A 56,249-nucleotide genomic window follows, 5' to 3' on the forward strand; every position below is an offset into this window, starting at 1 on the left:
CATGCGCCACTATGAGGTGAATGCGGCAGCCTCGGCGCGACGCGGCTGACCCGCGCCATCAGATGACAGCCGCCAAGTCCCCTCCACTGCATCTGCGCATCAAACGGATGCTGGAAACCCTGAGCGGTGGCACGGAACAGATCCTGATGAACGAGACCCGAAAATCCTGGGTGTTCTTGACATCGCTGCATGCCTATAAGCTTAAAAAGCGCTTCCGCGACGACCTGCAGGATCTGACCAGTCTGCGCGCGCGGCTCGACAATGCGTTGGTCGAGGTTGACCTGAACCGAAGGTTGGCGAGGTCGATGTACCTTGGCGTTGTGAAGCTGTGCGAACATGAAAACAAAACGCTGAATTTGGACGGACTGGGCCGGACCATTGACTGGCTGGTCAAGATGAAGCGCATATCTGCCAATCATATGCTTGATGAAAGAATCACGGCCTTACCGAACGATCCCGAAAAGTGGGGTCCAGCGGTCGATCGCCTGGCGGAAATACTGACGGATTTCTACCAAACCGCACCCCGGTCCAATTTGAGGGCCGAGGAGCTTTCGATACTTCAAAAAAATCAGCAGGATCAAAACGAGACTGTGCTGTTTGACCCGCTCTTTACTGCGCACCAAGCCCGCTTTTCTGCGGTGTTGACGGCCTATAACACTGTTTTTGAGTGGTTTTTGTCTCAATATGACACGCGCGCCGCGCAGGGTTGGATCCGGGACTGTCCTGAACCGGGACCGCACCGAATTCGACGGCTATTTCGTCCTGATGCCGGACAACAACGCCTCCGAACGCTGGTTCGTGCCGGGTGACCCGAATACCACGGACGATGACGTTTACATGGCCGAAGGCGCGCTTCCGGCTGACGCCGAGCAAATGGACTATCACGCCATCTATGCCCGTTTCGCGGTCGAGGACGCGGCGAAATTCTTCTTCGAAGCTTCTGATACCGCGGCCTTTAACGCACACATGGACGCTGTCGAACAGACCGAAGGCTACGGCCAGATCGACGCGCGCCTGCAGAAGATCTGCGATGAAGCCAACAAGAACGAAGATATCGAAGTTTATGCCATCGGCTTTGAAGCCCCGCAGGCCGGTCTTGACGCCATGAAGGGCTGCGCAAGTTCGATCGGTTACTACTTTGACGTTGACGGAAAAGGTATTTCAAAGGCTTTCGACTCGATCGCTGGCCAGATCGCAATGCTGAGGTTGACCCAATGATCCGCTCATTCCTGAACACGCTTCGCCGTTTCAACAAAGGCCAGGACGGCAACGCGACGATCGAATTCGTCATCTTCTTCCCGGCCCTCATGACTTTGTTCCTGATGGGATTCGAATCCGGTTACTACATGCTGCGCAACGTGATGCTTGAACGCTCGGTTGATATCTCGATCCGCGATGTGCGCCTCAGCAACAACGCGCTTCCGGACTTCGAAGATCTAAAAAAGACGATCTGCAAGAACGCACACATCCTCGCCGACTGCGAGGACTCGATCCAGATCGAGCTTCAGCCCGTCGCCACCAAACCCGGAGAGGTCGCCAAACTCCGCGCGAGCACGCTTTGCCGCGATGTGACCTCCAAAGAGGACCCGTTGGATTTCACCACCTACGATATCGGCACCCAGAACCAGATGATGCTGGTCCGGGTTTGCGCGCTGTCCAAACCGCTCTTCCCCTCGACCCGCTACAGCGCGGGAATGGTGAAGGATATGGCAGGCAACTACGCCATCGTCGCCACCGCCGCCTTCGTCACCGAACCGGGCGCGCGGGCCGCGAAAGTCAAGGACACCACATCCGGAGCAGGCGAATGAGACACTTCCTGAAAACATTCCTGCGCAGCGAGACCGGTAGCCAATCAGTCGAAGCCGTATTTGCCTTCCCGCTGGTCGCGCTGTCGATCATCATGACCCTGACGTTCTGGGACGGATTTCACACCAAAACCGTCAGCCAGCGCGCAACCTATACGATTGCCGATATGCTTTCGCGCGAAAAACAGGCGATCGACGCAGACTATCTCACCGCGATGCACGAGCTTTACAGCTTAGTGTCCAGCGAGGAATCGGGCACCGCGCTGCGCGTCAGCGTCGTTGAATTCTTCGTAGACCCCGACACCGCCGAAGAGACGCTTTCGCTACAGTGGTCCGAAGGCGTTGGCGGACCGAAAGGCTTCAGCGACATCACGCAACTGGAAGCGCGCGTGCCACTCATGGCGTCCGGCGATCAGCTTATTATCGTCGAGAGCTTTCAGGACTGGACACCGCACTTCAACGTCGGGCTTGGTGCCATGAGGTTCGACGATGTCGCCATCGCACGCCCGCGCTTTGCTCCCAAACTGATCTGGGACGACGGCACGATCCTGATCGAAACCTCAAGCTGAACGCCGCTCTTTGCGCCTGTCCTCAAGGTATGGGCGCAGCACGGCCATCACATCGACCTGTGCCCCAAGGCGCGACGCCAAAAGGAACACACCGCCGAACTTGCGCTGCAAAAGCAGCACATCAATTGGCAGCGGCGGCGGGACGAACTCGTCTTCTGCCAACGCCGTGCCTTTCGCCTGCATCACGCGAGACAATTCGGTATCCGAGAAATCGAACTGCCCGGACCTGCCCAACGCGCCAAACACCGTGCGGATCATATCCACGATCGCTTCGCGGTGAGCAGGCTTGCTGTCTTCGGTCACAAACCCGATCTCGTGGATGATCGCCTCAATCGCGACACGATCGTCCTCGACGCCCGCCGCAATCAGACGCGCGTATTGATCGACCACGTCGGGCGCGATCTCGCGGGTTGCCCCAAAGTCGAGCAGCGCGATCCTGTCGACCGCTGCGTCATAGAGATAGTTGGCGAAGTTTGGGTCGGTTTGCATCACGCCAAAGGTGAATAATTCCCGCAGCGTCAAGTCGATTAGATCGCGAGCAACCTGATTACGCACCGCGTCGGGCGCGTTGCGCGCCGCCTCGACCGGCGCACCCGCCACGAAACTCATCGCCAGAATGTCCGAGGTCGTCCAACGTTCCTCCAGCCGCGGCACGACAAACCGCGGCGCATCCGCCAGCAACGCCCCAAAGCGCGAAAGATGCGCCCCCTCGCGCTGATAATCCGTCTCCTCGTGAAGCTGCTTGCGCGCCTCGTCAAGGTAAGGTGCCAGTTCGAACCCGCCGGGCAACAGACCCGACATCCGCATCAACAAACCCACATTCGCAACATCACTGTCGATACTTTCGGCCACGCCGGGATATTGCACCTTGATCGCCAGTTCTTCGCCGGTTTTCAGTCGCGCGCGATGCACCTGCCCGATCGAAGCCGCCGCAATGGGGCGGACGTCAAAGCTTTCAAACGACCGCAGCCAATGCTCCGGCCATTGCGCGTTCAAAACTTGCTTCAACTGCGCGGGCGGCATGAAATGCGCGTTATCCCTAAGCCGCGCCATGATCTGCGCCAACTCGGGCGGCAACACATCGCCCGTGTCCATCGACATCAACTGACCAATCTTCATCGCTGCACCGCGCATCTTGGCAAGCTGATCCGCGACACGTGTGATATTGCTGGGCGTCAAAAGCAGATCCCGCATCTCTGGCCGCTGCCCCTGCCCCAGTTTGGCAAGCCCGTTGATCGCCATATTTCCCGCGATCCCCGCCGTCATCGAGCCAAGCCGTCCGAACCGCGTGAACCGCCCGGTCGGAACAGCCAAGGCGCGTGCATCTGAAGGTTTCCTGTCCATGACAGTGATCTAGCGCGCACCGTCCATGCTACAACACGCGGTCCTAACGCGCCTCGTCGTCGTCCTGATCTTCCGGCAAGCCCTTGAACCCGCGCGCCACGACGAACTTTTCAGAACTGTCCGCGCGCGATGCCGGCGGCTTCACATTGGCAACCGACTTGAAGCGCTTCTTCAACAGCGCCTGCAACGAGCCTTCCGCCCCCCCGGCCAGAACCTTGGCGACAAACGTCCCGCCCGGCTCCAGCACATCGAACGCCAGCTGCGCCGCAGCCTCGCAAAGCGCCACGATGCGCAAGTGATCCGTCTGCTTATGCCCCGACGAAGACGCCGCCATATCCGACATCACCACATCCGCACCACCGCCAAGCCAGGCCTTCACCTTGTCATCCGCGCCGTCGGACATGAAATCCAACACATGAATTTCCGCTCCCGGAATAGGCTCGACCTCTTGCAGATCGACACCCAGCACCCGACCGACCTTCTTCGACGTCCGGTCGCCCAACGCATTCACGCGCTGCACGGCCACCTGACACCAGCCCCCCGGCGCACATCCAAGGTCAACGACCCGCGCGCCCGGCACCAGAAAGCGATACTTGTCATCCAGTTCAAGGATCTTGAACGCCGCGCGCCCCCGATAGCCTTCGGCCTGTGCGCGCCGCACATAAGGGTCGTTCAACTGCCGCTCAAGCCACAGGGTCGAGCTCAGCTTGCGCCCGCGCGCAGACTTCACCTTCACGCGCAGATCCCGCGCACCGCGACCGCTGGTTTTCTTTTCCATCTGACTGTCTCCTGACCCGCGTTCGATAGCCCGCGCGCGCAACGCTCGCAAGGGATCCGACTGTGATAGTTCATATCATTCACGGCCTTGCTAAGGTTCCTCAACAGATTCGCGGATAAATGTCAGCCCATGCCCAAACCCCTCACAGACGCCGAAGAGGTCGAAGTCCTGTCCCGCGCCGACCTGCGCACGTGGCTGGGCAAGAACCACGCCCGCCAGTGCGGCGTCTGGCTGGTGCACCACAAAAAGGCCTCGCCCAACTACCTGCCGATGAGCGATATCGTCGCCGAATGTCTGGCACACGGATGGGTCGACAGTCTGGTGCGCTCAAAAGACACGCAGCGCGCAATGCACTGGATCGCACCCCGAAAACCCGGCTCAAGCTGGTCCGCAGTCAACAAGCAACTGGTCGCCGATCTCGAAGCCGCCGGCCTGATGACACCCGCCGGACGCGCGCTGATCGAGAAGGCCAAGAAGGACGGCAGCTGGACGCGTCTTGATGGCGTCGAACGTCTCGAAATCCCGGATGATCTTGCCGCAGCATTCGCAGAACGCCCGTCTGCCCGCGCCCATTGGGACACTTTCCCCAAATCCGCCCGCCGCGGGATGCTCGAATGGCTGCTAAACGCCAAAAAATCCGAAACGCGTGCCAAGCGCATCACCGAAATTGCTGAAAATGCAGAAAAAACGAAAGGTCCAACCAGTGGCGTTAAAAGGTATCACCGTCATCGCAGCACTGTCCCTGCTCACACTCGCTGCCTGCGCTTCGCTCAACGAAGACACCTGCCGCGCAGGTGACTGGGAACAGATCGGCTTTGAGGACGGCACACGCGGAGCAGGCCCCGACCAGATCTTTCGCCACGCCCGCGCCTGCAACGACTACGGCATCGCCCCAAACAAAACCCTTTGGGACAAAGGCCGCACCGAAGGTTTGAAACTCTATTGCACACCACGCGTCGCCTACGAAGAAGGCGCCGACGGCGACCGCCTGCGCCCCGTCTGTCCGTTAGAGGACCGCACGCCGCTCCTCGAGCAAAACGAGCGCGGCCTTACGTGGTATCGCTTAGGGCGCGACATCGATCAGGCCGAAAGCCGCATCTCGCGCATCAATTCGCTCTTGCACGATCTTGCCGTGGATGACCCGGGACGCGCAACATTGACGGCCGAGCGTCTGCTCCTGCGTTTGGAAATCTCCCGCCTTCGCGCCGAACGGCTGCGCTACCGATATCGTTCCTGAAAGGGGATGGTACGGGCGGCCGGACTTGAACCGGCACGGGCTTGCGCCCCAAAGATTTTAAGTCTCATGCGTCTACCATTCCGCCACGCCCGCGTAAGCTCCGTCCTAAGACGACATCATTCCGGGGGCAAGCGGGAAGCCTATAACTCTTTGCCCGGAGGCTCGATCAACAGGCTGCGCTCAGAAATCCACGGATTCAGCGCCACTGCCTCGCGCAACACCTCCTGAGCCTCGTCGTTGCGCCCAAGCCCCATCAAGGTCAACGCCTTGCCGCTGATCGCCGCCACATGGCGGGGCGACCGCTCAAGCGCCAGATCGAGGTCCACAAGTGCGCTGGCGAAATCCTGGCGAAGGAAGTTCACGAAAGCCCGCTGGTTATAGCCTTCCGCATAATCGGGGCAGTAGTCGACCAACCGATCGAACGCATCCAGCGCATCAATGAAATTGTAAGAAGCCCGCGCGGACATTCCGCGGTCCAGAAGCGCCTGCGCCTGTGCGTTGGGGGCCGTTGCCCAAAGCTCCCAAAGCTGTCCGGAAATGCCTTGTGCGGCCATTTCGTTCGGGGCGGCTTGCGCGCGCTCCAAAAGCGCAGTCGCCGCATCGGAGATATCAGGCGGCGGCGGGCAGTCCGCAAAAGCGGGGACGGCAAGGAAGGGCAGGATCAAAAGCTGTCTCATAAAACCAATGGTGTCTCAAATCGCCGCCCCGTCAAGTCACGAAACCGCCATCCTTTACTGCCTGCATCGCCACGTGGGTCGCTGTATGCGCCACATGCGGCAGGCTCGATATCCGTTCACCCAGCACGACCCGGTACCGCGTCATGTCGCTTGTGCGCACCTTCAGCAAATAGTCGAACGCCCCCGCGATCATATGGCATTCCTCGATCTCCGGCACACCCGCAACCGCCCTGTTAAACGCCGACAGAGCCTTTTCGCGCGTGTCCGTCAGCTTGACCTCGACAAAGGCCACATGATCCAACCCCAGCCGCACCGGATCAATCTGCGCGGCATAGCCCTGAATGACGCCCAGTTGCTCCAGACGCCTAAGCCGTGCCAGCACGGGCGTTTTCGACAAAGACACCCGCCGCGCAAGTTCAGTCATCGAAATTCGCGCATCCGCCGCAACGATTTCGAGAATCTTCCGATCCGTCTTATCAAGAGATAAATCCATTTTGACCTACAATTTCTGCCTATTTCAGACGAATGGAGTATGAATTATCATTCTTTGTGCCAATTCGTCCATTCATTCCCTGCTATAAAGCTCGCATGACACACACATCCCTCACCCGCTTCACCACTTATCCTGCCGAAGACAGCATCCTGTCCGAGGTCTCCGCCCTTGCGGCCCTTTCCGACGCCGACCGCGAAAGCATCTGCGCCGAAGCTGCGGACCTGGTAACGACCATCCGCACCAGCGGTCGTCCCGGCATGATGGAGGTTTTCCTCGCCGAGTACGGCCTTTCCACGGACGAGGGCATCGCGCTGATGTGTCTGGCCGAAGCCCTTTTGCGCGTCCCCGACCCCGAAACAATCGATGAGCTGATCGAAGACAAAATCGCACCATCGAACTGGGGCAAACACCTCGGCCATTCCTCGTCCTCGCTGGTCAATGCCTCGACATGGGCCCTGATGCTGACGGGCCGCGTGCTGGACGAAACCGGCCCCGGCGTCGCGGGCGCGATGCGCCAGGCCATCAAACGCCTGGGCGAACCGGTGATCCGTACCGCAGTGGGGCGCGCCATGCGCGAAATGGGCCAGCAATTCGTGCTGGGCGAGACGATGAAATCCGCCATGACCCGCGCCGCCGGAATGGAAGCAAAAGGCTACACCTACTCCTACGACATGCTCGGCGAAGCCGCTCGCACCGAAGCAGACGCCAAACGTTACTTTGCGTCATACGCAGACGCCATCCGCGCAGCGGGCCAGTCGAAAACTGGAACGGACGTCAAATCCCGCCCCGGGGTTTCGGTCAAACTCTCTGCCCTCCACCCCCGCTACGAGGTCTCGCAGCGTGACCGGGTGGTCGCTGAACTTGCGCCGCGCCTCGTTGATCTCGCCGTCATGGCAGCAGAACGCAACATCGGCCTCAACATCGACGCCGAAGAAGCCGACCGGCTGGAACTTTCCTTCGACGTCATCGAAGCCGCCCTTGCCGACGAACGCCTCGCCAAATGGGACGGGTTCGGCATCGTCGTGCAAGCCTACGGCCTGCGCGCCGCCCCCGTCATCGACCACATCTATGCGCTTGCCGAACGATTCGATCGCAAGCTGATGGTCCGCCTCGTCAAAGGCGCCTACTGGGACACCGAAATCAAACGCGCACAAATCCTCGGCCTCGACCGCTTCCCGGTCTTCACGGCCAAGGAAGCGACCGACGTCTCCTATATCGGCTGCGCGCGCAAACTGCTTGGTATGACCGACCGAATCTATCCACAGTTCGCCACGCACAACGCGCACACCGTTCAAGCTGTCCTGCACATGAGTCGCGACACCTCGAAATACGAATTCCAGCGCCTGCACGGCATGGGCGAACCCCTGCACGAAGCCGTGCGCAAACAGCACAAAACCCGCTGTCGCATCTACGCCCCGGTCGGTGCGCACCGCGATTTGCTGGCCTATCTCGTCCGCCGTCTCCTTGAGAACGGCGCAAACTCAAGCTTTGTGAACCAGCTTGTCGACGAAGATGTGCCCGCAACCGAAGTCGCCTCCGATCCGTTCAAAACAGCCCGCAAACGCCCCAATATCCCAACCGGCGCTGCGCTCTACGAACCCGAGCGCGCCAATTCGAAAGGCTGGGACATTACCGATGGCCCAACGCTGCGCCGCCTTGAAGACGCCCGCGCGCCCTTCAAAACGCATACCTGGAGCGCCGCACCAATCGTCGCCGCAGCGTCCGCACCAGGCGACCCTCTAGAGGTCCGCAACCCCGCCAACCCGGACGAGATCGTCGGCCATGTCACCACCGCCGAAGACACCACTATCGAAGCCGCCCTCGCGGCGGCAACCCCATGGACCGCCGACACCGAAGCACGCGCCGCGACGCTGAACCGGGTTGCAGATCTCTACGAACAAAGCGCCCCGGAACTCTTTGCGCTTCTCGCGCGAGAAGCCGGAAAAACCCTCCTCGACTGCGTTGGAGAAGTTCGCGAAGCTGTTGATTTCCTGCGCTATTACGCCACCCAGGCCGCTAAATGCACATCCCCTGGCGTTGGGACGGTCACTTGCATCAGCCCGTGGAACTTCCCTCTGGCGATTTTCACCGGTCAGATCGCAGGCGCCCTTGCCGCAGGTTGCGCTGTGCTTGCCAAACCGGCCGAGCAAACGCCGCTTGTCGCGCACCGCGCCGTGCAATTGATGCTGGAAGCCGGTGTTCCGGCGACCGCCCTGCAATATCTGCCGGGCACCGGAGCAACCGTCGGACGCGCGCTGACATCTGATCCACGCATCGCAGCCGTCGCCTTCACCGGGTCGACCCCGACCGCGCAAACCATCCGCCGTGCCATGGCGGAACATCTCGCCACCGGCGCGCCACTTGTCGCCGAAACCGGCGGCATCAACGCCATGATCATCGACTCCACAGCCCTTCTGGAACAAGCCGTCCGCGACGTCGTCGCCTCGGCCTTCCAGTCGGCGGGCCAGCGATGCAGCGCCCTTCGCTGCGTCTATGTTCAGGACGATATCGCGCCTGCGTTCCGCGAAATGCTGACCGGCGCGGTTGAAGCACTCACAATGGGCGACCCTTGGGATCTTGCAACCGATATCGGCCCCCTTATCGATGAGGTCGCCCGAAAAAACATCCTCAAGCACCTTGAAGACCACGACGCTAAGCCGCTGATCGCCGCGCCCAAAACCGGTACCTTCCTAGCCCCGACCCTCATTGAAGTGCCCAATGTCTCCGCCCTTCAACGCGAGATTTTTGGCCCTGTCCTGCATATCGCCACCTTCAAGGCGGATGGGCTCGATCAGGTAATTTCCGACATCAATTCAACAGGCTATGGCCTGACCTTCGGGCTGCACACCCGCATCGACAGCCGCGTGCAGGACATTGTCGAACGCATCCACGTCGGCAACGTCTACGTCAACCGCAACCAGATCGGCGCGGTCGTCGGCACCCAGCCCTTCGGCGGCGAAGGCCTGTCGGGGACCGGGCCGAAAGCAGGTGGGCCGTCCTATGTCGCGCGCTTCACGAAAGACACCGACCCCGGCGCGAAAAAAGCCCTCAACATGCCCGGTCCCACCGGCGAAACCAACCGACTGACCGAAAACACGAGGCATCCGTTCCTCTGTATCGGTCCCGGCACGGCAACAGCAGAAGAGCAGCGCCGCGCGGTCGAGAAAAACGGCGGTATCGCCATCTCCGCGCCCGACATGACGCCGGAAAAACTCGGCAGCGCCAAAAGCATCGGCGGTGCTGTCTACTGGGGCGACGAAGCGCAGTCGCGTGCCTATGCCAAGGCACTTGCCGGACGCGAAGGGGCTATCCTGCCCCTGATCACCGGCACGCCGCGCAGCTTCGAAGTCCGCCACGAACGCCACCTTTGCGTCGACACCACGGCCTCCGGCGGCAACGCAGCCCTTCTGGCAGCGGTTTCAGACACTTGACCTTTTGTGCCGAACGGGGTCCGTTCGGCGCATGTTTCCATTTCGTGATCACAACCCGTCTCGCCACACGCCCTACGTTACCTGGGCACTTATTGCGGTAAACGTTCTTGTGTTCATCAGCTACTACGGCCTGTTCAGCGATGAGCGCGCGCTGGCGAACTTCTTTTTCACCTACGGCCTTGTGCCCGCCGCCGCCGAGCCGACGACCTTCGTGACCTCGATGTTCCTGCACGGGGGCTTCATGCACCTCGCAGGCAACATGCTGTTTCTCTACGTCTTCGGCGACAACCTCGAAGACAACATGGGCCACGTCAAATACCTGATGTTCTACCTCGCCAGCGGGTTCGCTGCCGCCGGAGCCCAGTTCATGTCCGACCCAGGCAGCACTGTCCCGATGGTCGGGGCGTCCGGCGCAATCGCGGGCGTCATGGGCGGGTATCTGCTGCTTTATCCCAAAGCGCGGGTGGACGTGCTGATCATCATCGTGATCCTGATCCGCATCATCCCGATCCCGGCGTGGATCGTTCTGGGCGCATGGTTCGGCATCCAGCTTGTGCAAGGCGCTTCAATGCCGACATCGGGCGGCGGCGTCGCCTATTGGGCACACGCGGGCGGCTTTGCAGCAGGACTGGTGATGACGATCCCCGTCTGGCTCAGGCTCGGAGGCACAGACTACTGGCACCGCACCAAAGGCACCCCCCCGCACCCCGAAACGCACTATCGCCGCGTGAAAACGGGCATCCCGACAGTGCGCCGCCGCCGATGAAGCTCCAACCAGACGACTAGTGGGACGTCGATTCCGAAAACAGGTGGATCACCAGTATTCCGCCAAGGATCATCGCCAAACCCAGCAAGGCCGGCAAATCAAGCCGTTGGCCGAACACGACAAATCCGATCATCGCAATGAACACGATCCCCAGTCCGGACCAGATAGCGTAAACCAGCCCGACGGGCATCACCACCAGAGTCAGCGACAACAAATAAAAGGCAGCGCCATAAGCGGCAACCACCACCACCGACGGCACCGGGCGCGTGAACTGCTGGCTGGCCTGCAACGCAGTCGTGCCGATGGATTCGGCCAAAACGGCAAGAATGAGATAGACGAAATGAATGGGCACGGTCCCTCCTATACCGGCAAGGCCGTGGTTTCTTTCAGTTCTTCCATGACGAAACTCGCCGCCACATCCGACATATCCACACGCCGGATCAACTCCTGATACAGCGTGTCATAGGCCGCCATATCCGCCACTCGCGCATGGACCAGGTAATCAAGATCCCCCGACATCCGATACGCCGCAAGGATCGACGACATATCGCGCGTTGCAGCTGCAAAGGCTGTCAACCACTCCGGGTCGTGCCGACTGGTTCTGATCTGGATGAACACCGACAGCTTCAACCCCAGCATATCCGCGTCCAGAACGGCAACCCGACGACGAATTACCCCGCTTTGGTCCAAAGCCCTGACCCTCCGCCATGTGGCATTGCGACTGAGACCGACCGCGTCGCCCAAAGCCTCCAGACTGATCGAGGCATCGCGTTGCAATTCAAACAGTATCTTTCTGTCCAACGCATCAATCGTCTCAATCAAACCGCATCTCCTTAAATAATATCCCATCATTTAACAGATAAAGCTAAACTTTGGGAAGACATCTCACGCAATTTCGACGAAATTGAGCTCAGAACCCAAACGGAGGCACCAAATGATCACCCGCATGTTTTTCGACCACCCCTCAAGCGTTGACGAAAGCTATGGCGAACACGCCCGCTTTGCCTTCGGGTTTTCGATGAAACTCTTCGCAGCGGCTGGCGCGGCCCTGGTCCACGCGGTCATCCCTTGCCTGTTCGAAAAAACCGCCAGCCGGATCATCGCCGACCTTTACGCGCGCACCCACAATCGCGGACGCTGAGTCCTAAATCGGCCCCTCTTCCAGCACGCCGTCCGCCGACATCTGCGCGTAAAGCAACCCCTCGCGCAGACCCCGGTCGGCAACCGTCATGCGATCCGTCGGCCAGATCCGCAACAACGCCTGCAATATCGCGGCCCCCGACATGATCAAAGCCTGCCGGTCCCGCCCGATGCGCTGATCGGCGCGCCGCCCTTCGGGGCCCATATTCAGATAGCTGCGGATCACCTTGTCGATCTGATCTGACGTCATCCGCAAACCGTCCACCTTGTTGCGATCATACCGCCTCAACCCAAGATGACTGGCCGCCACTGTCGTTACCGTCCCGGAGGTGCCGACAATCTGAAACCCCTCGCGGGTCTGCTCTTCCTCATAAGGCGAAAACTCGGCAAGTTGCTCCTCGAAATACCAGCTCATCAGCGCAAACCGCGCAGAATCGCTTTCCACATCGTTGAACTGATCGCGCAACGTCGCCACCCCAAGCGGCACCGAAATCCAGTCAACCACCCGCGCAGCAGGCACATCCGGCGTCTCGTCCTGCTTGAAACCGGCGTGAAGCCGCATGATCGCGCGCTGACGCTCGCCAGCCGGAACGCGACTGAGATCGATCCAGACCAATTCGGTCGATCCTCCGCCGATATCCACCACCAAAAGCTGTTCTGTCTTGGCGGACACCAATGGCGCGCAGGATATCACTGCCAGGCGTGCTTCTTCTTCGGGTGCAATAATGTCCAGTTCAAGCCCGGCATGACGTGCGACGTTGCCAAGAAACTCAGCACCATTCTTGGCACGCCGACAGGCTTCGGTCGCCACAAGCCGCATACGCTCGACACTATGTTTCTTCAGCTTTTTCTGGCAGATCGACAGCGCCTGAATGGTGCGATTCATCGACGCCGTCGATAACCGCCCCGTCCGTTCCAGGCCCAGACCAAGCTGCACGGACTTCGAAAAACTGTCGACAACATGGAATTGATTGCCCCGTGGCTGGGCAATCAGCATGCGGCACGAATTTGTGCCGAGATCCAGCGCAGCATATAGCTTGGCTGGATCAGCTTGTCCGGGCGCAGACGGCTCTACCGTTTTCGGGAACCGGTCAGCGCCCCGGGGACGCTTGGGCGGCATATCGCCCTCCGATCTGTGGTTGCCACTACCCTACGCGCGCGCCCCTGCTTTGCGCAAGCCTCACTATCTTTGTGAGAAAGTTTCATCCCCCGCCCCCTTGTTCGCGCCCCCAAGGGCAGCCAAATTCGCCTCACGTCGCGAGTGTGACGCAACATGTCGAAATCCGGCGTTGTTTTGAGCCTTTGCGGGCGTAGGACGTCGTCAGGGAGGAAGTCTCAAAATGCCGAATGTTACCATCGTCTATTGGCGCGATATCCCCGCGCAGGTCATTGTCGGCAAAGGCCGCCGTGGCTCCAAGGCGCCCCTTCCCGAACGCTTCGAACAGGCGATCGACCGTGCGGCGATGAAAATCGGCGCGCGCGACAGCGACGCCTACCTTTCCGAATGGCGCAAAGCCGAGCCCTTCGAGGTCGCAGGCGACCCAGACGAGGTCGCAGCCGCCGAAGCGGCCCGCATCGACGCTGAATACGGTTCAGACAGAATCAAGACTCTGATCGACAACGACGGATGGGCCTGAGCCCGCACGACATAAGGAAGACGCTCATGGCTCTTTTGCCATTTCGAAAGAAGGCCGAAGTCGAAACTCCGACCGATCCAAAGGTCGTCGATTTCCTGCAGGATTTCTCGATCGAGGTTATGCCCCGCACGCTGGAAAAGCTTGAAAACGTCCGCGATCATCTGCCCGAAAACACCCGCGTCTACATCGCCCACATCGAAGGCACGCCCATCACCGATATGGTCGCCACGGCCAAGCGCCTTGCCGACGACGGTTACCGCGTCATGCCGCATTTTCCTGCGCGCATCATAAAAGACGAAGCGACCTTGGGCGACTGGATTGCGCGCTACCAAGGCGAAGCCAACGTCACCGAAGGCCTGATGCTGGCAGGCGGCGTCGCCGAACCCCACGGCAAATTCGACAGTTCGATGCAGCTTCTTGAGTCCGGTCTTTTCGACAAGGCAGGCTTCAAACGCCTTCACGTCGCCGGCCACCCCGAAGGCAACCGCGACATCGATCCGAATGGCGGCTTTACCAACGTGGAAAACGCGCTGAAATGGAAGAACGAATTCAATGCCCGCACAGACGCCGACATGGCGATTGTCACGCAATTCGCTTTTGACGCCGGACCGATCATCAAATGGGCCAATGACGTGCAAGCCTCGGGCATCGACCTGCCGATCCACATCGGCATCGCGGGTCCTGCAAAACTGCAAACCCTGATCAAATTCGCCATCGCCTGCGGTGTCGGCCCTTCGCTGAAGGTACTGCAAAAACGCGCGATGGACGTCACCAAACTTGTCATGCCATACGAACCTGACGACGTGGTCAGCGCACTGGCCGCCCACAAGGCCGCCAACCCCGACTTTGCCATCACAAACGTGCACTTCTTCCCGCTCGGCGGCATCAAGGCCAACGCTGAATGGGCTGCATCGCGCGGCGGGATCTCTGCGCAACCCGCCTCCGCAACTGCCTGATCTTATTCCAGAAAGACCTGTTTAATGACCCGCACCGTACTCGAGTCCGCCACCAAAACCGTTGTCATCGGCTTTGACGAACCCTTCTGCGTCATCGGCGAACGCATCAACCCCACTGGGCGCAAGATTCTGGCGGCTGAACTTGAGGCCGGGAACTTTTCGACCGTCGAAAAGGACGCCATCGAACAGGTCGCTTGCGGCGCGCAGGTCCTCGATATCAATGCGGGCGTCGTCTACAACTCGAACCCGAACCCGAACGAAACCGAGCCACCCCTGATGACCTCCGTGGTCGAGCTGGTCCAGGGCCTTGTCGACGTACCACTGTGCATCGACAGCTCGGTCCCCGGCGCCCTAGAAGCCGGTCTGAAAGCCGCCAACGGGCGCCCCCTGCTGAACTCTGTCACGGGCGAAGAAGACCGCCTCGAACTGGTCCTGCCGCTGGTCAAAAAATACAACGTCCCCGTCGTCGCGATTTCAAACGACGATACCGGCATCTCCGAAGACCCCGACGTGCGCTTTCAGGTCGCCAAAAAAATCGTCGAGCGCGCCGCCGACTTCGGCATCCCCGCTCACGATATCATCGTTGATCCCCTCGTCATGCCCATTGGCGCGATGGGAACCGCTGGCCTGCAAGTGTTCTCGCTTGTGCGCCGCTTGCGCGAAGAGCTGGGCGTCAACACCACCTGCGGCGCGTCGAACATCTCGTTCGGCCTGCCCAATCGCCACGGTATCAACAACGCCTTCCTCGCCATGGCCTCAGCCGCTGGCATGACCTCGGCCATCATGAACCCCGTTGCTATGCCGCCGACAAAGAAAACCGTTACCGAACGCCTCGACGCGCTGAAAGCTTTCGGCATAACCGCGCCCGACGATATCGACATGGAGGCCGTCGGCGCTCTTGTCGGGCTTGTCACCAACGAAGACCTTGTGCGCGAACGCATCGCACGCCTCGCTGACCTTGGCATCACCGTGCCCGAAGACGCCGATATCGCGAAACTCGGCCCCCTCCTCGGCCTCGGCAAGACGTCCGGTATCGCCTCGGATGAAATCCTGTCGATCCGTGCTGCCGACTTCCTGCTGAACCACGACCCGTCCGGCGGCAACTGGATCCGAATGAACAAACCCGTCGCCGCCCCCGGCGGAGGCGGCGCGCGCGGCGGACGCGAAGGTCGCCGCCGCCGTCGCGGCTAAACCCCTGTAACAAAAACAAAGCCTGACTGTTCGCGCACGGAGCGCTATGCTAGCCTTCGCTTAGGGCACCTCAGATGGCTCCCCCACAGACATGCGTTTGTGGTCCCAGATGGAACGCAATAGCGACAGCCTCGTAGCCATGACTGAACATGACCACTTCCCACCCTGGCATGTCGGCCTAACGCGCTTTGCGGTGAAACTCGCAGTCGTCGCGGCGATGGTCTACGTCGTTCTGAGCCTGCTCGACTGGGCGCAAGAGCGCGCTCAGGTCATTGGATCGGACAGTCTGATGCTGGGCGTTCTGACAGTCCTCATCCTTGTCTACGTGCTACTCCTTGCCGTCCCTTTCGTTCCGGGCATCGAAATCGGAATATCACTGCTCCTGATGAAAGGCGCCGATATCGCACCCGTGGTATACATCGCGACGGTGCTCGGACTGTCGCTCGCCTATATGATCGGCCACAGCGTTCCCTACCGCTGGCTCCACGCCACGTTGGCTGATCTGCATCTGAAACGCGCCTGCGCACTGATCGAACGCCTTGAACCGCTGTCACATGAAAACCGCCTCGCCCACCTGACGCACCGCCTCCCCGAACGGACGGCGCCATACGTCCGGAAAGGCCGCTACCTGATCCTCGCAGCACTCTTCAATATTCCGGGGAATGCCATTCTGGGCGGCGGTGGCGGCATAGCATTCATCGCAGGCTTCAGCCGCCTCTTTCGCCCCTGGGCAGCCGTCTTGACCATTCTGCTCGCCGTTCTACCAGTGCCTCTGTCGGTCTGGCTGCTCGGCGAAGGCGTGATCGCCTTCCGCTAACCTGTCGTCGGGCGGAAAATCCGCGCAAGGTGAGCAGCAGGCAACAAGACCGCAAGATAGACGATCCCCAATGGAACAGCCGCGAACGCCCCGATCTCGGAGCCTGCGATACCAAAAAGCCCCAGCGACACCGAAATCACCGACAGCGCGCACAACACCGGCACTGTCAGAATGGCAGCCCGCAGCCACATCCCGTCCAGACGAAGAATTGCAAAGATTTGAAGAGCGACATAGATCGCACCGACACTGATAAGACCAACCAGGTCCATGGGAATCCCTTTCCCTAACTCATTACACATTTTCACTCTGCCTCATGAATGCGGCGACATTCAGAAGGCACCATGACGTTTCAGGGTCGTTTTCTGGCGGAACCGGCCTTTCCATGGCTGCGATCACCGCTATGATCTGGCCGAAAGTACAGGCGAAAACCCCATGACAGACAAAGCTTTGGTAATCTTCACCCCGTCGGGTAAACGCGGGCATTTCGAGGTCGGAACACCGATCCTCACAGCGGCCCGTCAATTGGGCGTCGATCTCGACTCGGTCTGCGGTGGACGCGGCATCTGTTCCAAGTGCCAGGTCTCGCCGGGTTTCGGCAGCTTTTCGAAACACGGGCTCGAAGTCGCCGAAGACGCCATTTCCGAATGGAACATGGTCGAAGAACGCTACAAATCGAAACGCGGGATGAAGGACGGTCGCCGCCTCGGCTGTCAGGCCACAATTCAGGGCGATCTCGTGGTCGACGTGCCACCCGAAAGCCAGGTCCATAAACAGGTCGTGCGCAAAGCCGCCGCCACCCGTGACATCACGATGGACCCGGCCACCCGCCTTTACTATGTCGAAGTTCGCGAACCCGACATGCATGAACCCTCAGGTGACCTGCAACGTCTGGCCGAAGCCCTCAAGATCGACTGGCAGGTCGACAGCATCGACGCTCCGCTCCCGGTTCTGCGCAAACTGCAACCGACCCTGCGCAAAGGCAACTGGACCGTTACCGTCGCGCTTCACAAGGACCATGCCGACGCCACCCACCGGATCATCGACATATGGCCCGGCTTCTTCGAAGGCCGCCTCTACGGCCTCGCCATCGACCTAGGCTCCACCACCGTCGCCGCCCACCTCTGCGATCTGAGGAACGGCCAGGTGCTCGCCTCCGCAGGCATCATGAACCCGCAAATCCGCTTCGGCGAAGACCTGATGAGCCGCGTCAGCTACGTCATGATGAACCCCGGCGGTGATGTTGAAATGACCACCGCCGTGCGCGACGCCATGGGTGACCTCGCCCGCAATCTCGCTGATCAGGCCGAGATCCCGCTCGAAAACATCGTGGAGGCGACCATTGTCTGCAACCCGGTGATGCACCACCTCCTGCTCGGCATCGACCCCGTCGAACTTGGCCAGGCGCCCTTCGCGCTCGCGACCTCCGATGCGCTCAGATGTGCGGCCGCCGATATCGGCCTTGGCCCGATCAACCCAGCCGCGCGCGCCTACCTTCTTCCCTGCATCGCAGGACACGTCGGGGCCGATTGCGCCGCCGTCGCGCTCTCCGAAGAACCTTACAAATCCGAAGACCTCGTCCTGATCTGCGACGTCGGCACCAATGCCGAAATCCTGCTCGGCACCAAAGACCGCGTCCTCGCCTGCTCCTCGCCCACCGGCCCGGCGTTTGAAGGCGCGCAAATCTCCTCCGGCCAGCGCGCTGCGCCCGGTGCCATCGAACGCGTCGAAATCGACCCGGTCACCAAAGAACCGCGCTTCCGCGTCATCGGCTCCGATATCTGGTCCAACGAAGACGGCTTCGACGCCGTGATCGCCGCCACCGGCGTCACCGGCATCTGCGGCTCTGGCATAATTGAAGCGGTCGCCGAAATGCGCATCGCAGGCCTCGTCGACCCGTCCGGCCTGATCGGGTCTGCCGAACAAACCGGCACAATGCGCGCCATCCCCGAGGGCCGCACCCACGCCTATACTCTCTACGACGGCACCGCCGACGGCGGCCCCCTCATCACCGTCACCCAAGCCGATATCCGCGCCATTCAACTCGCCAAGTCAGCGCTCTACGCAGGCGCGCGGCTCCTCATGGACGAACTCGAAACCGACACCGTCGACCGCATCGTCCTTGCCGGTGCCTTCGGCGCACATATCTCGCCCAAACACGCCATGGTACTGGGTATGATCCCCGACTGCGTGCTGGAAAAGGTCACCTCCGCCGGCAACGCCGCAGGCACCGGCGCGCGCATAGCGCTCTGCGATGTCTCGGCCCGCACCCGCATCGAAGAAGAAGTCCACCGCATCCAGAAGGTCGAAACCGCGATCGAGCCGAAATTCCAGGAACACTTCGTCGCCGCCAACGCCATCCCCCATGCCACGGCCCCCTTCCCGCATCTGTCCAGCGTGGTCACGCTCCCTCAGGTTTCCTTCAACACCAAAGGCCAGGAAGACGGCGGCCGCCGCCGAAGACGCCGCGGCTAAACACCTTCTTCTGTTCATAAATATCCAAACAAAGCCCTCGGCCCCAAAGCGAGCCTCACCGCAACGCACAACCTTGACCAAAGGTCGCAATCCTCCTACTCAAATGACAGTCGCGGGTGTAGCTCAATGGTAGAGCAGCAGCTTCCCAAGCTGAATACGAGGGTTCGATTCCCTTCACCCGCTCCACGCACCGAAAGCGCGACCATGGACGACCCTCACACCCTGCTTGCACCAGACCAGCTTGCCGCGGCAGGCCTATCCGGTTTCGCGTACGGCTACAGTGACAAGGTCCGCTTTTACGAACTCGACGCCCTGAACCACGTCAACAACACTGTCTTCCTGAAGTGGTTCGAGACGATCCGCGTCAATTACGCCCTCGCCCGCGGTATCACGACCTACTCGCACGCCGATGACGACCCGCAACTCGTCGTGCGTCACCTCTCGGCCGATTTCCTCGCACCGATGTATCAAAACGAGGTCTACACCATCGCCGCCCGCACCCGCTCGATCAAAGCCTCCAGCCTAATCATGGAATACGCGGTGGCTTCGGGCGGCCAGATCAAAGGCACCGGCGACTGCGTCATCATCAGCCTCGAACAAGACGGAAAGACACGGCGCGCCCATTTCCCGGACGCCGTCCGCGCCATGGTCGACCTCGACGGTGCCAAGCTGGTGTCCTAAACGTCGCCCGCCGCGCGATACGCCAATGCCGCCTCATGCAAAGCCCTGGTGTGCGGATCATCGATCCCCAACGTCTCGAAATGGCCAACGATGTTCGAGATATACTCAAGGCTGGTCCCAAAAAGCCCCGCCCCTGTCGCTGCAAAACGCACTTTCTCTTCCCAGGTCAGATCAGCACACATGGTTTCCGCCTCGTGATCCGCAAGAAACGTCAGCGCTTCGATTGACCCGTGATCGGTCTCCACAGGCGCAAACACCGGATGATATCCCGGAGCGATGAATTCCCGCCGCCAGATAAAGTCCGTTTCCAGATCAAATTCGGCGCCCGCGATACGAAACGCCAGGCCGTGACAGCCCCCACCGTGATCCAAAGCCGCCATCAACCCCGGCGCTTCCTCGGTCCCCCGCGCCCCGAAAGTATCCTTCAAGATGAACTGCCGCGAATACCCGGGCAGATAGGCCCGTCGCACCTCAACAAACCGAATACCCGGATCCCACATTAAAGACCCATAGCCGAAGAACCAGAAATCCTGCCCTTCGCGCCCTTTCAAGGTCTCTGCACGGCTCGCCTCTCGCTCGTCGTCCGAATAAAACCAGCCGGTATCAAGCCCGGCCTCTTCAATGAACGCCACAAACTCGGCCATCGACTGCTTTCGAAAAGGCGACGCTTCCGGTTTGGCAATCAACGCACGCAGTTCAGGATGATGGACAAACGGATCACTCATGGCCTTGCACCCTGCGCAGCATCCGCAAACTTTGCAATATCCGCTTCCTTCACCGACCAGTCACAGACCAACCGTCCCAAGAGCGGCTCATGCGGATCGTCGCCCTCCAAAACGCCAGCCTCGATATAGTAATACGCCCCGGCCTCCTTCAAAGCCCGATGCCGGAAACGCGGCAACCAGACGAAGATCATGTTCGCCTGGCGCGGAAAGGCAAACTCCACGCCATCGATCCCCGTAATCCCCGCCTCCAGCAAGCCCGCCAACCGATTGGCCTCGCCCGCCGTCTCCAGCCAAAGCCCATCCGTCAGATAGGCCTCCATCTGAGCCGCCAGATACCGCGATTTCGAAAAGACCATCGCCGCGCGTTGCTGCCGACGCCGGAACTCAACCGCACGCGCGGGGTCAAAAATCACCGCTGCTTCCACAGCCAAAGCGCCGTTCTTCGTGGCCCCGAACGACACCGCATCAACGCCCACCTTCCAAGACATCTCCGCCGCCGAGCAGCCCAAAGCCGCCGCCGCATTGGCAAACCGCGCTCCATCCAGATGAAGCGGAACCCCGGCCTCCCGGCACACATCAGCGATCCCGGCAATCTCATCCAGACCGTAAAGCGTCCCCCGCTCCGTCACCTGCGTGATAGACACCGGACCATGCCCCGATTGTTGTATATTTGAAGGATTGAACCCCGAAATCGCCGTTTTAAGCTCGCTCGAGTTGAATTTGTCTATGCGCTTGCCGACCGGAGTCAGCTTCGCTCCATTCGTAAACGCCTCCGGTGCGTGGCATTCATCCACATGAATATGCGCAAAGTTCGAGCAAAAGACCGCATCCCAGGGTTTCGTCAAACTGCCCAGAATAAGCGCGTTTGCCGCCGTCCCAGTCGGCACCAGAAACACCGAAGCTTGCGGTGCCTCGAACACCTCGCGCACTTTTTCAATCGCCGAGCGAGTCAGGTCATCTCCGCCATAGGCCGGCACGTGCCCCTCGTTTGCGCGCACCATCGCCTCCATGATTTTCGGATGCACAGGTCCATTGTTGTCTGACGCAAACTTCATGACGGATCCTCGATTATATGGTCTTCCCATTCTTCCTCCGGCACCTCGAACTCCGGCACCGTCCAGCCCTGAACCGAAATTCCGGCGTCATGCACCGTTTGCGCCGTGCCTGAAATCAACGGATGCCAGTCGTTCAGCGGCTTACCTTCATGCAGCAGCCGATAAGCACAGGTCGGCGGCATCCAATAGGCGATCTCGTCGATATTGCTGGGCTTCAAGACCACACAATCCGGCACGAACTGCTTGCGAATATCATATTGCGCGCACCGGCACGTCTCGCCGTCCAGCAACCGGCACGCCACCCGCGTGAACGCGATCTCCTGGGTGTCCGGGTCTTCCAGTTTGTTCAGACAGCAGCGCCCGCAGCCATCACAAAGGGCTTCCCATTCGCGCTTGTTAAGGTTCTTTAACGGCACTCGCTCCCAATAGCGGTCCCGGAGTCCGTCACGGTCAATGGGGTCGCGGTCCGACATCAGCCCGCCAGTATCTCGCGCGCCCGCGCCGAGTCCGCGTCCATTTGCGCGATCAACGCGTCCAGGCTCTGGAACTTTTCCTCGGGCCGCAGATACTCAACAAGTGCCACAGACAAATGCGCACCATAAAGATCGCCCCTGAAATCAAAGACATGGGTCTCGAAATTCGGGACATTCACGCCGAACATCGGCCGCACGCCAAGGGACGCCACCCCGTCATAAGACCCGATATTGTCACCCGTCAGAACATCGACCCGCACCGCATAAACCCCGAATTTCGGAGGATGCAGCCCAGCGATCGACATATTCGCTGTCGGATAGCCCAGATCCCGCCCGCGCTGGTCGCCCTTTTCAACAACCCCCTCAATCCGGTGCTGATGCCCCAGCATGGCCGCCGCATCGCGGGGCCGCCCATCGCTCAAAGCCTGCCGAATATGGGTGGAAGAGATTTCCAAACCGCCCGTCTCGACAAGCTCGGCAATAGTCACGCCAAAACCGAACTCATCCCCGAAGGCTTTCAGATCATTGGCATTTCCGGCGCGATTATTGCCAAAGCAAAAATCTGCACCCACGGTGACATGCTTCAGCCCCAACCGCTCGGCCAGAATGTCGCGCGCAAATTCGCGCGGTGTCAAAGCCATCAAAGCCGCATTGAACGTCAGTTCATAAAGATGAACGACCCCCAGCTTCGCCAACCGGTGCGCGCGCGCTTCCGCGTTCATCAATCTGAACGGAGCCGTATCCGGAACCAGCACTTCGCGTGGATGCGGCTCGAAAGTCACCACGCCCAAAGGCGCGTCCGTCACCATAGCCGCCTGTCGCAGAACCGCCTGATGGCCTAAGTGAACACCGTCAAAATTACCGATCGCGACCGTGGCGCCACGGTCGGCTGGATCAAGGTAAGTGGTATCGCGATGGATGCGCATAAATGTCCCGTAGCGCCCTCGCGCGGGACCCGCAACCCGTCAGTCGAACTTGGCGGACGGCGCCAGAACGCTCGCTTGGCCCTTCAACACCGGCTTGCCATCGACAAGACAGCGCGTGTCCAGCGTCACGCGGCGCTTTGCGTAATCAATTTCAAGGACTTCCACCTCTGCCGTCACCACATCACCCGGCCGCACAGGGGCCAGAAACTTTAGCGATTGCCCCAGATATACTGTCCCATGTCCGGGCAATTGCTCGCCGATCACAGCCGAAACCAACCCCGCCGTCAGCATCCCGTGCGCGATCCGCCCCGCGAAAATCGTATCTGCCGCATAGGCGTCATCCAGATGCACCGGATTACGGTCCGTGGACACCTCGGCGAACAATTCGATATCGCGCGTCGTCACTTCCTTCGTCAGGCTGCGCACCATTCCGACCTCAAGGTCTTCAATAACGATCGTGCCGCGCGGTTGATTATCCAACATCTCAAATCCTCTTCGCAATTTTATGACTTAAAAATTGCCTCTTGCGAAACTTAATTACTCGGCGGAGTTAAAAAAGCAAGGATCAAATTGCCGCACAGCAGCATCCCCACCCGTCACGGGCAGCAAAACAGTCCCCGCAACGAAAGAAAAACGCTCAGAAATTAAGAAAGGTTAACGGCAGCGCCCCAAGGCACCCCGTCATTTGTTGCGAATGACCTTGGCAAAGCTGTCAAAGATCGGCTCTGCAGCCGCGATCAAAGAGCCACTTTCGTGCGGTGCTTCAGTGCCATCAAGGCTCTCGACCAGCGCACCCGCTTCCTTCGCGATCAACACGCCCGCAGCGATATCCCACGAATTCAAACCGCGTTCCCAATAGCCGTCATAGCGGCCCGCCGCGACGTAAGCGAGGTCCAGCGCCGCCGCCCCGAACCGCCTGACACCCGCACAGGTTGGCATCAATCGCGCCAGGTCCTGCAAGGTCGCCGGAAGGTCCGCACGACCCGCGAAAGGCACGCCGGTTGCAAAAATGCTCTCGATCATTTTCGAGCGCGCCGACACCCTGATCCGGGTCTCGTTCATCCAGGCGCCCTGGCCTTTCTCCGCAAAGAAAAGCTCGTCCTTCGAGGCGTCATACACAACGGCCGAAACAATTTCGCCCTTGTGTTCAAGGGCGATCGACACCGCCCAATGCGGCAACCCATGCAAGAAGTTGGTCGTGCCATCCAGCGGGTCAACAATCCAGCGCCGCGTCGGGTCCTTGCCCTCCACAGGCTCGCTTTCCTCGCCAACCCAGCCGTAATTGGGGCGCGCCGCCATCAGTTCTTCGCGAATGATTTCCTCGGCGCGGATGTCCGCACGGCTGACAAAATCTCCGGCACCCTTGGTCGACACTTGCAGGTTCTCGACCTCACGAAAATCCTTGCTCAGCGACCGGCCCGCCTTGCGCGCGGTCGCAGTCATGACGTTCAGATTTGCGCTGCCTTGCATCGGGATACCCTTTTCAATGATCGACGCCATGTACGGAAGCCGCGTCGCTTGGGCAAGCCCTAAAACCCAAAGCCTCCTGTCGCGCCGGATGCTTGTCCAAACACTCCAGAGCCTCCAGACCTCTCTCTTTCGGCGTTAAGAAGTCTTAACGGGAGGCGTCAGTCCGCCCAAGGCCCATGAAACCCGTCTCCGTCGCGGTCCACGCGCTTGAAACCGTGGCGACCAAAGAAATCGCGTTGCGCCTGAATAAGGTCCGTCGTCCCCCGTGCGCGCCGCAAAGTGTCGAAAAACGACAAGGACGCCGCCATCGCCGGGACGGACTGGCCATTAAGCATCGCGGCCGTCACCACGCGCCGCAACGCCGGGATGGTTTCGTGCAACCGCGCCACAAACGCCGGCTCCAGCAACAACTGCCCATGCGGCAATCCGTGCCTGATCGCGGCCGAAATATCGTCCAGAAGCGACGATCTGATAATACAGCCCGCCCGCCAGATTTCGGCCACGCGCGCCAGATCCAAGGACCACTCGAACTCAGCCGAAGCCGCCTCCAAAAGCGCCATGCCCTGCCCGTAAGTCAGGATGCGCGCAGCCAAAAGGGCGGCCTCAAGGTCCGTGTCCAACACCTCTGCGACCCTCCCGTCCGGCGGAAAAGCGGCTTCTGCCGCCGCGCGGGTATCGCTCAGCGCCGACCACGATCGCGCGGCAACTGCGCTTTCGATCGCCGTAGCCGACTGACCCATCTTCAGGGCCTCGATAACCGTCCAGCGCCCGGTGCCCTTCTGCCCCGCCTGATCCAGGATCACATCCACGATCGGCCTGCCCGTGTCTCGGTCCTTTGTTTTCAGAATTTCAGACGTAATCTCAATAAGATAGGACTGAAGCGGGCCGTCGTTCCACTGCCCGAACAAATCGGCCATCCGGTCTATGTCGCGCCCGTCCGCGCGCAGCAGGCCATAGGCCTCTGCGATTAGCTGCATATCCGCGTATTCGATGCCGTTATGCACCGTTTTCACCAAGTGCCCGACCCCGTCCGTTCCCAGAAAATCCGCGCAAGCGTCGCCCTCGAACTCGGCGGCAATCGCCTCGATAATGTCCCTGATCGGCGCATACGCCTCCGGCGTCCCGCCAACCATAATCGAAGGCCCGAACCGCGCGCCTTCCTCACCGCCCGAAACGCCGACGCCCAGAAACAAAAGCCCCGCGTCTTCGACCGATTTCGCGCGTCGCCGCGTGTCGTTGAAGTTGGCGTTGCCCGCGTCAACGATCAGGTCCCCCTGCTCCAGCAGCGGCACCAAATCCTCGATCACCGCATCCACGGCACTGGCATTCACCATTATTAACACAGCCCGAGGCTTGGTTAATGACCCGACGAAATCCTCAAGATTTTCCGCCGGGGCAAGGCGTTCCGCCAAATCCCCGGCGCCCTTCACAACTGCGCGCGTTTTCTCGGGCGAGCGGTTGTGCACTGCAACTTCAAACCCGTTGTCCGCAATATTGAGCGCAAGGGCCGCGCCCATCGTTCCCATCCCCGTCACACCGATCCGCGCCATGCCCGCCTCCCCGATTTTTGCTGTTACGGTCAAGCTAGGCATCACAGAGCCAGACACAAGGGTCAGGCAGCTTGCGGCGCGATCACTCCCAAAAGGGCTTCGACCAAGGCATCGTCACGGTGCCGCAAAGGCGCGTTCAACGTGTCAGCCATCGCCATCCGCAACAACAGCCCCAAAAGGGCCGTGTGCACGGCAACCGCCGCGCGCCGTGCTTCAACCATCCGCCGATAGCGCCCACCCTCCACCAGACATTCCGCCAGCGCGTCATACATTTCGGTCGTCGCCGGATGCATCCGCCCCAAGGTGGTCAGCATGGCCCCCTCGCGGCCCGAGCGTTGTCCGATCTGCGGCGTGACGTACATCAGTCGAAACCGGTCCAGATCGGACATATGGAACACCGCCAGTGCCTCGATCACGCCGCGCAAGGCCACGTCCGGCGCAGTCGTCGGCCCGAACGCCAGCTTTCCCGCCGCGGCTTCGGCCTCCAGCGCGGGACGCACCAGCGCCTCCAGCAATCGTGCCTTGTTCGGAAACCAGTAAATCACCGCCTGTTTCGAGATTCCGACCCGCCCGGCAATCGCCTCGAACGTCAGCTTGTCGGGTCCAAGATCGCGGACAATCGCGCGCGCAGCCTCCAGAATCGCCTCAGCCGTTTGTGACTCCCGCTTCGCCATATCGCCCCCAACTCACACCAACCCAGACCTTCAACCTACGCCTCCGCTTGACGCCGGTAAAGAAAGCAAGTCACTGGAAACAATGGGTTTCGCTTTAGGAAACCGAGCCCTGACGCTGAAGCTGCATCGGGATCCTGCGCGCAAGCTTCAGCAAATGCGCCATAAATGGCTTGGTCGTCTCATCGCTGCGGGTCGCTGCATAAAGCCGCTTGCTCAGACCTGCCTTGGTTACCGGACGCGTCACATAGTCCGAATGGTAACGCACCTCGCGCACGACCCAGTCCGGCAGCACCGCGACGCCGCGATTCGACGCCACCAACAACAGAATGACGGCCGTCAATTCCACCTGCCGCACACCGCGCGGCTCGACCTTCGCAGGTGTCAGCAACTCGGAAAACACATCCAGCCGCGACCGTTCGACCGGATATGTGATCAGCAATTCGTCGCGGAAATCCTCGGCCTCGACATACGACTTTGCCGCCAGAGGATGCTGCGCCGACGCCACGAAAACGGGCTCGTAATCAAATAAGGGCGAAAACGTCACATCGGCCAAATCTTCCGGGTCCGACGACACCACCAGATCGACTTCTTCGCGCGCCAAAGCCGGCAAGGCATCAAACGCCAGTCCCGGCCGGATATCCACATCCACATCGGGCCAGGCCTTGCGAAACTCCTCCAACACCGGAAACAACCACTCGAAACAGGCATGACATTCAATCGCGATATGAAGCCGCCCCGATTTGCCCGAACGCAAATTCCGAAAGTCGTCCTCCATCGCCTCAAGTTCGGGCAAGACCTTCTCGGCCAAAGCCAACAAACGCTTGCCCGCCGATGACAACTTCAACGGCTTGGAACGGCGCACAAACAACTCGACGCCGGCCTGTTCCTCAAGCCCCTTTACCTGGTGACTGAGAGCCGATTGCGTGATGTTCAACACATCCGCCGCCCGCGCCAAACCGCCCGCTGCATGGATCGCCCGAATGGTGCGCAAATGCCGGAACTCGATATGCATCTATGAATCCGCCTCATTATCTTAGTGAGAATTATGAATTTGTTTCACAACTCAACCTGTGGGACAAGCCCTCAACAAGGAGCATTCCAATGACCCGTCCGACCATTTCTTTCGAGTTCTTCCCTCCGCAATCCCTCGAAGCCTCGTTCCGTCTTTGGGATACGGTGAACACCCTGTCACACCTCGATCCTGCCTTCGTGTCCGTCACCTACGGCGCGGGCGGCACGACGCGCAAACTGACCCACGAAGCGGTCGACACACTGGGTCGCCACATGGGTCTTGATGTGGCCGCGCACCTGACATGCGTCGACGCCACCCGCGAGGAAACACTAGAAATCGCAGCGAATTACGCCAAATCCGGCGTCAACCGCATCGTCGCTCTGCGCGGCGATCCACCCAAAGGCGCGCACGCCTTCACACCTCACCCCGAAGGCTTTGCCGACGCGACCGAGCTCGTGGCGGCCCTCGCCGAGACCGGCCAATTCGAAATCACCGTCGGCGCCTACCCCGACGCGCACCCCGAAGCGGCTTATCCGGGCGCGGACATCGACTGGCTGAAACGCAAGATCGACGCCGGCGCGACCAACGCGATCACACAATTTTTCTTCGAAGCCGAAACCTTCCTGCGGTTCCGCGACCGTTGCGCAGACGCCGGGATCACTGCCGAGATCATCCCCGGCATCCTGCCGATCGAGAATTGGAAAGGCACCGAGCGTTTCGCAAAACGCTGTGGCGCGCATATCCCGCCGACCTTCGCCAGCATGTTCGAAACCGCCGAACGCGACGGGCGCAGCGATCTTCTGTCTACCGCAATCTGCACCGAACTTTGCACTGAACTTCTGGAAGAGGGCGCAAACCATCTGCACTTTTACACGCTGAACAAACCGGGCCTGACCCGCGATGTGGTGCACGCCCTTGGACTTGCTCCACACATCAGTCTGGAAAAAGTCGCCTGACGCGAAAGACCTAGACGTCCAACACCGCGCTGTCGGCAAAATCCGCCGCGCGCGGTGAACGCCCCGTCGCCGAAGGGTGCAACCGCTCGCTGGGATCGCGCCCGACGACACGCTTCTTGCGCGCCAGGAACAGCTTGCCCCAGTTGCGCCACGTCCCCACGGACGGTGCATCCGCATCCATCGCATACCGGCTGCGCCAGCCCTCGGGCAGCGGCAAGGCGCACCCCTCAAGCCGTTCAAGCATCCACACCAGCGGGATATTCGCCAAAGGCCGCGCCGCGCTGAAACCGTTCAGATGCCCGCCGACATCGCTGTGACTGCCGCGAAACCAAACCTGCTGCACCGTGCCATCCCAGCCCTCGCGCGTTTCCCACAAAACCGGTTTGAACGCCTCCCGCGTCTCGTCCAAGGCCAGCGCATGAAATCCGTGCCGGATCGACCGCCCCAGCCGATGACTGTGAAACGCATGTTTCACTTCCGCCCAGCGCCAGACAAATGGCGCACGCAAACCAAGCGCCTTAACCGTATCAAACACCGCCACTGCTTCAATCGGCGCTTCCGCGTGGCAGTATGCGTGGCGAAACGCCTCCATCACCTCCGGAGCATCATTGCGCTGATAATGACGATAGGCCTCAGTCACCCGGCGCTCGGTCGCATGGATGTATTCCAAAAGCCCGACCCGGTCGATGACCCCCGCAAGTGATCGTGCCGCGTAAGCCCCGCGCGAATATCCGACCAGAAAAATGGTGTCGCCCGGACGATAGCGCGATGCAAGCCACCCGTAGGCCCGCCGAATCTGACGGTTGATGCCGCGCCCCTCGATCACGTTCAGCGTCGCCGACCAGTCGGTCCACTGCACCCCCGCCTCGTAAAACAGACTTAGAGGCCGCTCGCCCAGCTCATCCGCCAGTAGTTTGTAGATCAGACCGACGTTCGTCTCACATCCCTCATCCAGCACCGACATCGTGCCGTCCAGCAGGATCACATGGATCGCGGCCTCGCGCACAATCTGCGGCGAGGACCGTTCCGTGCGTCTGAAAAAGCCCAGAACGCCCTTGAGCCGCTCGCCCATGGGCATCAGAGCCACCCCGCCAGCATTCTGCGCGTCCGATCCGTCTCGTTCATGGAAATGACCTAAGCATCAAGCCATGGATCTTCCATGAAAATTGCCGTGAAGAATGTTGCGATCTTGCGGTCAGGCCAAACGGTTCGTGGTGACGACTTCGATTGCACCGTAACCATTGAAACGCGTGACAGTTGCTGTCGAATAAGCGCCAAGCCCGTGCCAGATCAGCCAGTCCCCTTCGGCAAGATCGCCCGCCAAAGCGACCGTGCCCGGCAGACGGTCCAGCGAGTCACAGGTCGGCCCAAAGACGATATGTTCGATCGGTGCCGCGTCGCGTTTGCCGTTCAAGGATACAAGCTCGATCCGGTCCGTGTTGCCTAGGATCGGCAATTCGGCCAGACCGCCATAAATGCCGTCGTTCAGGAACACCGCGTTGTCGTCGCGGATCGCTTTGACGCGTGTGGCAAGACTGAAGGATTCGGCCACCATCGCACGACCCGGCTCACACACCAGCGCAGGTGCCGCGTCACCAAAAGCCCGTGTCGCCGCCAGTTCGATCGCCGCGAAAATCGCCTCAAGGTCAGGCGCAGCACCAGTGCGATGCGCGGCATATCCCCCACCAACATTCAAACGTTCCAACGTGACCCCGGCATCGCGCGCAACGGCGGCACAGGAATCAATATAAACGCCCCAGGCTGTCGGGTCGGCACATTGCGTGCCTGGGTGGAAAGTCATCGAAGGAACAAAACCCGCCTCGGCCACGGCACGCAAAAGCGACACGGCAAGCTCCGGATCCGCGCCAAATTTCACCCCGAAATCATAGGCTGCGCCCTTCACGGGCAACCGCAGCCGCACCGAGACTTCCGCCGACAAGGGCACACCGCAGCGCACCAGCTTCGCCAATTCGCCCATCGAGTCGACCGAATACGACGCCACGCCGTGTGCAATCGCCGTCGCAACTTCCGCTTCGGAACGTACCGGGTTGTTGTAATGCAGAACAGCTGACGGCATCAGCTTCTTCACCCGTGCCATCTCGAACGGCGATGCGACATCAAACGCCTCGACACCGGCCGCCATCAGGTTCTCAAGCACTTCCTCGGCATCGTTCGCCTTGACCGCATAGGTCACAAGCCCCGGAAATCCGGACAAAAACCGCTTCGCCGTCGCCTGCAATATCGACGGTGCAAAATACAACACAGGATGATCCGGTGCGTGCGACAAAAGGTGTTGCGAGGGTGAAGCGTAAAGAGCGGTAACCAGAGACATCGACGTTCCTTCAAAAATCCCGGAAAGGTAAAGACACGCTCTTTTTACCGTCCAAATCTGTCGAAACATATTGTGTAATCGTTCATTTCGACGGTATTATCTGTCATATCGCCGATACAGGACTACAAATGGACGAGATTGACGAAGAACTGATCGAACTCCTTGTCGAAAACGCCCGTATGCCGGTCGCGTCTCTCGCCCAGCACATGGACCTCGCCCGCTCCACCGTGCAGGCCCGCCTCGACCGGCTCGAACGCAAGGGCGTCATCACCGGTTACACCGTCCGCCTCGGCGACATCATGCGCTCGGAGCGCCTGCGCGCCACGGTCCTTCTGCAGATCGACCCGATGAAACTTGCCCCCGTCCTGTCCAAGCTCAAGGCCCTGCCCGAAGTGCGCGCCGCCCATACCGCATCGGGGCGCTTTGACCTGATCGTCACGCTATCGGCGCAAACCACCGAAGCCCTCGACTCCGCCCTTGACGCCATCGGCACCGTCAACGGCGTGCGCACCTCGGAATCGCTCATCCACCTGTCGACCCGTATCGACCGCCGCGCCTTCTAGCCCCTTTTCCTCGCCCCAAGCCCGCGCTAAAAGCCCCTTCGCACATACGCCAAGGAAAACGCCCCCATGCCGATGAACAAGACATTCGACGCCCACGAAGCCGAAGCCCGCCTCTATGCCGCATGGGAAAAAGCGGGCGCGTTCAAGGCTGGCGCGAACGGGCGCGAAGGGGCCGAGACGTTTTCCATCATGATCCCGCCTCCCAACGTCACCGGCGTTCTGCACATGGGCCACGCCTTCAACAACACGCTTCAGGACATCCTGACGCGCTGGCACCGGATGCAGGGGCACGACACGCTCTGGCAGCCGGGTCAGGACCACGCGGGCATCGCTACGCAAATGGTCGTCGAACGCCAACTCGCCACCGAAGGCAAACGCCGCACAGACTTCACCCGCGAAGACTTCACCGCCAAGATCTGGGAGTGGAAACAGAAATCCGGCGGAACCATCATCGAACAACTGAAACGCCTCGGCGCGTCCTGCGACTGGTCCCGCAACGCCTTCACCATGTCCGGAGCACCCGGCGCACCCGCCGGTGAAGAAGGCAACTTCCACGACGCCGTCATCAAGGTCTTCGTCAAGATGTATGAAGACGGCCTGATCTATCGCGGCAAACGCCTCGTCAACTGGGACCCGCACTTTGAGACTGCCATCTCGGATCTCGAAGTCGAAAACATCGAAGTCGACGGCCACATGTGGCACTTCAAATACCCCCTCGCGGGCGGGGCAACTTATGAGTACGTTGAAAAAGACGAACACGGCGCAGTCACATTGCGCGAAACCCGCGACTACATCTCCATCGCCACAACGCGCCCCGAAACCATGCTCGGCGACGGCGCAGTTGCCGTGCATCCTTCTGACGAACGCTACGCCCCCATCGTCGGACACTTGTGCGAAATCCCGGTCGGCCCGAAAGAGCACCGCCGCCTGATCCCGATCATCACCGACGAATACCCCGACCCCGACTTCGGCTCGGGCGCGGTCAAGATCACCGGCGCGCATGACTTCAACGACTACCAGGTCGCCAAGCGCGGCGGCATTCCGATGTATCGCCTGATGGACACCAAAGGCGCGATGCGCGACGACGGCGCCCCCTACGCCGAAATGGCCGCTGTTGCGATGGCCGTCGCCAAGGGTAAGCGCACGCTCTCCGAGTCCGAAGCCGACACCATCAACCTCATCCCCGACGACCTGCGCGGACTCGACCGGTTCGAGGCGCGTGAGAAAGTCATCAAGCAAATCACCGACGAAGGCCTCGCCGTCACTTATCTCCACAAAGAGATCGACCCCGAGACCAACGCAGAAGACCTCAGCCGCCGCCCCTTCGTCGAATCCAAGAAGATCATGCAGCCCTTCGGCGACCGCTCCAAGGTCGTTATCGAGCCGATGCTCACTGACCAATGGTTCGTCGACACCGCCAAAATCGTTGATCCCGCGTTGGAGGCCGTCCGCGACGGCACCACCGAGATCCTGCCCGAGCAGCACAAGAAGGTCTATTTCAACTGGCTTGAGAACATCGAGCCATGGTGCATCTCGCGCCAACTCTGGTGGGGGCACCAGATTCCGGTTTGGTATGGCTTCGACCTCAGCGGCGCTGGCTTCAAGGACGACGAAGGCGACGGCGCGCTTGATGAGGTTGAACTCCGACGCCTCCTCTCCGATCAGGCGCTCCTCATTGGCGACGAACACCACCATGCTGCCGCCAATTTTGACGATGTCACCGCTCGCTTTGACGACGTTCTATCCAAACTTCCCACCCCGCTCCATCGCGCCCGCGTGGTCGAAGTCGCCGACCGAAATGCCGCCGCTGACGCAATCGCGGCCAGCCTCGCAGACTACACCGTCAGCCAGGACCCGACCCACCTCGTCTACCCCGTCTGGCGCGACCCCGACGTTCTGGACACATGGTTCTCTTCCGGCCTGTGGCCCATCGGCACCCTCGGTTGGCCCGAACAAACCGAAGCGCTGGAAAAATACTTCCCCACCTCCGTCCTCGTCACCGGGTTCGACATCATCTTCTTCTGGGTCGCCCGGATGATGATGATGCAATACGCCGTCGTCGGCGACCGCCCCTTCGACACCGTCTACGTCCACGCCCTCGTGCGTGACGAGAAGGGCAAGAAGATGTCCAAGTCGTTGGGCAACGTTCTCGACCCGCTGGAACTCATCGACGAATACGGCGCCGACGCGGTGCGATTCACGCTCACGTCCATGGCCGCCATGGGCCGGGACCTGAAGCTTTCGACGCAGCGCATCCAAGGCTATCGCAACTTCACAACCAAGCTCTGGAACGCTGCACGTTTCGCAGAGATGAACGCAGCGCTCGGTGGCACCGACGCAATACCGACGTTAAACCGACGTGATACCGACGCCGCACATCCGGTCAATAAATGGATCGTCGGCGAGGTCGCCAAAACCCGTATCGCCGTTGATGAGGCGCTTGAGAAATTCAGATTTAATGACGCCGCATCAACGCTCTACGCGTTCACTTACACCTATTGCGACTGGTATCTCGAATTCTCCAAACCGCTCTTCGACACTGATTATGCCGACGAAACCCGTGCCACAATGGCATGGGCGCTCGATCAACTTCTGATCCTCATGCACCCCGTCATGCCATACGTCACCGAGGAAATCTGGGGCCTCGCCGCTAACCGCGAAGGCCTGCTCGTCACGACCAAGTGGCCAACCTATGGCGTTGAACTTATTGATGAAAGCGCCACGGCTGAACTGAACTGGGTTCGCGATCTCATCGAAAAGGTCCGCCGTATCCGGGGCGAAATGAACGTGCCGAAATCGCTGAAGGCCCCGCTCCTACAACTGTCATGCGACGAGGCAGGCAAAGCCGCATGGGCCAGAAACGAAGTCATCATCCTGCGCGACCGCGAAGCCGGTATCGAAGGCCTCACCGTGGTCGATGAAGCCCCAAAAGGCGCTGCCACCATCGCCGTCGAAGGCGCTACCTTCGCCCTTCCCCTTGAAGGCTTGATCGACGTCGCGGCGGAAAAAGCCAGACTTGAAAAGACCTTAGGCAAACTCGCCAAAGAGCTTGGCGGCCTGCGCGGCAGATTGAAAAACCCAAAGTTCCTCGAAAGCGCCCCCGAAGAGGTCATCGCGGAAACTCAGGAAAACCTCGCCGCCCGCGAGGAAGAGGAAACACGGCTGAACACAGCCCTGAACCTCCTAAAGGACGTCGGCTAACCCCTTCTTCTGTTTGAAAATATCCAGGGGGCGCGGGGGTAACACCCCCGCCAGACGTCGATTGCACGCAATCGACAACCGGCAACGCGCCGTTAACCCTTTTGTGGTAATTGACCAGCTATCGCACAACCCGATCAACGGCCCGCATCATCCCAAGCGACTTGTCGTAAACCAAGGTTAACACTCGACGCCCGCCAGGTTTTGAGACCACCGGCACCAACCGGGCCCCAGCCGCCGCTGCGGTTCCGGCTAGAAACATCCGTCTGTTCATCATCGCGGACTCTCTAGTTGCGAACCATTCTCATATATGCGCAAACAATGCGAATTCAATCCCTTGCACCCAAGCCCGCTTTCTGTGTTCATCCAGAAATCATGACCAAACCACCCCTGACTCCTCTGGCAGAAAGCCTCCCCGCAACCGTCCCCTTTGTCGGCCCCGAAGCCACGGAACGCAAAATGGGCAAGACCTTCGCAGCACGCCTTGGCGCGAATGAGAATCTCTTCGGTCCTTCCCCTAAGGCCCTGAAAGCCATGGAAGACGCCAACGCCGAGATCTGGAAATACCCCGACCCCGAAAGCCACGACCTGCGCCGCGCCATCGCGCGCCACCTCCAGGTCGCCGCCGATGAGGTTGTCGTCGGCGAAGGCATCGATACGCTTCTGGGCTACCTCGTGCGCCTCTATGTCGAACCCGGCACCTCGGTCGTCACCTCCGACGGCGCTTACCCGACCTTCAACTACCACGTCACCGGATACGGCGGCACGCTCACGAAAGTGCCCTACAAGGACGACATGGAAGACCCCGAAGCGCTCCTTAAAGCCGCCTCCGACACCAACGCCCGCCTGATCTATCTCTCCAACCCCGACAACCCCATGGGCACGCACCATGACTACGGCGTCATTGACGACATGATCGCCGATCTGAACCCCGAATGCCTGCTCATTCTCGACGAGGCATATGTCGAATTCATCGACGACGACACCGTGCCCGAGATCGACACGACCAACCCGAATGTTATCCGTATGCGCACCTTTTCAAAGGCTTACGGCATGGCCGGCGCGCGCGTGGGCTATGCCTTTGGCCACCGGGATATCGTTCAGGCTTTCGAAAAAGTCCGCAATCACTTTGGCATGAACCGCACCGCGCAGATCGGCGCGCTTGCCGCTCTCCAGGACCAGAAGCACCTCGCAAGGTCCCTCAAAGACGTGGCCGCCGCCCGTGATACAATCTCGAAGATCGCGCAGGGAAACGGCCTCACGCCTATCCCTTCCAGCACCAATTTCGTCACCATCAACTGCGGCGCGGACGCGGATTTCGCCATTGCTGTGCTCGAGGAACTGGGCGCGCGGGGGATTTTCGTGCGCAAGCCCTTCGCCGCCCCGGGAGATCGCTGCATACGCGTTACCTGCGGCCCGCCAGACGAGCTTGACCTCTTCCGCGCCGCCCTGCCTGATGCCCTCAAAGCGGCAAAATCCCGCTAATCCAAATTCATCGCGAACAATTGTTGCGCGCGTTACTGGCTTCTTAAATCTGAACTGCTATCCTTCTTTCGATGCGCAATGAACACAAGACATACCCGGACGCCGTCCAGAACTACACGAACGCCTTTCTCGCCTCGTTCGGTGTGATCGTGTTCATGATCCTGTTCGCCATCTGGGCGGTCTGGGGCCTTCTCGTCGCGGGCCTGCTCAGCGCGCTTGCAGATCGCCTGATGATGGTCGATTTCCGTCGCAGATCAGACAGTTAAGCCTCGCGCGCCACAATCGACGCCGCCGCATCCACACCACCGGAAGCGTGCTCGATACCGACAGCCGTCAAGCCTGCCTCGATCGTCGCAAGCGCGCCCAGAACCATATGCGCATTCACATGGCCCATGTGTCCCACACGGAAGAAACGATGCCATTCCGGCGTCCCAGCAGGCGCCATCCCGAGTCCGATCCCAAGCGTCAGACCCGCGCGCTCCTCGACCCACTCGCGCAGAGCGGTGCTCTTTTCTGACCCGACACGCACGCTCGTTACCGCATGACTGCGCGCGCCCGGATCCTGCACGTTCAACTCCAACGGCCCGACGTCACCCCAACGCTCGAACGCCGCCCAGACCGAGCGCGCGAGAACCGCGTGCCGTCGCAGCACATTGTCCAGACCTTCCTCCGCGATCATGTCCAGCGCCGCGCGCAACCCATACAAATGATGCGTCGGCGCAGTCCCGCAGAAATAGAGGTAAAACAACTCCGGATCGACCCGAGGGCGCCAATCCCAATAGGGCGTCACGCAATTGGCCGCCTCACGCGCCCGGTCCGCCTTGTCGTTAAAGAAGACAAACGCCATTCCGGGCGGCGTCATCAGGCCCTTCTGACACCCCGTCACCATCACATCGACACCCCAGGCGTCCATCTGGAAATCGTCGCACCCAAGACAGGCGATGCAATCAATCATCAAAAGCGCGGGATGCCCGACCTCATCCAGAACCCGTCTCAGTGCAGCAACATCATTGCGAACAGACGTCGAGGTATCCACTTGCACCGTCATCACGGCCTTGATTTCGTGTCCTATATCAGCCGCCAATCGTTCGGCCAGCCGCGCCAGATCAATCGCCGAGCGCTTGCCGAAATCCATCACTTCCGCGTCCACGCCCAGCGCCCGCGCCATCCCGGCCCAGCCTTCCGAAAACGTCCCCGTCGACGGCACCAGCACCTTGTCTCCGCGTGAAAAGACATTGGTAATGGCTGCTTCCCAAACCCCATGACCGTTCGCTATATAGATCGCCGCGTGATGCTTGGTCCGCGCCACCGCCTTCAGATCGGTGACGATCCCCGGCACCATCTCAGTCAATTCACCGTGATAAATGTTCGGCGCAGGCCGATGCATCGCCGCCAGAACACGATCCGGAATGACCGACGGCCCCGGAATTGCAAGATAGTGGCGACCATTTCCAAGCGACATTGCACAAACTCCCTTGCGCGGACGTCACCACCTAAATCCCCACCATCACCGGGTCAATCACCGGCTTGCTTGTCTGCCTCGCGTGTTACCGCTAGTCAGTCCTGAACGCCCTAACCCCGAGCCACCCGTGACCAACCCATCCATTCCCCTCGGTGAAAGCCGCAACAAGGACAACAAGAACCGTCCGCTGATCGGCTGGCTGTGGCGCATCTACCTCAAGCCGCAGCGAGTCTGGCTAGGGATCGCAATACTGCTCATGGCGATTGAAGGCTCTATGCTGGGCGCACTCAGCTACATCGTGCAGCCGATGTTCGACCAGGTGTTCATCGCAGGCGACCGCGCCGCTGTCGGTTGGGTCGCGCTGGCCATCGGCATGATCTTCGTCGTCCGCGCCGTGTCGGCCTTTGGCCATCGTGTCCTGATGCAAGGCGCGGGCCTTCGGATCATCACGTCGATGCAAAAGGACATGGTGGCGCATCTTGTCACCCTCGACAGCCGCTTTTTCCAATCCAATCCCCCCGGCACCCTGATCGAGCGCGTCCGCGGCGACACGACAGCGGCCAACAACATCTGGGCCGTTGTTCTTGGCGTCGTTGGCCGCGATGTGGTCAGCCTGATCGCCCTTCTCGCCGTAGCTATCTCCGTCGACTGGCTTTGGACCCTCATCGCCATCGCAGGCGCGCCGCTTCTCCTCGGCCCCGTGGTCGCGCTTCAGCGCTACGTCAGAAAACGCACCTTCGCAGCCCGAGACGCCGCCGCCCGCCTTTCCAACCGCCTCGACGAGATCTTCCACGGCATCAACACGATCAAGCTGAACACCAGCGAAACCCGCGAAAACGACCGCTTTGGCAGCAATGCAGGCGCCTACCTGAAACAGGAAATGCACGCCCGCGTCGGTCAGGCTGCGATCCCGGCAATGACCGATTTCGTGGCCGCAATCGGCTTTGCCGGTGTGCTTGTCTACGGCGGCAACCAGATCATCGACGGCGACAAAACCGTGGGCGAGTTCATGTCCTTCTTCACCGCCATGGGCCTGATATTCGAGCCTTTGCGCCGCGTCGCCAACGTCACGGGCGCATGGCAGGCCGCCCGCGCCAGCCTCGAACGTATTCAGGACATCTTCGAAGCCGCCCCGACCATCACCTCGCCCGCAACTCCGAAACCCGCCATCGCGTCCCCCGAAAACGCCGACATTGCGCTCGACAACGTCGTCGTGCGATACGGGACCGAACCGGCCCTGAACGGCGCCAGCTTCACCGCAAAAGCAGGAAAGACCACAGCTCTCGTCGGAGCGTCTGGTGCCGGAAAATCCACTGTTTTCAACGTGCTGACCCGGCTAGTCGACCCTAGCGAAGGCGTGATCACGATCAACGATACCAAAAGCACCGACCTTGGCCTTGCGGACCTGCGCGCGCTCTATTCCGTCGTGACACAAGACGCGCCGATGTTCGACGAAAGCTTGCGCGACAACATCATCCTGAACACCAAAGACGTCACCGACGAAGCCCTCGCCAACGCCGTCGAAGCCGCACATCTGACCGAAGTCGTCGCAAACCTGCCAATGGGTCTCGAAAGCCCAGCTGGCCCCCGCGGTTCCGCCCTCTCGGGAGGGCAACGCCAACGCGTCGCCATCGCCCGCGCGCTCCTGCGCAACGCGCCGGTACTCCTTCTGGACGAGGCTACCTCGGCGCTGGATGCCCAATCCGAAGTCCGCGTGCAGGCCGCCCTCGACGATCTCGCCCGGAACCGCACCACTCTGGTCATCGCGCACCGCCTCTCCACTATCCGCAACGCTGACAAGATCGTTGTGATGGATAAAGGCCGCGTCGTCGACGAAGGTCGCCACGAAGAGCTCCTCGACCGTGGCGGCGTCTACGCCGGCCTCTACGCCCTGCAATTCTCCGAAACCTAACGCCGCGCCTCGTACCCGCGCACCAGCGCCTCCGGCCGCGCACCCAGCAGATACCGCACCAGTGTCCAGAGATTTCGCATGACCCGCCGCGCCCAGCCCTCCGCCAGATATCGCGCCGCCGAAGTCTGCGCCTCGGCCTCCATCATCCTGAGCCGCCCTTTAAGTGCGCGCGCCAGGGCGACGTCCTCCATCAAAGCCACATCCGGCACGCCGCCAACGCTGTCCAAAACCGAACGCGCAACCAACAACCCCTGATCCCCATACGGCAAACCAAACACCCTCGAACGCAGATTCGCGCCCAACGCCACCAGCTTCGGCGCCACGCCAGCCGCCCGGAACACCAACCGGAAATACCCTGCCGTCTCGCCGTGCTCACGCATATGCCGCAAAGCCGCCTCCACCCAATGCGCGCTCAGATGCGTATCCGCATGCAAGATCAAAACCCACCGGCCCCGCGCAGCCGCCACGCCGCGTGCAATCTGCCCTCCACGCCCAGCCGGCCCTTCGACAATCTCCGCCCCCAGCGCGCGCGCCACATCCAAAGTGCCATCGTCCGACCCGCCATCCGAGACCACCAACTCCCCAATCACGCCTTCGGTCACCCCCGCCATCAATGCCTCCGCCGTCCCCGGCAACAAGGCCGCGACATTCAGCGTCGGGATCACAACAGATATTGGTGCGTGCATGGGATGAAGTCCTGTCAAAGCCGCTCTATATTGAACCCTGAAAGAAGGAGAGACCAGCATGGACGGCCGCAAAGTTCTTAAAATCACCGGCAGCGACAGGCAGGACTTCCTGCAAAACCTGATCACCAACGATATTAACCGTCTGAAAGACGGCCTCGTCTGGACCGCGCTTCTCACGCCCCAGGGCAAGTACCTCGCCGATTTCTTCCTCGTGCCCGCGGATGAGGTCATCCTGCTCGACGTCGCGGAAAGCCTCGCCCAAACCCTCGCACAACGCCTCACGATGTATAAACTGCGCGCCGACGTTCAGATCGAGGCAACCGAGATCACCCCATCCAGAGGCCCGGGTCGGGCTCCAGACGGCGCATTCGCCGATCCGCGCCACGCCGACCTCGGCTGGCGCGCCTACGACGGCCGCCCCGACGTTCCCGCCGACTGGGACGACCTGCGCGTCACACATATGATCCCCGAAACCGGAATCGAACTGGTTCCAAACGACAGCTACCCTCTGGAGCTGGACTTCGAACGGCTGAACGGCGTCGACTTCAAGAAAGGCTGCTACGTCGGACAGGAAGTCACGGCCCGGATGAAACACAAGACGGAACTGAAAAAGGGCCTCGCCAAAGTAGCAATCTCCGGCGCGGCCCTCGTCGGTTCTGAAATCACCACCGCCGACGGCAAAGCCGCAGGCACGCTCTATACCCAATCAGGCGGCAAGGCGCTCGCTTACTTGCGCTTTGACCGCGCAACCGGTGAAATGACAGCCGCGAGCGCCACGATCACGCGCCTGACCTGACCTTCTTTTTGGCAAAAGTATCCTCGCCAAAGGCAAAGGCCGCCCTGCGGGCGGCCCAAACAATCGCGTCACGCCGAAGGCGTGGCCTTTATCTCAGGCGCGCTCGGAATATTCCATCGTCTCTGTGTTGACGATAATGTCCTCGTCCGGCCCGACGAAGGGCGGCACCATGACCTTCACGCCGCAATCCAGGATCGCAGGCTTGAACGAATTGGCAGCCGTCTGGCCTTTGACCACGGGTTCGGTCTCGACAACCTTGCAAGTCACTTTCTGCGGCAGGGACGCGCTCAACGCTTCGCTGTCATGATACTCGATCACAATCGTCATGCCGTCCTGAAGGAACGGACGACGCTCACCCAAAATATCCGCCGGAAGCTCGATCTGCTCGAACGTCTCGGAATCCATGAAGACCAGCATGCCGTCGCTCTCGTAAAGAAACTGCTGGTCCTTCTGCTCAAGCCGGACCTTTTCGACCTTGTCCGCCGAGCGAAACCGCTCGTTCAGTTTCGAGCCATTTCGCAGGTTTTTCATCTCGACTTGCGCAAAGGCTCCCCCTTTGCCGGGTTTGACATGGTCGGTTTTGACCGCAACCCACAAACCGCCATTATGTTCAAGAACATTTCCGACGCGAATCTCGTTTCCATTGATTTTGGGCATTCAAGTTAACCAAGCGTTAAAGTTGATAAAAAGATCATTGTCGCTATATTATAGGGATAAGACACTGACAAGGCGGCGAAAGTCATGGGAAGAAAGCGTCAAGCTATGCGCTAAGCGCATAGTAGGCATTCCTAAATAGCAAACCTAAAGCGGTCCGGGAACAGTCATAAGGGACGTCACGCCGAGAAATGCAAGAGCAATAACAAAAGGAAAACGAATGGCTGATTTTGTGGACGGCACCGCATTCAACCACGAGCAAGGAAACCGCGCGCGCAAACTGTTCGCAGCTGTGGTTCTGGCAGCGCTCGATGATGCAATTGCTGACGACAAGAAATATGGCAACGGTCCTGAACAGATCGCACGCTGGGCGCGCTCGCGCGACGGCCGCGAAGTTCTGTCCTGCGCTGGCATCGACCCCAACGAACGTGTTGTGAAGGGTCTGATGGAGTTCGTCTCGAAAGGCGTGCGCACATCCGTGGCGCTCAGCCGTGAAGAAAGCGAACGCCGCAACGCCGCCGAGCAGGCCAAAGCCGCCTGATAAAACGCGACATTGCGTCAGAAAAATGCGTCCTCTTTCGAGGGCGCTTTTTCTTTTGGACGAACCCCTTTTTTCCGACCCCAGCCCTTTCCCAACCACAAACCCGCACTCTATGGTCCCTCCAACAAAGGAGCCTCCAGACATGTCCGACGCCCACCTTCCCTTCGATACCGCCTTCCTCGACCGCCTCGCCGATGTCGCCATCGGAACGGGTCTGAACCTGCAACCGGGTCAGCAACTTGTGCTCACCGGCGCGGCCGAAACTCTGCCGCTTGTGCGCCGCATCGCCGTTGCCGCCTACAAGGCAGGCGCCAGCGTGGTCACCCCGATCCTGTCAGACGAAGAAATCACCCGCGCCCGCTACATGCACGGCCACTACGAGTGCTTCGACGCCGCGCCCGCATGGCTCTTTGCAGGCATGGGACAAGCCTATGAAGCCAACGCCGCCCGCCTCCATGTTTCCTCTGAAAATCCGATGGCCCTTTCCGACATGGACCCAGCGAAAGTGGGTCGCGCCTCCAAAGCCAATGCCATCGCCTATAAACCCGCGCTGGAAAAAATCTCCAGCTTTGCGATCAACTGGTCGATCATTTCCTACCCGGGTCGCGCCTGGGCGAAACTCGTTTTTCCCGACCTGTCCGACGATGAGGCACAAGCTGCCCTTGCCAAAGCCCTGTTCGCCGCCTCGCGCGTCGACGTGCCCGACCCTGTGGCAGCCTGGGCCGAGCACAACGCCGCGCTGGCAACACGACGCGACTGGCTGAATGAACAGGACTTCGCAGCCCTGCATTTCACCGGTTCGGGTACCGACCTGACAGTCGGCCTCGCAGACGGCCACCTCTGGTCCGGCGGTGCCGCAAAGGCCAAGAACGGCATAACCTGCAACCCCAACATCCCGACCGAGGAAGTCTTTACTACCCCTCACGCCGCCCGCGTAAACGGGACAGCCCGCGCATCCAAACCCCTCAGCCACCAGGGCAGCCTGATCGAGAATATCGAAGTCACCTTCGAAAACGGCCGGATCACCAAAGCCAGCGCCTCGCGCGGCGAAGAGGTGTTCCGAAAACTCATCGCCACCGACGACGGCGCCGCGCGCCTCGGCGAGGTCGCCCTCGTCCCCCACGCCTCGCCAATCTCAGAAAGCGGCTTGTTGTTCTATAATACGCTCTACGACGAAAACGCTGCCTGCCACATCGCTTTGGGACAATGCTACAAGGACTGCCTGATCGACGCCGACGGTATCTCCGACGAGGCCCTCGACGCACGCGGTGGAAACTCTTCCCTCATCCACGTCGACTGGATGATCGGTAGCGCCGAAACTGATATCGACGGTATAACACAAAACGGAGATCGCGTTGCGGTGTTCCGGGCTGGCAACTGGACTGATTGATTGCGCCGCCTTCGGCGCCGCGATGGGCGAGAGGCGCTGCCTCTCGCGCTCTCCGGGATATTTTGAACAAAAGAAGGGAAGCGGAGGCTTTGTCTGTTCTTTGGGTCCTGGAATTCTCGGGGTGAGGTTGAACGAACCGAGGGGCAGCGCCCCCTCGCAAGGAATCAAAAAGGCACGTCGTCCCCGGCGGAGGCCGCAGCGGTTATGAATTTTGCGACAACCTTTTTGTCGCCTGCCTTGTCGAACGCAATGTCGAGCTTGTCGCCTTCGATTGCCGTTACGGCTCCGTAACCGAATTTCTGGTGAAATACCCGTTCGCCCACGGTGAAGGCGGAAATCGCGCTCATGTCGATTACCATGTTGCGTGCTTCGGAGGGTTGCGACATGCCCCGTTTCTGGCTTCGGCTCTGCAGGCGCTTCCAGCCCGGTGAATTATAGCCATCGGCCTCGGCGGCCTTTTGGTGAATCGTGCTCTGGATGCCGCCGGTCATGCCGCCGGACGCCGCGCCAAACCCACCGCCGTAAAGCCCGGGCGGCGTCAGGACCTCGACATGATCTGCCGGCAATTCGTCAATGAACCGCGACGGCATCTGGCTTTGCCATTGCCCGTAGACCATGCGATTGCCGGCAAAGCTGATCGTCGCGACTTCCTCGGCCCGTGTAATCCCGACATAGGCCAGCCTGCGTTCTTCCTCGAGCCCCTTCAATCCGCTTTCGTCCATCGAGCGCTGCGACGGGAACAACCCGTCTTCCCACCCCGGCAGGAACACAACCGGGAATTCCAGACCCTTGGCCGCATGCAGCGTCATGATCGAGACCTTCTCTTCGCCCTCGTCACTTTCGTTGTCCATGATGAGAGAAACATGCTCCAGAAACCCCTGAAGATTCTCAAAGGATTCAAGGGCTTTCACCAATTCCTTCAGGTTTTCCAGCCGTCCCGGCGCCTCGGGCGTCTTGTCGTTTTGCCAGTGCTCGGTATAGCCGCTTTCATCCAGCGCCTGCTCGGCAATTTCGATGTGGCTGACCCCGGCCTGCACCAAACCGTGCCAGCGCTCGATCCCGAGTACCAGCTTGCCAAGCTCGATCGCACCCTTCCCCGTCAGCCCTTTCGTGGCCAACAGGATCTTGGCACCTTCCACCAGCGACACCCCATTCGAGCGCGCCTCCATCTGGATTTTCTGCTGCGCCTTGTCGCCCAAACCGCGTTTCGGAGTGTTCACGATCCGCTCGAACGCCAGGTCGTTTTCAGGTGACACCGCGAGCCGGAAATAGGCCATCGCATCGCGGATCTCCATGCGTTCATAAAACCGCGGTCCGCCAATCACGCGGTAGGGCAGACCGATCGTCAGAAACCGGTCCTCGAAAGCCCGCATCTGGTGCGACGCTCGCACGAGGATTGCCATGGTATCGAGACTGAACGGTTCCAGCCCCCGCGTGCCACGCTGCATGCTTTCAATCTCTTCGCCGATCCACCGCGCTTCTTCGTCGCCGTCCCAATGGCCGATTAACCTGACCTTCTCGCCCTCGTCGAGGTCGGTAAACAACGTTTTGCCAAGCCGCCCCTCATTGGCCGAAATCACACCCGACGCGGCCGCCAAGATATGCGGCGTCGAGCGATAGTTCTGCTCCAGCCGCACTACTTTCGCGCCGGGGAAATCCTTTTCGAACCGCAGAATGTTGCCCACCTCGGCGCCGCGCCAGCCATAGATCGACTGATCATCGTCACCCACGCAGCAGATATTCTTGTGACCTTGCGCCAACAGACGCAGCCACAGGTATTGTGCAACGTTCGTGTCCTGATACTCGTCGACAAGGATATATTTGAACCAACGCTGGTATTGCGCCAACACGTCCTCGTGGTTTTGAAAAATCCATACCACATGCAGCAGCAAATCACCGAAATCCACGGCATTGAGTGTCTTCAGACGCTCTTGGTATTGTTCATATATTTCAATGCCTTGGTGATTGAACGCCCCTGCCTCGCCGGCGGGCACCTTGTCGGGCGTCCAGGCCCGGTTTTTCCAGCCATCAATGACATGCGCCAACTGCCGGGCGGGCCAGCGCTTTTCGTCGATCCCGGCGGCGACAACAAGCTGCTTCAAAAGGCGGACCTGATCGTCCGTATCGAGGATTGTGAAATTCGTCTTCAGACCGACAAGTTCGGCATGGCGCCGCAATAGTTTGACGCAGATCGCGTGGAACGTCCCCAGCCAGGGCACGCCTTCAACTGCCTGCCCCAGCAGACGTCCGACGCGGTTCTTCATCTCGCGCGCGGCTTTGTTGGTGAAAGTGACGGAAAGGATTTCGTTCGGACGCGCGCGGCCTGTCGACAACAAATGTGCAATCCGCGTGGTCAAAGCCTTGGTCTTGCCGGTTCCGGCCCCCGCCAGCATCAAGACCGGCCCGTCCAGAGCCTCGACCGCTTCGCGTTGTGCCGCATTCAATTCATCGAGATACGGCGCGCCGCGCGCCGCAAGCGCCTGCTGGGACAGGGGGATGCGGTCGCGGAAATCACTGTCATTTGCAAAGTCACTCATGCGCGAAACCCTAACGAGGTTCGCAGCCGAGGGAAAGAGGGTGTTCGCGCAATGTTCTGCATCTATCGCTTTCGATTTCTCGGTGGATGCCTCCGGCGGGGATATTTTTTAACACGAGAAATCCAAGAGCCCTTTTCCTTTGGTCGCTTCAGGGGTTTAAACGGATCATGAGCTTTGATATCCGCTATCCCGCCATTTCTGACCTGCGTGCCCGCGCGCGACGCCGCGTACCGCATTTCGTGTTTGAATACCTCGACAGCGCGACGGGCGTCGAAGATCAGCACAAACGCAATATGGATGCGCTGAAATCCGTGCAGTTCATGCCGGGCATCCTCGAAGGGCCGATGACGCCGGATTTGTCCACGACTTTCTTGGGCCGCGACTATCATCTGCCCTTCGGCTGTGCGCCTGTCGGCATGTCGGGGATCATGTGGCCCCGCGCCGAGAAAATCCTCGCCGCCGCTTGTGCCAAAGCCGGCCTGCCCTACACAATGTCTACAACCGCGACCGTCGTGCCCGAAGACCTGGCACCCTATATCGGCGATCAGGGTTGGTTCCAGATGTACATGCCCTGGGACAAGACCATACGCGCCGATATGCTGGAGCGCGCCACCAAAGCGGGATTTCACACGCTTGTGTTGACGGCCGATGTGCCGGTCGACAGCCGCCGCGAGCGGCAGAGGCGCGCCAATCTGCAAATTCCGCCCCGGCTGAATGCACAGATGATCTGGTCGATGATGACCCACCCCGCATGGACCCTCGGCACGGTTAGGGAAGGCATCCCAAGTCTCAAGTTCGGGGAAAGCTACGTCGACAGTTCCAACAAGTTCGACAGCATGGCCCACGCCGGTCACATCATCCGCGGCCAGCCCGGCTGGTCGGATATCGACGAATTGCGCGCGCTGTGGAAAGGCCCGATGATCGTCAAGGGCGTGTTGAAACCCGACGACGCAAAGCGCCTGGTCGACAAGGGCGCGGACGCGATCTGGGTGTCAAACCACACCGGTCGCCAGTTCGATGGCGGTCCGGCCTCGATCCACCAACTGCCCAAGGTGCGCGCCGCCATCCCCGAAACCCCGATCATCTTCGACAGTGGAGTCACCAACGGCACCGATATCCTTCGCGCCCTCGCCCTTGGGGCGGACTTCGTAATGATGGGCCGCGCGTGGCACTACGCCGTCGGCGCACTCGGCGAGGCAGGGCCGCCTCACCTCATGCACATCCTCAAAGACGACATCGAGCTCGTCATGGGCAACCTTGGCACTCGCACACTCGGCGATCTCAAAAACGCTCTGATCCGCCCCGACTGGGCCTGAACTGCTTCATCCTTTCAAAAATATCACAGGGGTGTGGGGACAGCGTCCCCACCCTCGCGACGCGCGCCAGCGCGGCGCAACTCAAAACAACCTCCTTGCCCAACGCCCCGCCGGGCGATAACAAAATGCTGCGCATGCAAAAGGACGACCACAATGGCTGACTTCAAGAAAATCCTCATCGCCAACCGGGGGGAAATCGCCATCCGCGTCATGCGCGCCGCCAACGAATTGGGAAAACGCACCGTCGCCGTCTACGCCGAAGAAGACAAACTCAGCCTCCATCGTTTCAAGGCAGACGAAGCCTATCAGATCGGCAAGGGCCTCGGCCCGGTCGCAGCCTATCTCTCCATCGACGAGATCATCCGCGTCGCCCGTGCCTGTGGTGCCGACGCCATTCACCCCGGCTACGGCTTGCTCTCTGAAAACCCAGACTTCGTCGACGCCTGCACCCGGAACGGCATCACCTTCATCGGCCCGAAAGCCGACACCATGCGCGCCCTTGGCGACAAGGCCTCCGCCCGCCAGGTCGCGATCGAGGCCGACGTGCCGGTCATTCCGGCCACGGACGTCCTCGGCGACGACATGAAGAAAATCAAGAAACAGGCGGCCGAGGTCGGCTACCCTCTGATGCTCAAGGCCTCATGGGGCGGCGGTGGCCGCGGAATGCGCCCGATCTACAGCGAAGACGAACTGGAAGAAAAGGTCCTTGAAGGCCGCCGCGAAGCCGAAGCCGCCTTCGGGAACGGCGAAGGATACCTCGAAAAGATGATCCTCAAGGCCCGCCACGTCGAAGTACAAATCCTCGGCGACAACCAAGGCAATATCTACCACCTCTGGGAGCGCGACTGCTCGGTCCAGCGCCGCAACCAGAAGGTCGTCGAACGCGCGCCCGCGCCATACCTCTCAGGCGCACAGCGCGAACGCATCTGCAACCTGGGCAAGAAAATCGCCGAATCCGTCAACTACGAATGCGCCGGCACCATCGAATTCCTCATGGATATGGAAACCGGCGAGTTCTACTTCATCGAAGTGAACCCCCGCGTGCAGGTCGAACATACCGTGACCGAGGAAGTCACCGGCATAGATATCGTGCAGGCCCAGATCAAGATCGCCGAGGGCAAATCCCTGATGGAGGCCACCGGCACCGCCTCGCAATATGACGTCATGCTGAACGGCCACGCCATCCAGTGCCGCGTGACGACCGAGGACCCGACCAACAACTTCATCCCCGACTATGGCCGCATAACCGCCTATCGGGGCGCCACGGGCATGGGCATCCGCCTTGACGGCGGAACGGCTTATTCCGGCGCGGTCATCACGCGCTACTACGACAGCCTGCTGGAAAAAGTCACCGCATGGGCGCCGACACCTGAAGCCGCCATTGCCCGCATGGACCGGGCACTGCGCGAATTCCGCATCCGCGGCGTGTCGACCAATATCGCTTTCGTCGAGAACCTCCTCAAGCACCCGACATTCCTCAATAACGAATATCACACCAAATTCATCGACGAGACGCCCGAGCTCTTCGACTTCAAGAAACGCCGCGACCGCGCGACGAAAATCCTGACCTATATCTCCGACATCACGGTCAACGGTCACCCCGAAACCGCTGGCCGTCCGAAACCCCACGCCGACGCCCGCGAGCCCGTAGCACCCAAACTTAAAACCGATGCGCCGCAACCCGGCACCCGAAACATCCTCGAGGAATTCGGCCCCGAAGCCCTTGCCGACTGGATGCTCGAGCAGAAACAACTTCTGATCACCGACACCACGATGCGTGACGGCCACCAGTCACTTCTGGCCACGCGGATGCGCTCGATCGATATGATTAACGCTGCTCCGGCCTACGCGGCCAACCTGCCCGAACTGTTTTCGATGGAATGCTGGGGGGGTGCCACCTTCGACGTCTCCTACCGCTTCCTTCAGGAATGCCCGTGGCAACGCCTGCGCGATCTGCGCCAGCGCATGCCGAACCTGATGACCCAGATGCTTCTGCGCGGCGCAAACGGTGTCGGCTACACCAACTACCCCGACAACGTCGTGCAATTCTTCGTGAAACAGGCGGCCGAAACCGGCATCGACGTCTTCCGCGTTTTCGACAGCCTGAACTGGGTCGATAACATGCGCGTCGCGATGGACGCGGTCGTGGCCAACAACAAGGTCTGCGAAGGCACGATCTGCTACACTGGCGATATCCAGAACCCCGAGCGCGCCAAGTACGACCTGAAATACTACGTCGACATGGGCAAGGACTTGAAAGCCGCAGGCGCACACGTTCTGGGCCTGAAAGACATGGCCGGCCTCCTGAAACCCGCCGCAGCGCGCATCCTTATCAAAGCCCTGAAGGAAGAAGTCGGCCTGCCGATTCACTTCCACACGCATGACACGGCAGGCATCGCCTGCGCGACCATCCTTGCCGCCTCCGAGGCGGGCGTCGATGCGGTCGATTGCGCCATGGATGCGCTTTCGGGCAACACCAGTCAGGCCACGCTCGGTACCATCGTGGAAGCCCTTGCACGATCAGACCGCGACACCGGCCTCGACATCGGCGCGGTGCGCGAAATGTCGAACTACTGGGAAGCGGTGCGCGGCCATTATGCGGCGTTTGAGTCCGGCCTTCAGGCCCCCGCCTCCGAGGTCTACCTGCACGAAATGCCGGGTGGCCAGTTCACCAACCTCAAGGCCCAGGCCCGCAGCCTCGGCCTTGAAGAACGCTGGCACGAAGTGGCCGAAATGTATTCGGAAGTGAACAAGATGTTCGGCGATATCGTCAAGGTCACGCCATCGTCCAAGGTCGTCGGCGACATGGCCCTGATGATGGTCAGCCAGAACCTCACCCGCGCCGATGTCGAAAACCCTGACAAGGACGTAGCCTTCCCCGACAGCGTCATCGACATGATGAAAGGCAACCTCGGCCAACCCCCCGGAGGCTGGCCGAAGAAAATCCAGAAGAAGATCCTCAAAGGCGAAAAAGCCACCATCGACCGCCCCGGCCTTCACGCCAAGAGCGTCGATATCGAGAAAACCCGCAAGGATTTGCAAGCCCAGCTCGACGGCAAGGAGATCGATGACGAAGACCTGAACGGCTACCTCATGTATCCCAAGGTGTTCCTCGACTACATCGCGCGCAATCAGACCTACGGCCCAGTGCGCACCCTGCCGACCATGAATTTCTTCTATGGCATGAAACCCGGCGAGGAAATCTCGGTCGAAATCGATCCCGGTGTAACCCTCGAAATTCGCTGCCAGGCCATCGCCGAGACCAATGCCGAAGGCGAAGCGAAAGTCTTCTTCGAGTTGAACGGCCAGCCCCGGATCGTGCGCGTGCAGGACCGCTCGTCCAAGGGTGCGCAAGCTGCCCGGCCAAAAGCCGAGCTTGGCAACGAAAACCACGTCGGCGCCCCCATGCCTGGGGTCGTCGCCTCCGTCGCCGTGCAATCCGGCGGCAAGGTGAAAGAGGGCGACCTCATGCTGACCATCGAAGCGATGAAGATGGAAACCGGCATCCACGCCGAGCGCGACGCCACGATCAAGGCCGTGAATGTCACTCCGGGCGCCCAGATAGACGCCAAAGACCTACTGATCGAATTCGAATAACCCCGGCTGCACCGCGTGAAAACGCGGTGCATACGTCTCAATCGATCAAGAAAATGGTTGAAGAACAAGCCGTAGTTGCCTGAAATACAATCTTATTTCTCGAGCAAAAGTCGTGAAGGCATGCTCGAGACGGCGCGCGGCCCTGCGCTGTCCTGTATCGTTCAACCCGGCATGAACTCAAGAATATAGACCGAACACAATTCTTGTCCTAGCATGGATGTGAGCCTTCAGGGACGCCGATTTTTGCACATATTCCAAACGACTACCCTGCCCGGCTCGAAAAAAAGAAAAATCCAAGGGACAGTTAAATGAAACTTCTAATAGGACTCGATGGTCATAGTTCGGGGAAAAAAGCCCTCGAATTTGCCAAAGGCATTGCGAAGCGGGTCGACGATTGCGAGTTGATCGTCGCCTACGTGATCGAATGGTCGCCGTTTACATTCCAGACGCCAGAAGAAAACGAACAACGCCACAAGCGTCGCGAAGAAGAAATCTCAACGGCACTCGAAAGGGTCGTCAATCCAGCCGTCGCAGCGCTTTCCGAAGCCGGCTTCAACGCCCGCGGACGGGTGCGCCACGGCAATGTCGCCGATACGCTCGACGCCATTGCCCATGATGAAGGCGCAAGCCAGATCATCATCGCGCGCTCAAGCGAAGGGGGCATCACCTCCCGCATCTTCGGCAGCTCAACCGCAAACCTTGTGATGAACGCGCGCGTTCCCGTCACGGTCGTGGCTTAAGGATTAGACCCATGAACAAGCTAATGAACCTGCTCTTTGCAGTGGCGGCGCTCTTTGCGGTCGCCCTACCGGCGTCGGCCCAGGAAGCCGCCGCAACCCTCGACGAACGCGTCAACACCGCGTTTGCCAACTTCACCGGCCCCTTCGTCAACTTCATCTTTGCACCGATCCCCGGTACGTCCTTCCCGTGGATCGTGATGTGGCTCGTGATCGGCGCATCGGTCTTCACGATCTACTTCGCCTTCGTGCAATTCCGCTTCTTCGGCCACGCGATCTCGCTGGTCAAGGGCGACTACTCCGACCCCAATGACGCGGGCGAAGTCAGCCACTTTCAGGCCCTCGCCACCGCCCTTTCGGGCACCGTCGGCCTTGGAAACATCGCAGGCGTCGCAGTAGCCGTGGGCATCGGCGGCCCCGGAGCCACCTTCTGGATGATTCTCGCAGGCCTCCTCGGCATGGCCTCGAAGTTCACCGAATGTACGCTCGGCGTGAAATACCGCAACGAATACCCCGACGGCACCGTCTCAGGCGGCCCGATGTACTACATCTCGAAAGGCTTCAACGAATTGGGCCTGCCGGGCGGTAAGATCCTCGCGGTCCTGTTCTCGGTCTTCTGTATCCTCGGCGCCCTCGGCGGCGGCAACATGTTCCAGGCCAACCAGGCGCATGTGCAGATCACCCAGATCACCGGAGACTACCCCGGCTGGATCACTGGCCTTGTCTTCGCGGGCGTCGTCTTCGCCGTCATCGTGGGCGGCATCAAGTCGATCGCGCGCGTGACCGAAAAAGTCGTGCCGTTCATGGGCATCCTCTACGTCGGTGCCTCGCTGATCGTTCTGATCGTCAACGCCGACCTGATCGGCTGGGCGTTCGGCCAAATCTTCGCAGGTGCCTTCACCGGCCTCGGCGTTGCAGGCGGCTTCGTCGGCGCTCTGATCCAAGGCTTCAAGCGGGCCGCGTTCTCGAACGAAGCCGGCGTCGGCTCGGCGGCGATCGCACACTCCGCGGTGAAAACCAAAGAGCCGATCACCGAGGGCTTTGTGTCGCTGCTCGAACCGCTGATCGACACTGTCATCATTTGCACGATGACGGCGCTTGTAATCACCATTTCAGGTCAGCTTCTCATCGACCAGACAACCGGCCTCTACATGCTGAACGAAGGCGGATCCGCCATTGCAACCGTCGGTGACAACTCCGGCGTCGCTCTGACATCCGCAGCCTTCGGCTCGGCTATCAGCTGGTTCCCGTTCGTTCTAGCGATTGCGGTGATCCTGTTCGCCTTCTCGACGATGATCTCGTGGTCCTACTACGGCCTGAAGGCATGGACCTACCTCTTTGGCGAAGGCAAGACCACCGAGCTTATCTTCAAGCTCATCTTCTGCGTCTTCATCGTCATTGGCGCCGCCGCCAACCTCGGTCCGGTCATCGACTTCTCCGATGCCGCGATCTTTGCAATGGCCGTGGTGAACATCTTCTGCCTCTACTTCCTGATGAAGGTCGTCCGCACCGAGCTGCAGTCCTACGGCAGCCGCCTGAAGTCGGGCGAAATCAAGAAGTTCTCTCACTGATCCGAGAGAGTAAACCAACGAAAAGGCCGCCCTGAACGGGCGGCCTTTTTCATTTCAAGCCGCTGAAACCCGGCCCCCCCTCACGTCTTGTCGCGCGCCGCCTTCTCGTCCTTGGTCAGTTTGTTGTTCCAGACATTGTTGCTCAAGCCCAGCTCAGCCGCCAACGGCTTTGTCTTGCCCTTGCTCACTTTACCGCCCTTGTTCAGAAATTCCTGAATAAGAGCCTCATCGGTCGTCGGTTTTGGAACTTGTTTCATGAACTGAACCCTATTGCCCGCGCCGGCACAACACAACACACCAAGGTCTTTGGGTCCAAAAAATCCGGGGGAGGCCGCAGGCCGGGGCTGAGCCCCCTGCACCGGCGGGACCCGAGCAAAATAGCCATTAACCATATCGCAACGCGCCACCTTTAGACCGGTCCTAAGCGATCGTATCGGCGTTTCGCGAATGGCCCCAATTATCCAGTTTTTGCCCCATTGTTGTAGTCAATCCGCCTCATTCGCAGCCGAGTTTCGACCAAACGGCAGCGTAGGAGCGCTATGATGAACTGGAAAATGCGCGGACGCGTCTTCGGCCTCGTCCTCCTCAGCGTGAACTTCGTCGCGGCAAACGCGGGCTACAGCGTCGGCCCGGCACAGGCCAGCCCGCCCAAAGCCCACAAGGCATCGCAAGTCCGCCTCGCCGCCATTGCCTTGGCCGAAGAAAAGGCTCGTGTGCATCTGTCGACCTTCCTCGACTTCGCCCTCGACGACAAAGGCCGTGCCCGCCAGAACGCGGCCCTGAAGATCGTTCTTACCGGCTATGGCGGCGACCCGGAAACCATCTGGGTGACCCCTTTCGCAAAGCGCGATGGCCGCTACGTGGGCCTTCTGGCAAACGAACCGAAATCCAACAACGCAAAACGCGCCGGAGACGCCATCGCCTTCGAGACCGATCAGGTGCGCGACTGGTACTTCTTCGGTGACGACGGCAAGATGTATGGCAGCTACACCACCCGCGCCCTGCTTCCCGAGATGGCGCCGAAAACCGCACGCCAGATCTCGCAAATCCTGTCTGCAACCCCCGCACCTGTGGACTGGTAAGCCCGCAGACCACCGCCAAAGCCCCACGCTCGCGCGAATTTCGACAGGCCGACGCCCAGCGCCACCGCCAAACCCCACGCGAAAAACCGCAAAGCGCGCGAATTTTTCCCTTGCCAGTCCCGCGCGGAGTTTATATCTCCGCCTCACCCAAGGATGCGGGCGTAGCTCAGGGGTAGAGCATAACCTTGCCAAGGTTAGGGTCGTGAGTTCGAATCTCATCGCCCGCTCCAAAAAACAGCCAACAGGTTGTCGGGTACTTCAAACAAAGATCATCGACCTCGCGGGCCAATCGGCTCGCGCGATCTTTGTGCGGCGCGATCCCGGCCAGGCGCGACGGAGATCATCTCGTTCCGTCATGGCGCCGCCAAAACACTTGCCCTAGGATACCTGCAGAATTCGAAAGGCGCGCGCGTGACACATTCCATCACTCAAAGCGATATCGACGACTACCAGCGCGATGGCGTCGTCCTGATCAAGGGCCTCTTTGCAGACCACGTCGACACCCTGCGCGCCGGAATAGACCGCAACATGGCCGACCCCGGCCCATATGGTGCTGAAAATACCAAAGCGGGCGAAAGCGGCCGCTTCTTCGACGACTATTGCAACTGGACCCGCATCCCCGAATTCGAAGACACGATCCGCACCTCCGCCGCCGCCCGGATCGCCGCCGATCTCATGGGCTCAAGCCGCGTGCAGATGTTCCATGAACACATCCTCGTCAAGGAACCCGGCACCACCAAAGCCACGCCCTGGCATCAGGATGCGCCCTATTACTTTGTCGACGGCACACAGAACATCAGCTTCTGGTCGCCGCTTGATCCGGTCCGGGACAACAGCCTGCGCTGCGTCGCCGGCAGCCACCTCTGGGACAAGCCCGTCCTGCCGACGCGCTGGCTGGCCGAAACGAATTTCTACCCCGACAGCGACGCCTACATGCCCGTTCCCGATCCCGACGCCGAAGGTATGGACATCCGCGAATGGGAAATGGAGCCCGGCGACGCGGTCGCCTTTAATTTCGCCACCCTCCACGGAGCCCGCGGCAACACCACCAGCACCCGTCGCCGCGCATTTTCCCTACGCCTCGTCGGCGACGATGCCCGCTACACCCAGCGCCCCGGCCCCACCTCGCCACCCTTTCCCGGTCACAACATGCACCCCGGCGAACCCTTGCGCGAAGACTGGTTCCCAATCCTTTTCCAGACGGACCAGACCAGCCCCTGACACTTCGACTTATCGCTAGATGACGACCCAGAGGCTTGGGGTAAACTCTCCACGGTTCGGCGCCTCCGTCTCTCCGGCTACGCACGTTCCTGCGTTTTGATGGCGGTTGTCGCTTCGATGCACGTCAAGGATGTGCAGTATGTCTTGGCGGAGGTTCACAAACGCCAAGGGACCGGCGTGACCTTGGACGCACCTCTGATGTCTCTGGCAGCGAAACCTGCAAAGCGATCCGCATAGCTCGCAAGGCAGGGAAGCAGACGCCGACCGAGATCGCGGGACACCAACAACTCGACTACGAGCCTTGCGTCAAGACTCTTCAGCGCATGGCAGATGA

Annotated in this window: 54 protein-coding genes and 3 tRNA genes; 31 read left to right on the plus strand and 26 right to left on the minus strand. The window is 60.4% G+C overall.

Annotated elements, in window-relative coordinates; translation table 11 throughout:
• Window positions 1–338: hypothetical protein (locus BOA8489_RS20630; RefSeq protein WP_217897964.1), on the minus strand; the 338-nt coding region annotated here is incomplete at its 3' end.
• A gap of 346 nt (window positions 339–684) precedes the next feature.
• On the opposite strand from BOA8489_RS20630, the gene BOA8489_RS16985 reads away from it, so the two are divergent.
• The 3 genes from BOA8489_RS16985 to BOA8489_RS16995 are packed head-to-tail and all read left to right on the plus strand — an operon-like array spanning window position 685 to window position 2,374.
• A complete protein-coding gene (locus BOA8489_RS16985) occupies window positions 685–1,218 on the plus strand; it encodes a hypothetical protein (protein WP_217897965.1) in 534 nt (177 codons plus the stop codon).
• Window positions 1,215–1,808 (plus strand): TadE/TadG family type IV pilus assembly protein, encoded by a 594-nt coding sequence (locus tag BOA8489_RS16990; RefSeq protein WP_093975510.1) that lies wholly within the window; start codon window positions 1,215–1,217, stop codon window positions 1,806–1,808. Before BOA8489_RS16985 ends, BOA8489_RS16990 begins: the two co-directional genes overlap by 4 nt.
• Window positions 1,805–2,374 (plus strand): TadE/TadG family type IV pilus assembly protein, encoded by a 570-nt coding sequence (locus BOA8489_RS16995; RefSeq protein ID WP_093975511.1) that lies wholly within the window; start codon window positions 1,805–1,807, stop codon window positions 2,372–2,374. Before BOA8489_RS16990 ends, BOA8489_RS16995 begins: the two co-directional genes overlap by 4 nt.
• Here the strand turns inward: BOA8489_RS16995 and BOA8489_RS17000 are convergent.
• Both BOA8489_RS17000 and BOA8489_RS17005 read right to left on the minus strand, forming a co-directional pair.
• On the minus strand, window positions 2,366–3,718 hold the full coding sequence (locus BOA8489_RS17000; protein ID WP_093975512.1) for an ABC1 kinase family protein: 1,353 nt from the start codon (window positions 3,716–3,718) through the stop codon (window positions 2,366–2,368). The genes BOA8489_RS16995 and BOA8489_RS17000 overlap by 9 nt on opposite strands.
• 43 nt (window positions 3,719–3,761) lie before the next feature.
• Window positions 3,762–4,496, minus strand: coding sequence for an RlmE family RNA methyltransferase (locus BOA8489_RS17005; protein WP_093975513.1), 735 nt, complete (start codon window positions 4,494–4,496; stop codon window positions 3,762–3,764).
• 129 nt (window positions 4,497–4,625) lie between these two features.
• On the opposite strand from BOA8489_RS17005, the gene BOA8489_RS17010 reads away from it, so the two are divergent.
• On the plus strand, window positions 4,626–5,294 hold the full coding sequence (locus BOA8489_RS17010; protein ID WP_093975514.1) for a YdeI/OmpD-associated family protein: 669 nt from the start codon (window positions 4,626–4,628) through the stop codon (window positions 5,292–5,294).
• A complete protein-coding gene (locus tag BOA8489_RS17015; RefSeq protein WP_176440349.1) occupies window positions 5,200–5,733 on the plus strand; it encodes a DUF2799 domain-containing protein in 534 nt (177 codons plus the stop codon). Before BOA8489_RS17010 ends, BOA8489_RS17015 begins: the two co-directional genes overlap by 95 nt.
• Window positions 5,734–5,740: 7 nt before the next feature.
• On the opposite strand, the gene BOA8489_RS17020 is transcribed toward BOA8489_RS17015, so the two are convergent.
• The 3 genes from BOA8489_RS17020 to BOA8489_RS17030 all read right to left on the minus strand — a co-directional run bounded on the left by BOA8489_RS17020 (window position 5,741) and on the right by BOA8489_RS17030 (window position 6,903).
• Window positions 5,741–5,826 (minus strand) — tRNA-Leu (locus tag BOA8489_RS17020).
• A gap of 47 nt (window positions 5,827–5,873) precedes the next feature.
• Complete coding sequence (locus BOA8489_RS17025; RefSeq protein ID WP_093975516.1) at window positions 5,874–6,410, minus strand: tetratricopeptide repeat protein; 537 nt, start codon at window positions 6,408–6,410, stop codon at window positions 5,874–5,876.
• Between the two features lie 31 nt (window positions 6,411–6,441).
• Entirely contained in the window at window positions 6,442–6,903 is a 462-nt protein-coding gene (locus BOA8489_RS17030; RefSeq protein ID WP_093975517.1) for an Lrp/AsnC family transcriptional regulator, read from the minus strand.
• 95 nt (window positions 6,904–6,998) lie between these two features.
• Between BOA8489_RS17030 and putA the strand changes: the two genes are divergently transcribed.
• Together putA and BOA8489_RS17040 are read left to right on the plus strand one after the other, a co-directional pair.
• Complete coding sequence (putA, locus tag BOA8489_RS17035) at window positions 6,999–10,334, plus strand: bifunctional proline dehydrogenase/L-glutamate gamma-semialdehyde dehydrogenase PutA (RefSeq protein ID WP_093975518.1); 3,336 nt, start codon at window positions 6,999–7,001, stop codon at window positions 10,332–10,334.
• A 31-nt stretch (window positions 10,335–10,365) separates the two neighbouring features.
• On the plus strand, window positions 10,366–11,100 hold the full coding sequence (locus BOA8489_RS17040) for a rhomboid family intramembrane serine protease (protein ID WP_093975519.1): 735 nt from the start codon (window positions 10,366–10,368) through the stop codon (window positions 11,098–11,100).
• 16 nt (window positions 11,101–11,116) lie between these two features.
• Here BOA8489_RS17040 and BOA8489_RS17045 read toward each other — a convergent pair whose 3' ends face one another.
• Entirely contained in the window at window positions 11,117–11,452 is a 336-nt protein-coding gene (locus tag BOA8489_RS17045) for an SMR family transporter (protein WP_176440350.1), read from the minus strand.
• A gap of 8 nt (window positions 11,453–11,460) precedes the next feature.
• Window positions 11,461–11,922: an Lrp/AsnC family transcriptional regulator gene (locus BOA8489_RS17050; protein WP_176440351.1), complete on the minus strand. Its 462-nt coding sequence runs from the start codon at window positions 11,920–11,922 to the stop codon at window positions 11,461–11,463.
• A 112-nt stretch (window positions 11,923–12,034) separates the two neighbouring features.
• Between BOA8489_RS17050 and BOA8489_RS17055 the strand changes: the two genes are divergently transcribed.
• A complete protein-coding gene (locus tag BOA8489_RS17055; protein WP_093975520.1) occupies window positions 12,035–12,241 on the plus strand; it encodes a DUF6356 family protein in 207 nt (68 codons plus the stop codon).
• Between the two features lie 3 nt (window positions 12,242–12,244).
• On the opposite strand, the gene BOA8489_RS17060 is transcribed toward BOA8489_RS17055, so the two are convergent.
• Window positions 12,245–13,360: a Ppx/GppA phosphatase family protein gene (locus tag BOA8489_RS17060; protein WP_093975521.1), complete on the minus strand. Its 1,116-nt coding sequence runs from the start codon at window positions 13,358–13,360 to the stop codon at window positions 12,245–12,247.
• 220 nt (window positions 13,361–13,580) lie between these two features.
• Between BOA8489_RS17060 and BOA8489_RS17065 the strand changes: the two genes are divergently transcribed.
• From BOA8489_RS17065 to BOA8489_RS17080, 4 genes are all read left to right on the plus strand, one after another.
• Complete coding sequence (locus tag BOA8489_RS17065; protein WP_093975522.1) at window positions 13,581–13,877, plus strand: virulence factor; 297 nt, start codon at window positions 13,581–13,583, stop codon at window positions 13,875–13,877.
• A 26-nt stretch (window positions 13,878–13,903) separates the two neighbouring features.
• On the plus strand, window positions 13,904–14,833 hold the full coding sequence (locus tag BOA8489_RS17070) for a methylenetetrahydrofolate reductase (RefSeq protein ID WP_093975561.1): 930 nt from the start codon (window positions 13,904–13,906) through the stop codon (window positions 14,831–14,833).
• 24 nt (window positions 14,834–14,857) lie between these two features.
• The gene (locus tag BOA8489_RS17075) at window positions 14,858–16,024 is read left to right on the plus strand and encodes a methyltetrahydrofolate cobalamin methyltransferase (RefSeq protein ID WP_093975523.1); all 1,167 of its coding nucleotides are present in this window, start codon (window positions 14,858–14,860) and stop codon (window positions 16,022–16,024) included.
• Window positions 16,025–16,133: 109 nt separating this feature from the next.
• On the plus strand, window positions 16,134–16,841 hold the full coding sequence (locus BOA8489_RS17080) for a hypothetical protein (RefSeq protein WP_093975524.1): 708 nt from the start codon (window positions 16,134–16,136) through the stop codon (window positions 16,839–16,841).
• On the opposite strand, the gene BOA8489_RS17085 is transcribed toward BOA8489_RS17080, so the two are convergent.
• Window positions 16,838–17,110, minus strand: coding sequence for a hypothetical protein (locus BOA8489_RS17085; protein ID WP_093975525.1), 273 nt, complete (start codon window positions 17,108–17,110; stop codon window positions 16,838–16,840). The two genes, BOA8489_RS17080 and BOA8489_RS17085, sit on opposite strands and share 4 nt — an antisense overlap.
• A gap of 163 nt (window positions 17,111–17,273) precedes the next feature.
• Between BOA8489_RS17085 and BOA8489_RS17090 the strand changes: the two genes are divergently transcribed.
• The 3 genes from BOA8489_RS17090 (at window position 17,274) to BOA8489_RS17100 (ending at window position 19,994) form a co-directional block, all read left to right on the plus strand.
• On the plus strand, window positions 17,274–19,313 hold the full coding sequence (locus BOA8489_RS17090) for an ASKHA domain-containing protein (protein ID WP_093975526.1): 2,040 nt from the start codon (window positions 17,274–17,276) through the stop codon (window positions 19,311–19,313).
• A gap of 112 nt (window positions 19,314–19,425) precedes the next feature.
• Window positions 19,426–19,499 (plus strand) — tRNA-Gly (locus BOA8489_RS17095).
• A gap of 18 nt (window positions 19,500–19,517) precedes the next feature.
• Window positions 19,518–19,994: an acyl-CoA thioesterase gene (locus tag BOA8489_RS17100; protein ID WP_093975527.1), complete on the plus strand. Its 477-nt coding sequence runs from the start codon at window positions 19,518–19,520 to the stop codon at window positions 19,992–19,994.
• Here the strand turns inward: BOA8489_RS17100 and BOA8489_RS17105 are convergent.
• The 9 genes from BOA8489_RS17105 to BOA8489_RS17145 form a co-directional block, all read right to left on the minus strand.
• A complete protein-coding gene (locus tag BOA8489_RS17105; RefSeq protein ID WP_093975528.1) occupies window positions 19,991–20,719 on the minus strand; it encodes a gamma-glutamylcyclotransferase in 729 nt (242 codons plus the stop codon). The genes BOA8489_RS17100 and BOA8489_RS17105 overlap by 4 nt on opposite strands.
• Entirely contained in the window at window positions 20,716–21,774 is a 1,059-nt protein-coding gene (locus BOA8489_RS17110; protein WP_093975529.1) for a threonine aldolase family protein, read from the minus strand. The genes BOA8489_RS17105 and BOA8489_RS17110 overlap by 4 nt, the downstream gene beginning before the upstream one ends.
• Window positions 21,771–22,247, minus strand: coding sequence for a YcgN family cysteine cluster protein (locus BOA8489_RS17115; protein ID WP_093975530.1), 477 nt, complete (start codon window positions 22,245–22,247; stop codon window positions 21,771–21,773). Before BOA8489_RS17115 ends, BOA8489_RS17110 begins: the two co-directional genes overlap by 4 nt.
• Window positions 22,247–23,173 carry a bifunctional riboflavin kinase/FAD synthetase gene (locus BOA8489_RS17120; protein ID WP_093975531.1) on the minus strand — a complete coding sequence of 309 codons (927 nt, stop codon included), beginning with the start codon at window positions 23,171–23,173 and terminating at the stop codon, window positions 22,247–22,249. Before BOA8489_RS17120 ends, BOA8489_RS17115 begins: the two co-directional genes overlap by 1 nt.
• Before the next feature lie 39 nt (window positions 23,174–23,212).
• On the minus strand, window positions 23,213–23,656 hold the full coding sequence (locus BOA8489_RS17125; RefSeq protein ID WP_093975532.1) for a MaoC family dehydratase: 444 nt from the start codon (window positions 23,654–23,656) through the stop codon (window positions 23,213–23,215).
• Between the two features lie 198 nt (window positions 23,657–23,854).
• Window positions 23,855–24,643, minus strand: coding sequence for an inositol monophosphatase family protein (locus BOA8489_RS17130; RefSeq protein ID WP_093975562.1), 789 nt, complete (start codon window positions 24,641–24,643; stop codon window positions 23,855–23,857).
• Between the two features lie 158 nt (window positions 24,644–24,801).
• On the minus strand, window positions 24,802–26,226 hold the full coding sequence (gnd, locus tag BOA8489_RS17135) for an NADP-dependent phosphogluconate dehydrogenase (RefSeq protein WP_306345769.1): 1,425 nt from the start codon (window positions 26,224–26,226) through the stop codon (window positions 24,802–24,804).
• Window positions 26,227–26,255: 29 nt separating this feature from the next.
• Window positions 26,256–26,867, minus strand: coding sequence for a TetR/AcrR family transcriptional regulator (locus BOA8489_RS17140; RefSeq protein ID WP_093975534.1), 612 nt, complete (start codon window positions 26,865–26,867; stop codon window positions 26,256–26,258).
• Between the two features lie 94 nt (window positions 26,868–26,961).
• A complete protein-coding gene (locus BOA8489_RS17145) occupies window positions 26,962–27,879 on the minus strand; it encodes a LysR family transcriptional regulator (protein WP_093975535.1) in 918 nt (305 codons plus the stop codon).
• Window positions 27,880–27,968: 89 nt separating this feature from the next.
• Here BOA8489_RS17145 and metF point away from each other — a divergent pair, with 89 nt between their 5' ends.
• A complete protein-coding gene (gene metF, locus BOA8489_RS17150; protein ID WP_093975536.1) occupies window positions 27,969–28,835 on the plus strand; it encodes a methylenetetrahydrofolate reductase [NAD(P)H] in 867 nt (288 codons plus the stop codon).
• A gap of 10 nt (window positions 28,836–28,845) precedes the next feature.
• On the opposite strand, the gene BOA8489_RS17155 is transcribed toward metF, so the two are convergent.
• Complete coding sequence (locus BOA8489_RS17155; RefSeq protein ID WP_370807320.1) at window positions 28,846–29,913, minus strand: T6SS phospholipase effector Tle1-like catalytic domain-containing protein; 1,068 nt, start codon at window positions 29,911–29,913, stop codon at window positions 28,846–28,848.
• A 117-nt stretch (window positions 29,914–30,030) separates the two neighbouring features.
• Window positions 30,031–31,167, minus strand: a complete 1,137-nt coding sequence (locus BOA8489_RS17160; protein ID WP_093975563.1) for a type III PLP-dependent enzyme — start codon at window positions 31,165–31,167, stop codon at window positions 30,031–30,033.
• Between the two features lie 128 nt (window positions 31,168–31,295).
• Here BOA8489_RS17160 and BOA8489_RS17165 point away from each other — a divergent pair, with 128 nt between their 5' ends.
• From BOA8489_RS17165 to BOA8489_RS17185, 4 genes are all read left to right on the plus strand, one after another.
• Window positions 31,296–31,730: an Lrp/AsnC family transcriptional regulator gene (locus BOA8489_RS17165; protein ID WP_093975538.1), complete on the plus strand. Its 435-nt coding sequence runs from the start codon at window positions 31,296–31,298 to the stop codon at window positions 31,728–31,730.
• 66 nt (window positions 31,731–31,796) lie between these two features.
• Window positions 31,797–34,931 carry a valine--tRNA ligase gene (locus tag BOA8489_RS17170; RefSeq protein WP_093975539.1) on the plus strand — a complete coding sequence of 1,045 codons (3,135 nt, stop codon included), beginning with the start codon at window positions 31,797–31,799 and terminating at the stop codon, window positions 34,929–34,931.
• A gap of 372 nt (window positions 34,932–35,303) precedes the next feature.
• Window positions 35,304–36,413, plus strand: a complete 1,110-nt coding sequence (locus tag BOA8489_RS17180; protein WP_093975564.1) for a pyridoxal phosphate-dependent aminotransferase — start codon at window positions 35,304–35,306, stop codon at window positions 36,411–36,413.
• Between the two features lie 71 nt (window positions 36,414–36,484).
• Window positions 36,485–36,679 carry a hypothetical protein gene (locus BOA8489_RS17185; protein ID WP_093975541.1) on the plus strand — a complete coding sequence of 65 codons (195 nt, stop codon included), beginning with the start codon at window positions 36,485–36,487 and terminating at the stop codon, window positions 36,677–36,679.
• Here BOA8489_RS17185 and BOA8489_RS17190 read toward each other — a convergent pair.
• Window positions 36,676–37,875, minus strand: a complete 1,200-nt coding sequence (locus BOA8489_RS17190; protein ID WP_093975542.1) for a pyridoxal-phosphate-dependent aminotransferase family protein — start codon at window positions 37,873–37,875, stop codon at window positions 36,676–36,678. The genes BOA8489_RS17185 and BOA8489_RS17190 overlap by 4 nt on opposite strands.
• 127 nt (window positions 37,876–38,002) lie before the next feature.
• On the opposite strand from BOA8489_RS17190, the gene BOA8489_RS17195 reads away from it, so the two are divergent.
• Entirely contained in the window at window positions 38,003–39,787 is a 1,785-nt protein-coding gene (locus BOA8489_RS17195; protein ID WP_245813941.1) for an ABC transporter ATP-binding protein, read from the plus strand.
• Here BOA8489_RS17195 and BOA8489_RS17200 read toward each other — a convergent pair.
• Window positions 39,784–40,473 (minus strand): TIGR04283 family arsenosugar biosynthesis glycosyltransferase, encoded by a 690-nt coding sequence (locus tag BOA8489_RS17200; RefSeq protein ID WP_093975543.1) that lies wholly within the window; start codon window positions 40,471–40,473, stop codon window positions 39,784–39,786. The genes BOA8489_RS17195 and BOA8489_RS17200 overlap by 4 nt on opposite strands.
• Window positions 40,474–40,531: 58 nt before the next feature.
• Between BOA8489_RS17200 and ygfZ the strand changes: the two genes are divergently transcribed.
• Complete coding sequence (gene ygfZ / locus BOA8489_RS17205; protein ID WP_093975544.1) at window positions 40,532–41,269, plus strand: CAF17-like 4Fe-4S cluster assembly/insertion protein YgfZ; 738 nt, start codon at window positions 40,532–40,534, stop codon at window positions 41,267–41,269.
• A 93-nt stretch (window positions 41,270–41,362) separates the two neighbouring features.
• Here ygfZ and efp read toward each other — a convergent pair whose 3' ends face one another.
• Complete coding sequence (gene efp, locus BOA8489_RS17210; RefSeq protein WP_093975545.1) at window positions 41,363–41,926, minus strand: elongation factor P; 564 nt, start codon at window positions 41,924–41,926, stop codon at window positions 41,363–41,365.
• A 217-nt stretch (window positions 41,927–42,143) separates the two neighbouring features.
• On the opposite strand from efp, the gene BOA8489_RS17215 reads away from it, so the two are divergent.
• Complete coding sequence (locus BOA8489_RS17215) at window positions 42,144–42,464, plus strand: DUF6280 family protein (RefSeq protein WP_093975546.1); 321 nt, start codon at window positions 42,144–42,146, stop codon at window positions 42,462–42,464.
• Between the two features lie 142 nt (window positions 42,465–42,606).
• Window positions 42,607–43,854 carry an aminopeptidase gene (locus tag BOA8489_RS17220; protein WP_093975547.1) on the plus strand — a complete coding sequence of 416 codons (1,248 nt, stop codon included), beginning with the start codon at window positions 42,607–42,609 and terminating at the stop codon, window positions 43,852–43,854.
• Between the two features lie 164 nt (window positions 43,855–44,018).
• Here BOA8489_RS17220 and BOA8489_RS17225 read toward each other — a convergent pair whose 3' ends face one another.
• The gene (locus BOA8489_RS17225; RefSeq protein ID WP_093975548.1) at window positions 44,019–46,391 is read right to left on the minus strand and encodes an ATP-dependent helicase; all 2,373 of its coding nucleotides are present in this window, start codon (window positions 46,389–46,391) and stop codon (window positions 44,019–44,021) included.
• A 167-nt stretch (window positions 46,392–46,558) separates the two neighbouring features.
• On the opposite strand from BOA8489_RS17225, the gene BOA8489_RS17230 reads away from it, so the two are divergent.
• The 4 genes from BOA8489_RS17230 to BOA8489_RS17245 all read left to right on the plus strand — a co-directional run bounded on the left by BOA8489_RS17230 (window position 46,559) and on the right by BOA8489_RS17245 (window position 53,612).
• The gene (locus BOA8489_RS17230; RefSeq protein ID WP_093975549.1) at window positions 46,559–47,707 is read left to right on the plus strand and encodes an alpha-hydroxy acid oxidase; all 1,149 of its coding nucleotides are present in this window, start codon (window positions 46,559–46,561) and stop codon (window positions 47,705–47,707) included.
• A gap of 153 nt (window positions 47,708–47,860) precedes the next feature.
• The gene (locus BOA8489_RS17235; protein WP_093975550.1) at window positions 47,861–51,304 is read left to right on the plus strand and encodes a pyruvate carboxylase; all 3,444 of its coding nucleotides are present in this window, start codon (window positions 47,861–47,863) and stop codon (window positions 51,302–51,304) included.
• Window positions 51,305–51,612: 308 nt separating this feature from the next.
• A complete protein-coding gene (locus tag BOA8489_RS17240) occupies window positions 51,613–52,044 on the plus strand; it encodes a universal stress protein (protein WP_093975551.1) in 432 nt (143 codons plus the stop codon).
• Window positions 52,045–52,055: 11 nt separating this feature from the next.
• Window positions 52,056–53,612, plus strand: a complete 1,557-nt coding sequence (locus BOA8489_RS17245; protein WP_093975552.1) for an alanine/glycine:cation symporter family protein — start codon at window positions 52,056–52,058, stop codon at window positions 53,610–53,612.
• An 80-nt stretch (window positions 53,613–53,692) separates the two neighbouring features.
• Here BOA8489_RS17245 and BOA8489_RS20540 read toward each other — a convergent pair whose 3' ends face one another.
• On the minus strand, window positions 53,693–53,869 hold the full coding sequence (locus BOA8489_RS20540) for a hypothetical protein (RefSeq protein ID WP_176440352.1): 177 nt from the start codon (window positions 53,867–53,869) through the stop codon (window positions 53,693–53,695).
• A 285-nt stretch (window positions 53,870–54,154) separates the two neighbouring features.
• On the opposite strand from BOA8489_RS20540, the gene BOA8489_RS17250 reads away from it, so the two are divergent.
• The 3 genes from BOA8489_RS17250 to BOA8489_RS17260 all read left to right on the plus strand — a co-directional run bounded on the left by BOA8489_RS17250 (window position 54,155) and on the right by BOA8489_RS17260 (window position 55,915).
• A complete protein-coding gene (locus BOA8489_RS17250; protein ID WP_176440353.1) occupies window positions 54,155–54,694 on the plus strand; it encodes a DUF2314 domain-containing protein in 540 nt (179 codons plus the stop codon).
• A 155-nt stretch (window positions 54,695–54,849) separates the two neighbouring features.
• Window positions 54,850–54,924, plus strand: a tRNA-Gly gene (locus BOA8489_RS17255).
• Between the two features lie 181 nt (window positions 54,925–55,105).
• Entirely contained in the window at window positions 55,106–55,915 is an 810-nt protein-coding gene (locus BOA8489_RS17260) for a phytanoyl-CoA dioxygenase family protein (RefSeq protein ID WP_093975566.1), read from the plus strand.
• Window positions 55,916–56,249 lie beyond the last annotated feature (334 nt).

Source organism: Boseongicola aestuarii (genome assembly GCF_900184815.1).
Taxonomy (GTDB): Bacteria; Pseudomonadota; Alphaproteobacteria; order Rhodobacterales; family Rhodobacteraceae; genus Boseongicola; species Boseongicola aestuarii.

What these genes read in the sequence shown, in the direction of transcription:
- BOA8489_RS16985 (WP_217897965.1), top strand. Translation starts at nt 685, where the DNA reads ATGACACGCGCGCCGCGCAGGGTTGGATCCGGGACTGTCCTGAACCGG.
- BOA8489_RS16990 (WP_093975510.1), top strand. Translation starts at nt 1,215, where the DNA reads ATGATCCGCTCATTCCTGAACACGCTTCGCCGTTTCAACAAAGGCCAG.
- BOA8489_RS16995 (WP_093975511.1), top strand. Translation starts at nt 1,805, where the DNA reads ATGAGACACTTCCTGAAAACATTCCTGCGCAGCGAGACCGGTAGCCAA.
- BOA8489_RS17000 (WP_093975512.1), bottom strand. Translation starts at nt 3,718, where the DNA reads ATGGACAGGAAACCTTCAGATGCACGCGCCTTGGCTGTTCCGACCGGG.
- BOA8489_RS17005 (WP_093975513.1), bottom strand. Translation starts at nt 4,496, where the DNA reads ATGGAAAAGAAAACCAGCGGTCGCGGTGCGCGGGATCTGCGCGTGAAG.
- BOA8489_RS17010 (WP_093975514.1), top strand. Translation starts at nt 4,626, where the DNA reads ATGCCCAAACCCCTCACAGACGCCGAAGAGGTCGAAGTCCTGTCCCGC.
- BOA8489_RS17025 (WP_093975516.1), bottom strand. Translation starts at nt 6,410, where the DNA reads ATGAGACAGCTTTTGATCCTGCCCTTCCTTGCCGTCCCCGCTTTTGCG.
- BOA8489_RS17030 (WP_093975517.1), bottom strand. Translation starts at nt 6,903, where the DNA reads ATGGATTTATCTCTTGATAAGACGGATCGGAAGATTCTCGAAATCGTT.
- putA (WP_093975518.1), top strand. Translation starts at nt 6,999, where the DNA reads ATGACACACACATCCCTCACCCGCTTCACCACTTATCCTGCCGAAGAC.
- BOA8489_RS17040 (WP_093975519.1), top strand. Translation starts at nt 10,366, where the DNA reads ATGTTTCCATTTCGTGATCACAACCCGTCTCGCCACACGCCCTACGTT.
- BOA8489_RS17055 (WP_093975520.1), top strand. Translation starts at nt 12,035, where the DNA reads ATGATCACCCGCATGTTTTTCGACCACCCCTCAAGCGTTGACGAAAGC.
- BOA8489_RS17060 (WP_093975521.1), bottom strand. Translation starts at nt 13,360, where the DNA reads ATGCCGCCCAAGCGTCCCCGGGGCGCTGACCGGTTCCCGAAAACGGTA.
- BOA8489_RS17065 (WP_093975522.1), top strand. Translation starts at nt 13,581, where the DNA reads ATGCCGAATGTTACCATCGTCTATTGGCGCGATATCCCCGCGCAGGTC.
- BOA8489_RS17070 (WP_093975561.1), top strand. Translation starts at nt 13,904, where the DNA reads ATGGCTCTTTTGCCATTTCGAAAGAAGGCCGAAGTCGAAACTCCGACC.
- BOA8489_RS17075 (WP_093975523.1), top strand. Translation starts at nt 14,858, where the DNA reads ATGACCCGCACCGTACTCGAGTCCGCCACCAAAACCGTTGTCATCGGC.
- BOA8489_RS17080 (WP_093975524.1), top strand. Translation starts at nt 16,134, where the DNA reads ATGGAACGCAATAGCGACAGCCTCGTAGCCATGACTGAACATGACCAC.
- BOA8489_RS17085 (WP_093975525.1), bottom strand. Translation starts at nt 17,110, where the DNA reads ATGGACCTGGTTGGTCTTATCAGTGTCGGTGCGATCTATGTCGCTCTT.
- BOA8489_RS17090 (WP_093975526.1), top strand. Translation starts at nt 17,274, where the DNA reads ATGACAGACAAAGCTTTGGTAATCTTCACCCCGTCGGGTAAACGCGGG.
- BOA8489_RS17100 (WP_093975527.1), top strand. Translation starts at nt 19,518, where the DNA reads ATGGACGACCCTCACACCCTGCTTGCACCAGACCAGCTTGCCGCGGCA.
- BOA8489_RS17105 (WP_093975528.1), bottom strand. Translation starts at nt 20,719, where the DNA reads ATGAGTGATCCGTTTGTCCATCATCCTGAACTGCGTGCGTTGATTGCC.
- BOA8489_RS17110 (WP_093975529.1), bottom strand. Translation starts at nt 21,774, where the DNA reads ATGAAGTTTGCGTCAGACAACAATGGACCTGTGCATCCGAAAATCATG.
- BOA8489_RS17115 (WP_093975530.1), bottom strand. Translation starts at nt 22,247, where the DNA reads ATGTCGGACCGCGACCCCATTGACCGTGACGGACTCCGGGACCGCTAT.
- BOA8489_RS17120 (WP_093975531.1), bottom strand. Translation starts at nt 23,173, where the DNA reads ATGCGCATCCATCGCGATACCACTTACCTTGATCCAGCCGACCGTGGC.
- BOA8489_RS17125 (WP_093975532.1), bottom strand. Translation starts at nt 23,656, where the DNA reads ATGTTGGATAATCAACCGCGCGGCACGATCGTTATTGAAGACCTTGAG.
- BOA8489_RS17130 (WP_093975562.1), bottom strand. Translation starts at nt 24,643, where the DNA reads ATGCAAGGCAGCGCAAATCTGAACGTCATGACTGCGACCGCGCGCAAG.
- BOA8489_RS17140 (WP_093975534.1), bottom strand. Translation starts at nt 26,867, where the DNA reads ATGGCGAAGCGGGAGTCACAAACGGCTGAGGCGATTCTGGAGGCTGCG.
- BOA8489_RS17145 (WP_093975535.1), bottom strand. Translation starts at nt 27,879, where the DNA reads ATGCATATCGAGTTCCGGCATTTGCGCACCATTCGGGCGATCCATGCA.
- metF (WP_093975536.1), top strand. Translation starts at nt 27,969, where the DNA reads ATGACCCGTCCGACCATTTCTTTCGAGTTCTTCCCTCCGCAATCCCTC.
- BOA8489_RS17155 (WP_370807320.1), bottom strand. Translation starts at nt 29,913, where the DNA reads ATGCCCATGGGCGAGCGGCTCAAGGGCGTTCTGGGCTTTTTCAGACGC.
- BOA8489_RS17160 (WP_093975563.1), bottom strand. Translation starts at nt 31,167, where the DNA reads ATGTCTCTGGTTACCGCTCTTTACGCTTCACCCTCGCAACACCTTTTG.
- BOA8489_RS17165 (WP_093975538.1), top strand. Translation starts at nt 31,296, where the DNA reads ATGGACGAGATTGACGAAGAACTGATCGAACTCCTTGTCGAAAACGCC.
- BOA8489_RS17170 (WP_093975539.1), top strand. Translation starts at nt 31,797, where the DNA reads ATGCCGATGAACAAGACATTCGACGCCCACGAAGCCGAAGCCCGCCTC.
- BOA8489_RS17180 (WP_093975564.1), top strand. Translation starts at nt 35,304, where the DNA reads ATGACCAAACCACCCCTGACTCCTCTGGCAGAAAGCCTCCCCGCAACC.
- BOA8489_RS17185 (WP_093975541.1), top strand. Translation starts at nt 36,485, where the DNA reads ATGCGCAATGAACACAAGACATACCCGGACGCCGTCCAGAACTACACG.
- BOA8489_RS17190 (WP_093975542.1), bottom strand. Translation starts at nt 37,875, where the DNA reads ATGTCGCTTGGAAATGGTCGCCACTATCTTGCAATTCCGGGGCCGTCG.
- BOA8489_RS17200 (WP_093975543.1), bottom strand. Translation starts at nt 40,473, where the DNA reads ATGCACGCACCAATATCTGTTGTGATCCCGACGCTGAATGTCGCGGCC.
- ygfZ (WP_093975544.1), top strand. Translation starts at nt 40,532, where the DNA reads ATGGACGGCCGCAAAGTTCTTAAAATCACCGGCAGCGACAGGCAGGAC.
- efp (WP_093975545.1), bottom strand. Translation starts at nt 41,926, where the DNA reads ATGCCCAAAATCAATGGAAACGAGATTCGCGTCGGAAATGTTCTTGAA.
- BOA8489_RS17215 (WP_093975546.1), top strand. Translation starts at nt 42,144, where the DNA reads ATGGCTGATTTTGTGGACGGCACCGCATTCAACCACGAGCAAGGAAAC.
- BOA8489_RS17220 (WP_093975547.1), top strand. Translation starts at nt 42,607, where the DNA reads ATGTCCGACGCCCACCTTCCCTTCGATACCGCCTTCCTCGACCGCCTC.
- BOA8489_RS17225 (WP_093975548.1), bottom strand. Translation starts at nt 46,391, where the DNA reads ATGAGTGACTTTGCAAATGACAGTGATTTCCGCGACCGCATCCCCCTG.
- BOA8489_RS17230 (WP_093975549.1), top strand. Translation starts at nt 46,559, where the DNA reads ATGAGCTTTGATATCCGCTATCCCGCCATTTCTGACCTGCGTGCCCGC.
- BOA8489_RS17235 (WP_093975550.1), top strand. Translation starts at nt 47,861, where the DNA reads ATGGCTGACTTCAAGAAAATCCTCATCGCCAACCGGGGGGAAATCGCC.
- BOA8489_RS17240 (WP_093975551.1), top strand. Translation starts at nt 51,613, where the DNA reads ATGAAACTTCTAATAGGACTCGATGGTCATAGTTCGGGGAAAAAAGCC.
- BOA8489_RS17245 (WP_093975552.1), top strand. Translation starts at nt 52,056, where the DNA reads ATGAACAAGCTAATGAACCTGCTCTTTGCAGTGGCGGCGCTCTTTGCG.
- BOA8489_RS20540 (WP_176440352.1), bottom strand. Translation starts at nt 53,869, where the DNA reads ATGAAACAAGTTCCAAAACCGACGACCGATGAGGCTCTTATTCAGGAA.
- BOA8489_RS17250 (WP_176440353.1), top strand. Translation starts at nt 54,155, where the DNA reads ATGAACTGGAAAATGCGCGGACGCGTCTTCGGCCTCGTCCTCCTCAGC.